Raw genomic sequence first — 56662 nt, forward strand, 5'->3', positions numbered from 1 at the left:
GGTGGCCCGCGCCCCGGGCCGGTTGGTGGGTGGGGGCCCCTGGGGGCGCCCCGGGCGGGGGGGGCCCCCCCTCCCTTTCCGCATTCTCCGCCCGGCCCCCCCGCCGCTGCACCATGGCCGCCGCCGGGCACCCGCCGCCCGCGGTGGTGTCACCGTCGGGCGAGGTGACGTTCCCGCCGCTGCCCAGCGGCACCCCGATCGGCCTCGGGGTGGGCGCGTTCGAGTCGCACGACCTGCACCTGGACGCCGGGACCGTGCTCGCCCTCTACACCGACGGCCTCATCGAGACGCGCCAGGCCGACCTGGACGCCGGCATGGCCAGGCTGGGCACCGCCCTGGCGGGCGCGGCGGCGCTGCCGACGCTGGAGGGCCTGTGCGCCGCCGTGGTCGGCGCGATCGTGGGCGACGGCCCCGCCGAGGACGACGTCGCCCTGCTCATGGCCCGCACCCGCGCCTGATGCTCACCAGTTGTCCATGGTGCCGTCCTCCAGGCGGCTGACCGGCAGGTAGGCCCGCTGGTACGGGTACCGTCCGGCCAGGTCGTCCCGGTAGTCCACGCCCAGCCCGGGAGCGTCGCCCGGATGCAGGTACCCGTCGGAGAAGGTGTAGGCGTGCGGGAAGACCTCGTCCGTCTCGGCGGTGTGCCGCATGTACTCCTGGATCCCGAAGTTCGGGATCGACAGGTCGAGGTGCAGCGCCGCCGCCATCGTGACGGGCGACAGGTCGGTGGCGCCGTGGCAGCCGGTGCGCACCTGGTGCACGGCCGCGTACGCCGCCGCGGTGCGCAGATGGGTGATCCCGCCACCGTGCACCACCGTCATCCGCAGGTAGTCGATGAGGTACTCGCGCAGCAGCAGCGTCGCGTCGTGGATCGTGCTGAAGATCTCCCCGACCGCGAGCGGCGTCGTGGTGTGCTGCCGGATCAGCCGGAAGGCCTCCTGCTGCTCGGCGGGCGCCACGTCCTCCAGCCAGAACAGATGGTACGGCTCCAGCTCCCGCCCCAGCCTGCCCGCCTGGATCGGGGTGAGCCGGTGGTGGGCGTCGTGCAGCAGGTGCACCTCGTCGCCGTACTCCGCGCGCACCCTGGCGAACAGCGACGGCACCGTGGCCAGGTACTTCTCGGTGCTCCAGACGTCCTCCGCGGGCAGCCCCGCCTCGGCGGGCTCGTAGAACAGCTCACCCCTGCCCACGCCGTACGTGCCGGACAGCCCCGGCACCCCCGCCTGCACGCGGACCGCCTTGTACCCCAGGTCCAGGTACCGCCCGACCGCCTCCACGGCCTCGCCGGCGCTGTGGCCGTTGGCGTGCCCGTACACCAGGACGCCGGTCCTGCTCGCGCCGCCCAGCAGCTCGTAGACGGGCACGTTCAGGGCCTTGCCCTTGATGTCCCACAGCGCCATGTCGACCGCGCCGATCGCGGTCATCGTGACGGGGCCGCGCCGCCAGTAGGCGCCGCGGTAGAGGAACTGCCAGATGTCCTCGATCTGGAACGGGTTGCGGCCGATCAGGCAGGGCGCCACGTGGTCGCGCAGGTAGGCGGCCACGGCCAGCTCACGGCCGTTGAGCGTGGCGTCGCCGAGCCCGTACACGCCCTCGTCGGTGTGCACGCGCAGCGTCACGAAGTTCCGTCCCGGGCTGGTGACCAGCACCTCGACGTCGGTGATCCTCATGCCAGCTCCAGGACGCGCACCCCGTACGGCGGCAGCTCGACGACACTGACCGGCGCGCCGTCCTCGTCGCGCAGCACCCCGCCGCGCACCGACGGCGCGGCCTTGATCTCGGCGTCGCACTGGCTGACGCACCACACGAACACGCGGCCGTCCTCGTGCCGCATCAGCGCGGCGCTGACCAGCGGCGTCTCGAACGAGACAGGCGCGTCCACGCCCGACTCGGCGGCCAGCGCCCGGTACAGGCGCCAGGTGGGCTCGGGGTTGGCGTGCGGCGTGACCGCCGCCATGTACTCCAGGGGGTAGGTCGCCAGCACCATCCAGCCCGCGCCGACGGAGTGCCGCAGCAGCGCGGGCCTGCCCTGGGCGTCCCTCGCCAGCACCTCGGCCCCGTCCGGCTCGACCGGCAGGTACGAGCGCGAGTTCGCGGTCCCCGCCACCGGGAAGACCAGTTCGTCCTCGGCCTTCAGGTCGCCCAGCGCGGCGGTCATGGTGAGCGTGACCGTGTCGCCGGTGATGGGCTCGACCAGGCCGTACCGCGACTGCTTGCGCACCCCGAACATCTCGTCCAGGCCCGGCCACCAGGAGCCGCGCTGGTTGTCGTGCTCGCCCGCGAACCAGGAGGCGTACACGGTCGCGCCGGCGCGGGCCCGCTCCAGCAGCGCGCGCCAGCCGGGCGCGGTGAGCTGCTTGGCCGACGGCAGCAGGTACAGCCGGCAGTCGTCAGGGATGCCGTCCTTCTCCCTGGCCACGCCGACGGCCAGGTCGGCCTCGCGGGCCGCCACGTACGCCTGCCTGCACACGTCGAAGACCACCGTGGCGTCACGCGGCTGCGTGAACGGGTAGCGGCTCTCCAGGTACGACGAGACGACCAGCGCCGCCTCCGCGTCGGGGCGGGAGCAGCGCCGCAGGTCCACCCGCTCGATCAGGGCCGCGAAGTCGCGCACCTCCCTGGCCTGCGCCTTCGGCCGCCCGGCGGCGTCCACCAGCCCGAAGTGCATCTCGAACGGGTGGTGGCTGTACGGCTCGTCCGCCCACAGGTCGTCGTAGTCGGTGTTGTTCCAGGCCAGCCAGCCCGTCGCGCCCGCCAGCAGCGTGTTGTGCAGGACCTGCCGGTAGTAGTGGGCCGCGTTCACCTCGCTGGTGTAGTCGCTGGTCAGGCCGAACTCCTCCATGACCACCGGCTTGCCGCCGAGGTCGAGCAGCTCGCACACGAACGCCGCGCCGAGATGCTGCCGTACGGCGTCCGTCTCCATCCGGTAGACGTGCGGGCCGAGGAAGTCGACCAGCCCGGCCAGCTCGCGCACCCGGAAGCCGTTGTCGTTGCCGGTGACCTCCACGCCCCACGCGCCGTCGCCGATCGAGACCGGCTGGGTGCCGCCGCCGGCGCGGACCGCGTCGATGAGGAGCTGAGCCCAGCTCGTCACCTGCTCGTGGTCGAGCGTGCCGATGCCGCGCGAGCGCCAGTCGCCGTAGATGGGGACCTCGTTGGTCAGCAGCCAGGCGGCGACCGCCGGATGGTCCTTGAAGCGGGCCGTCAGCTCGCGCACGTACCAGGCCTGGCGGGCCACGAACCACACGTCGCCGAACAGGTCGCGGCCCTGCCGCCAGGCCGGGTCCCAGTTCTGCCCCGACATGTGGCCGACGATGAACGTCGGGATCGTGCGCATGCCGAGCGCCTCGTGCCGGTCGAGGAAGTCGGCGTAGCGGGCGACCAGCTCCTCGTCCAGGCTGTCGGGGGTGGGCATGAAGTCGGGCCAGTAGAAGAAGCTCCTGGTGACGGTCATGCCGTGCTCGCGCATGACCGTCAGCTCCGCGGAGACGACGTCCGGATCGTAGGAGCGCCACATGCGCGGCCCGCCTGCCCTGGACCAGAAGTTGACGCCGACCCAGAGGTCGCCGAGCCTGGCCGAATGCCGCTTCACCTGTGATGTCCTCCTCAGTCGCTGCCGGTGACGAAACTCTGGATGGCCACGACGGCGCCGCCGCGGGCCCACTCGCGGAAGTCGTCGGCCTCGATGACCACGTTCACCGAACCGGGCACGCCGCGCCGGTCGGCGGTCAGGGCCTGGCCCAGCTCGTCCTTGGCGATGCGGGCCAGCTCCACGCCCTCGCCCGCCAGGACCACGGTCTTGACCATGGACATCGTCGCGACCATCGCGATGAGCCTGCCCAGGGCCTGCGCCGCCTCACGCACCACGGACAGGCACACCCGGTCGCCTGCCGCGGCCAGCCGCATCACCTCGTCGTAGCCGACCTCCCGCCGCAGCGCCTGCCCCACGGTGCCCTCGATCGACCAGCTCGACAGGTACGCCGCCGCGCACCCTCGGTGCCCCTCCGGGCACAGCGGCCCGCCGGGATGCAGCACCATGTGGCCGAACATGCCCAGATCCGCCTCGGCCGCGGCCACCAGGTGGTCGTGCACGATGAGCGCGTAGCCGATGCCCGCGCCTATCGTGACCAGCGCGAAGTCCCGCAGCCCGCGTCCTGGGCCGAACCAGTGGTGCTGGTGCGCCAGCGCCGCCACGTCGTTCTTGACCACGCACGGCACGCCCAGCGCCCGCTCCATGAGCGGGCGCAGCTCCACCTGCTCCCAGCCCAGGTACGGCGCGTCCACCAGCTGCTCGCCGCCGATCTGCGTCGAGGCGCGCGCGTTGCCGCCGATCGTGATCCCGGCCCCGACGGGTGCGCCGGGGCCGTGGGGGAGGCCGCCCGTCAGCTCGTCCAGCAGCCGCCTGGCCTGGAGGCAGACCGCCTCCGGGTCCCGGTCGGTGATCGCCTCGTCGCGGCCGGCGATCACCTCGGCCCGCAGGTCCGTGACGACCGCGTGCACGCGATCCGCGGTCAGCTTCAGGCCCAGGAACCGGTGCTCGCCCGCCGCCACGTCGAGGGGGCGGGTCGGCCGGCCGTTGACCGGGTCGTGCACCACCTCGCCCTCGACCAGCAGCCCGGCGTCGACCAGGGGCTTGGTCAGCCTGGTGAGGCTGCCGGTGGACAGGTGCAGGGTCTTGGCCAGCGCGGTCCTGGACTGCGGGCCGTGGATGATCAGCTCCTTGACGATGGAGCGTGCGGCGTCGGGCAGGGCGTCCCACATGCCGCCCCATCTTCGGGGCCCAACCACCATCAGCGCCAGCCTCCTCCTCTTAGCTTCGCAGCAAAGCTAACATGCGCTCCGTGTCACATAACATTCACGAAATTTGTGCACAAGTAGTGACATGCGCCTCACTTCTTCTCTAGGTTGGCTTTTCTGCAAAGCCAACTCTGGGACTTTGCGTGGAAGGAGACGCGGGATGCGTAACAGAGGGGTCTCCGGCTCGATCACGGCGGTCGGACTCGCCGTCGTCCTGGCCGCCTGCTCGTCGGGCACAGGCGCCGACGCGGGCGGAGGCGCCGCCGCGACGCAGGAGGCGCAGACCGGACCGGTCACGCTCAACTTCTGGTGCTGGAGCGCCGGCCAGAAGGAGAAGGTCGCGGCCTTCAACAAGGCCCATCCGGACATCCAGGTCAAGCACACTGACGCCGGCGGCGGCACCGACACCGCGACCAAGCTGCTCACGGCCAGCCGCGCGGGCAACGCCCCCGACGCCACCTGCCTGGAGTACCAGACGATCCCCGCCATGATCGTCGCCGGGGCGCTGGCCGACATCTCCACCCACACCGCCGACATCAAGGACGCCTTCACACCCGAGGTGTGGTCGCTGACCAGCTTCGACGGCGCCGTCTACGGCGTGCCGCAGGACGTCGGGCCGATGGTCATGGTCTACAACAAGAAGCGCTTCGACGAGCTGAAGATCGACGTGCCGAAGACGTGGCAGGAGTTCGCCACCGTGGCCGCCGACGTCCGCAAGAAGGACCCCGACGCCTACCTCGCGACCTTCGCCCCCGCCGAGTTCGGCAACTTCGCCGGGCTGGCCCAGCAGGCCGGCGCCACCTGGTGGAAGGTCCAGGACCAGACGTGGACGGTCGGCATCGCCGACGCCGCCTCCACCGAGGTCGCCGCCTACTGGCAGGGCCTCATCGACAAGGACCTGGTCAAGGCCCAGCCCCTGCTCACCCCCGAATGGAACAACCAGCTCAACAAGGGCAACATCCTGAGCTGGCCGAGCGCCCTGTGGGCCCCCGGCGTCCTGTACGGCATCGCCGAGAAGCAGGCCGGCGACTGGGCCATCGCGCCGCTGCCCCAGTGGACCCCGGGCGACGACCGGGTCGCCTTCCAGGGCGGCAGCGCCATCGCCGTCACCAAGAACTCCAAGCACGCCCAGGCCGCCGCCACCTTCGCCAAGTGGATGAACACCGACAAGGCCGCCTACGACATCCAGATCGCCGCCGGCGAGTACCCGGCGTCGCTGGCCGGCCAGCAGGCCACCGCCTCCAGCGAGCCGCCCAAGCTGGTGTCCGGGCAGAAGGACTACTGGGAGGTCGCCACCAAGGCCGCGCAGCGCACCATCCCGCACATCAGCTGGGGCCCGAACGTCGGCACCGCCCAGAGCGCCTACCAGGACGCCATGGCCGCCGCCATCCGCGACAAGACGCCCCTGCTCCAGGCGCTGCAGAAGACGCAGCAGGTCGTCGTGGACGACATGAAGGCCACCGGCTTCAAGGTCGCCGGGCAATGACCGACGCCGCCGGCGCTCGCCGCAGGACGCGGGCGCCGTACCTGTTCGTCGCCCCGGCGGTGCTGCTGTTCCTGGCCTTCCTGGCCGTCCCCATCGGGTACGCCGTCTACCTCAGCGCCCGCGGCCTGCGGCTGGCCGGCACCGGCATCTTCGGCACCCGGCAGGAGGTCTTCGTCGGCCTCGACAACTACGCCAGGATCCTCACCGACGCCGAGTTCTGGGCCGGCTTCGGCCGGCTCGCCCTCTACGGGGCGATCAGCGTGCCGCTCACCCTCGGGCTCGCGCTGCTGTTCGCCCTCCTGCTCGACTACGCGGGCGCCCGCGGCCGCCGCTTCGCCCGTACGGCGATCTTCCTGCCGTACGCCATCCCCAGCGTGACCGCCTCACTCCTGTGGGGCTTCATGTACCTGCCCTCCACCAGCCCCTTCAGCTACCTCACCAAGGAGCTGGGGCTGGGCGAGATCCCCTTCCTCGCCGGGGACGGCATCTACCCGTCACTGGCCAACATCGCCATCTGGGGCGGCGTCGGCTTCAACATGATCATCATCTTCACGTCCCTGCGCGGCATCCCCGCCGAGCTCTCCGACGCCGCCCGCATCGACGGCGCCTCCGAATGGCGCATCGCCTGGCACGTCAAGATCCCCCTCGTCGCGCCCGCGCTCGTCCTCACGGGCCTGTTCGCGCTCATCGGCACCCTCCAGGTGTACGGCGAGCCCACCACGCTCGCCCCGATGACCACCGAGATCTCCCAGACCTGGGTCCCGCTGATGCACATCTACCGCGACGCCTTCATCCGCGACGACCTCCCCCTCGCCTCGGCCGCCTCCGTCATCCTGGCCGTCGGCACCCTCGTCGTCTCCGTCGTCCTCCTCAAACTCACCCAGAAGCGCGCCTCGGGAGGCCTGTCATGACGACCGGGACCGGCCTGCTTCCCCACCAGCGCGCCAAGATCCTGCCCACCGTCGTCCTGCTCATCGGCGCCCTCTACTGCCTGGTGCCGGTCGCCTGGGTCGTCGTCGCCGCCACCAAGTCCAGCGGCGAACTCTTCTCCACCTTCACCTTCGCCCCCGGAACCGGGCTGCTCGACAACCTGCGCGACCTGTTCTCCTACGGCGACGGCCGCTTCCTCCTCTGGGCCGCCAACAGCGCCCTCTACGCCGTCGTCGGCTCAGCCGCCTCCACCCTCATCTCCACCCTCGCCGGATATGCCATGGCCAAGTACGACTTTCGTGGGCGTACTTTGCTTTTTTACGCCATTTTGGCGGGGGTGCTGGTGCCGGGCATGACGCTGGCCATTCCGCAGTACCTCATCATGTCCGAGACCAACCTGGTCGGTACTTACTGGTCCGTTCTGCTGCCCAGCCTCATCTCGCCGTTCGGGATCTATCTGGCGCGCGTGTACGCCTTGTCGTCCGTACCGGACGCGACCCTGGAGGCGGCCAGGATCGACGGGGCCAGCGAATATCGGATCTTCGGGGCCATCGGGTTGCCGATGATGCTTCCCGGCATGGTGACGATCTTCATGTTGCAGTTCGTGGGGACGTGGAACAACTTCCTGTTGCCGTACATCATGCTGTCGGACGAGTCGCGGTTCCCGATCACGGTGGGGCTTTACACGTTGCTGGCCAAGGGGTCTTCTGAACCTGCTCTTTATGGGATCGCGATCGTGGGGGCCGCGGTTTCGGTGATTCCGCTCATCGCGTTGCTGCTGTTCTTGCAGCGGTTCTGGCGGCTGGACCTTCTCAGCGGCGGCCTCAAGGGCTGACCCCCGCCCCCGCCCCCGCCCCCGCCCCCGCCCGTGCCCGGGTGCGGCGGGGGAGCGGGTGAACGCGGCAGGCGAGGCATCGAACGGGCGAGGCGGCGACCTCGCACGGGATCACACACGCGGCACGGCACACGCGGCCCGGCACACACGGCCCGGCACACACGGCCCGGCACACACGGCCCGGCACACACGGCCCGGCACACACGGCCCGGCACACACGGCGCCAGACCTGCGGCGCGAGGTAAGCGGCGCACGGGACGCGAGCGACGCCACCGCGGCCACCCTGGCGCGCCGCGTCGGCGGGAAGGTGTACGGCGGGGCCCGGCGCACCCGTACGGCGACAAGCCCCCGAACACGGCCACCCCACCCCGGCCCGTTTTCGACCTCAGGAGCCAGAACAAGCCCTGACCCCGCTTGAACGGCGGCCCTTTCGAGCGGATCCTAAGCACAATGTCCGATCATGACGCGCGCAGCCCCACGGCAGCCGCCCGACCATCATGGAGGACGCGTGACACAGGCCGATCACGCGGTTCACCGGCCGGCGGGCCACCCCGCCCTCCTCGGCCTTCGACGCTGATCACCCCCCGGGACTGAAGCCGTCCCGGCCGCGAAGGAGACCACATGAGAACGGGAACCTGGCTGATCGGAGCACGCGGATCGGTCGCCGTCACGAGCCTGATCGGAGCCCTGGCCATCCGCGCCGGCCTGACCGCCCCGACGGGCTGCGTCCTGGAGTCGCCCGCCCTGCGCGAACGCGTCCGCCCCGGCGTCGGAGACCTCGTCTTCGGCGGGCACGACGTCACGTCGGTCCCGCTGGAGAAGAAGGCGGCGGAGCTGGCGGGTTCCGGGGTGGTGCCGGCGGCGCTCGCGCTGGCCGTGAAGGACGACCTGGCCGCCGTCGAGCAGAACGTACGGCCGCTGCCCGCCGCCGCGACCCAGGCGGACACGGCCCGCGAGATCGCCGCCGACCTCGAGAACTTCCGCCACCACCACGACCTGGACCGCGTAGTCGTCATCAACGTCTCGACCACCGAGCCCGTCCCGCCCCCGCACCCCGCCCACGCCTCGCTCGCCGAGCTGCGCGCCGCCCTGTCGGGCGCGGACTCCGTCGCGGAGCCGGTGCTGCCGCCCAGCTCGCTGGCCGCCTACGCCGCCCTGTCCGCCGGCTGCCCGTACGTCGACTTCACCCCGTCCGCGGGCGCCCGCCTGCCCGCCCTGGACGCGCTCGCCCGCGAGCAGGGACTCCCGTACGCCGGCCACGACGGGAAGACGGGGGAGACGCTGGTCAAGTCGGTGCTGGCGCCCATGTTCGCGCAGCGCAACCTGAGGGTGCGCACCTGGTCGGGCATCAACCTGCTGGGCGGCGGCGACGGCGCCAACCTCGCCCAGCCGGGCGCGAACGCCGCCAAGTCCGCCAGCAAGCAGCGCGTCCTGCCCGAGACGCTCGGCTACCTGCCGCAGGGGGAGACCCGCATCGACTACCTGGAGGATCTGGGGGACTTCAAGACCGCGTGGGATCTGGTGACGTTCGAGGGGTTCCTGGGGACGGGCATGCGGATGGAGTTCACCTGGCACGGGTGCGACTCGGTGCTCGCGGCGCCCCTCGTCCTGGACCTGGCCCGGCTCACGGCCGCCGCCCATCGCGCGGGGCGCGCCGGGCCGCTGCCTGAGCTGGCGTTCTTCTTCAAGGACCCGCTGGGGGAGGTGCCGCACGGGCTGGCCGATCAGTGGCGTGTGCTGGTCGAGTTCGTCACCGCCCTCAGCCCGGAGCCCACCCCATGACCCCCTCCCGGACGAGCAACGCCCTACTCCGGCTCCTGACCGCCGGCCGGAAGACCACGCCACCTCCGAAGGGCGCGCCATCTCCGAAGGCTGCGTCGCCTGCGAGGCCCGCGTCGCCTCCGAGGGTCGCGTCGCCTGCGAGGCCCGCGTCGCCTCCGAGGGTCGCGTCGCCTGCGAGGCCCGCGTCGCCTCCGAGGGTCGCGTCGCCTGCGAAGGGCGCGTCGCCTCCGAGGGTCGCGTCGCCTGCGAAGGGCGCGTCGCCTGCGAGGGGCGCGTCGCCTGCGAGGGGCGCGTCGCCTGCGAGGGGCGCGTCGCCTGCGAGGGGCGCGTCGTCTCTGGAGGGCGCGCCGTCTCTGGAAGGTGCGTCGCCTCAGGAAAGCGCACCGCCTTCCACCTGGGACGCGACACGCCTTCGTGTAAGGGACGTCACCACCGGTGCGCGATATAGTGCCGCTGGCCGATCCGGGTCGAGAGAGGCACGTCGATGACCGCGCTGCGGCACCTGCTCGAGCTCGTCCGGGCACCGGCCGCGCTGTCGGTCCCCGGCGACGTGGCCGCAGGCGCCGCGGCCGGGCGCGCGCTCGGCCCCCGGACGCTCGGCCTGGCCTGCTCCTCCGTCTGCCTGTACTGGGCGGGCATGGCCGCGAACGACTGGGCCGACCGCCACCTCGACGCCGTGGAACGCCCCGAGCGGCCGATCCCCTCCGGCCGGGTGAGCCCGGGGACGGCCCTGGGCGTGGCGGCCGGGCTGACCGCCGCGGGTCTCGCCGCCGCCGCGCTGGCCGGGGGCCGCAGGGCCATGGCAGTGGCCGTCCCGCTGGCGGGGGCGATCTGGGCGTACGACCTGGTCGCGAAGAACACGCGCGCGGGCCCGCTGGTGATGGCGGTGTGCCGCGGCCTGGACGTGCTGCTCGGCGCGACACCAGGGCCGCGCATGGGGGCCAGCGGGCCCGCGAGGGGCGCGCCGCCGCAGCCGCGCATGGGGGCCTCGCTCCCCGCCGCCCTGACGGTCGCCGCCCACACCTACCTCCTCACCCACCTGTCCCGAGGCGAGACGTCCGGCACCGCACGCCACCGCCCGGCCGCCACCCTCGCAGGCACGCTCGCCCTGGCCGCCACCACCGCCTGCCAACCCGCGAGCAAAGCCTCCAGCCGCCTCGGCAAAGCCTCCAGCCGCCTCGGCGAAGCTCTCGGCCATCCCGGCGAAGCTCTCGGCCATCCCGGCCAAGCTCTCAGCCGTCCCGGCCAAGCTCTCAGCCGTCCCGGCCAAGCTCTCAGCCGTCCCGGCCAAGCCCTCAGACATCCCGGCGAAGGCCAGTACACGCCCCTCACCGAAGCCACGCACCTGGCCGCCATCACCCGCGCCGTACTCGCCACCTGGTACGCCTCCCAATTCGGCACCGAACAGGCCCGAGCCATCGCCAACCCCTCGGCCCACCAGGTGCGCGACGCGGTCACGGCCGGAATCGTGAGCCTCCCCGCGCTCCAGGGCGCCCTGCTGGCCAGGGCGGGAGCCCCCCGCACAGGCCTGGCGCTGGCCGCGGTGATCCCGCTGGCCCGCAAACTGGCGGGAAAGTTGTCCCCGACATGATCAGATTCGGCTACGGCACCAACGGTTTCGCGAACCACCGCCTCCCCGACGCCCTGGACGTCATCGCCGACCTGGGCTACACGGGCGTGGCCCTCACCCTCGACCACCACCACCTGGACCCCTACGCCGACGGCCTGGCGCTGCGCGTGGCCAAGGTCGCCGACCGCCTGCGGACGCTCGGTCTCGGCGTGGTCGTCGAGACCGGCGCCCGCTACCTGCTCGACCCCCGCCGCAAGCACGCCCCCACGCTGCTGGACGACGACCGCGACAAGCGGGTCGACTTCCTGAACAGGGCGGTGGCCGTCGGAGCCGATCTGGGGGCGGAGGCGGTGTCGTTCTGGTCGGGGGTGCGGCCGGCGCACGTGCCGCCGGAACGGGCCTGGGAGCGGCTGGTGGACGGGTGCGCGCGGGTCCTGGAGAAGGCGGGTGGGGTGCCGCTGGGGTTCGAGCCGGAGCCGGGCATGCTCGTCGACACGATCGCGGGCTGGCACGCGCTGCGGCGGGCGCTGGGCGCGCCGGACGGCTTCGGCCTCACCCTGGACATCGGCCATTGCCGCTGCAACGAGCCGGACCCGGTGCCCGGCTGCGTGACGGCGGTGGCGCCGTACCTGGTGAACGTGCAGATCGACGACATGCGGCGGGGAACGCACGAGCACCTGGAGTTCGGCGAGGGGGAGATCGACTTTCCGCCGGTGCTGCGCGCGCTCGCCGACTCCGGCTACCGCGGGCTGGTCGCCGTCGAGCTGCCGCGCCACTCGCACGCCGCCCCCGACGTCGCCGCCCGCTCCCTCGCCTTCCTCCAGCAAGCCGAACGCGCCGCCGAACAGCAACCCGAACCGCACCCCGAGCCGCACCCCGAGCAGGACCCCGAGCAGCACCCCGAAGGAGGCAGCCCGTGATGCCCCCCGAGCAGCTCCACGCCGCACTCCACGAAACCCCCGAGGCCGGCCCCTGGCTGGACGAGGCCCTCTCCCACCCCGACACCTTCAAGCGCTCCTTCGCCGCCGCCGGCAGACGAGCCGGCCGCACCCCACTCCCCGCCGCCCCCGGCTGGACGGCGGACGAGGCGGCCAGAGCCCTCCTCCTGGCGGCACTCCCACCGGACCGCGTCACCGCCGAGGCGGCAGACCTCTACCACCACGGCGACGCCGACGAGAAGCGCGCCGTCCTCAAGGCCCTCCCCCTGCTGAAGGTGGGCGAGGAAGCCGTCCCCCTCCTGCTCGACGCGATCCGCACGAACGACGCCCGTCTGCTGGCCGCCGCCCTCGGCCCGTACGCGACCCACCTGGACCAGCCGGCCTGGCGGCAGGCGGTGCTGAAGTGCGTGTTCATGGGCGTCCCGCTGGCGGAGGTGGACCGGCTGGAGGAGCGGGCCGACGCCGAGCTGGCCGCCATGCTGGCGGCGTTCGCCGAGGAGCGGGAGGCGGCGGGCCGCCCGACGCCCGGCGACGCCGCCGCCCTGCTCAGCCGCCTCACCAGCCGCCCGCCGACCGAGGAGATCAGCCGCCTCACCAGCCGCCCGCCGACCGAGGAGACCTGATGCGCATCTTCGACCCGCACATCCACATGACCTCGCGCACCACCGACGACTACGCGCGGATGGCCGCCGCCGGGGTGGCGGCCGTGGTGGAGCCGTCGTTCTGGCTGGGCCAGCCGCGCACCGGTCCCGGCTCGTTCACCGACTACTTCGACTCGCTGCTCGGCTGGGAGCCGTACCGGGCCGCCCAGTTCGGGGTGGTCCACCACGCCACGATCGCGCTGAACCCGAAGGAGGCGGGCGACCCGCGCTGCCGTCCCGTCCTGGACCTGCTGCCCCGCTACCTGGACAAGGACCGGGTGGTCGCGGTCGGCGAGATCGGCTACGACTCGATGACCCCCGAGGAGGACGACGCCTTCGAACGCCAGCTCGCCCTGGCCGTCGAGCACGAGCTGCCCGCGCTGGTGCACACCCCGCACCGCGACAAGGCGGCGGGCACGCGCCGCACGCTCGACCTGGTCAAGGCGTCCGGCATCGACCCCGGCCGGGTCGCCGTGGACCACCTGAACGAGGTCACCATCGACCTGGTCCACGGCTCCGGCTGCTGGATGGGCTTCTCCATCTACCCGGAGACCAAGATGTCGCCGCCGCGCATGGTCGAGCTGCTGCGCAAGTACGGCACCGAGCGCATGCTGGTCAACTCGGCCGCCGACTGGGGCGTCTCCGACCCGCTGCTCACGCTGGCGACCGCCGAGGCGATGCTGGCGGCGGGCTTCGGCGAGGACGACGTGGACCGCGTCATGTGGCGCAACCCCGTCGAGTTCTACGCCCAGTCGGGCCGTCTCGACCTGACCGGCGTCACCGGGGCGGGCGCGCCCACGTTCGCGGGCAGCAGCATCAAGCGCGGCGGCCAATGATGCGGCTGCGGCACCGCTCGGGCACGACGCTGCACCTCGGCTACTGCACGAACGTGCACCCCGCCGAGGACCTGAGCGGCATCATCGCCCAGTTCGACACCTACGCGGTCCCGATCAGGGAGCGGCTCGGCACCGACGTCCTGGGGCTGGGCCTGTGGCTGGCGGCGCCCGTCGCCAGGGTGCTGGCCGCCGACCACGGCCTGCGCGCCAAGCTGCGCGCGGAGCTGACCGCGCGGGGGCTGGAGGTGGTGACGTTGAACGGGTTCCCGTACCGCTCCTTTCACGACCCGGTCGTCAAGTACGCCGTCTACCGGCCCGACTGGACCACCAGGGAGCGGCTGTCGTACACCTTCGACCTGGCCCGCATCCTCGCCGACCTGCTGCCGGACGACGCGGCCAGGGGTTCGGTCTCCACCCTCCCGCTGGCCTGGCGCGAGCCCTGGTCCACCACCATGGCCGACCAGGTGGCCCGCCGCCTCGACCAGCTCGCCGCCGGGCTGGCCGCCGTACAGTCCTCGACCGGCCGCCAGGTGCGGGTGGCGTTCGAGCCGGAGCCGGGCTGCGTCGTGGAGACGACCGAGCAGGCGATCAGCCACCTGGCCCGCGCCGCCGACACCGGCCGGCTCGGCATCTGCCTGGACCTGGCCCACCTGGCGTGCGCGTGGGAGGAGCCGACCGCCGCGCTGAGGGCGCTGCGGACCAAGGGCCTGCCCATCGTGAAGGTCCAGCTCTCGGCGGCCCTGGAGAGCTCCGACCCGGAGGCGCTGCGCGAGTACGCCGAGCCGCGCTTCCTGCACCAGACCCGCAACCCGCACGGCGAGGCGGCCGACGACCTGCACGAGGCGTTCGCCCGCAACCTGCCGGGCCCGTGGCGGACGCACTACCACGTGCCGCTGCACGCCGACCCCGAGCCGCCGCTGCGGACCACCACGCCGGTGCTGCGCGACGCGCTCAGGGAGCTGGCGGGCGGGCGCGAGCCGCTGTGCGACCACTACGACGTGGAGACCTACACCTGGGGCGTGCTGCCGCCCGCGCTGCGGCCCCGCACCCCGCGACAGCTCGCCGAGGGCATCGCCTGCGAGCTGGAGTTCGCCCGCGAGCAACTACGCGACCTCGGAGTGACGGCATGACCAAACTGCTGGTCCTCGACGTGGTGGGGCTGACCCCGAGGCTGCTGGCCCACATGCCGCGCCTGCGCGCCCTGGCCGGAGGCGGCTTCCAGGCGGAGCTGGGCACCGTCCTGCCGGCGGTGACGTGCCCGGCGCAGTCGACGTTCCTGACGGGCCTGCCGCCGTCCGGGCACGGCGTCGTGGGCAACGGCTGGTACTTCCGCGACCTCGGCGAGGTGCTGCTGTGGCGCCAGCACAACGCGCTGGTCGGCGGCGAGAAGCTGTGGCAGGCCGCCCGCCGCGACCGGCCCGGCTACACGGTGGCGAACGTGTGCTGGTGGTACGCCATGGGCGCCGACGTCGACTGGACCGTCACACCACGCCCCGTCTACCGCGCCGACGGCCGCAAGGACCCCGACTGCTACACCGACCCGCCGGAACTGCACGACGAGCTGACCGCGAAGCTCGGCACGTTCCCGCTGTTCAGCTACTGGGGGCCGGGCGCGGGCATCGCGTCGTCGTCCTGGATCTGCCGGGCCGCCGAGCACGTCATGGCCGTCCACGACCCCGACCTGACACTCGTCTACGTCCCGCACCTCGACTACGACCTGCAGCGGTACGGCCCCTCCGGCCCGCGCGCCGCCGCCGCGGCGGCCGAGCTGGACACCGTGCTGGCCCCCCTGCTCGACGCCGCCGCGGACCGGACCACGGTCGTGCTGTCGGAGTACGGCATCACCGACGTCTCCCGCCCCGTGGACGTCAACCGCGCCCTGCGCGCCGAGGGGCTGCTGCGCGTGCACACCCAGGACGGCATGGAGTACCTGGACCCGTGGACGTCGCGCGCGTTCGCCGTCGCCGACCACCAGATCGCGCACGTCTACGTGCGCGACCCCGCCGACGTGCCCGCCGTCGCCAAGCTGTGCGCCGCCGTGGACGGCGTCGCCACCGTGCTCGACCAGGACGGCAAGGCCGCGCACGGCCTGGACCACCCGCGCTCGGGCGAGCTGGTCCTGCTCGCCGCGCCCGACGCCTGGTTCACCTACTACTACTGGCTCGATGACGCCCGCGCCCCCGACTTCGCCCGCGTCGTCGAGATCCACCGCAAGCCCGGCTACGACCCGGCTGAGCTCTTCTTCGACCCGGCGGGGCCCGGCGCGGCCAAGCGGCGGGCGGCGCTGGCGCTGCTGCGCAAGAAGACGGGCCTGCGTTACGTGATGAGCGTCGTCGGCCTGGACGCGGGCGCCCGCGCGGTGCGCGGCTCCCACGGCCTGCCGCCCGCCGGCCCGGCCGACGCGCCCGTCCTGCTCTGCTCCGACCCGGCGCAGACCAGGTCACGGTACGAGGCCACGGAGGTGAAGGACCTCCTGCTGCGCCTGGCTCAGCCGTCATCCGGGCACGCTTGACCCGCTTGTCCAACCCCGGCCTCACCTGCCGGTGAACACCGGCAGCGCGACCGGCCCCTCCGTGATCCACGAGGGCGTGTACGCGATCTCCTCCGGCGGCACCGCCATCCGCAGCCCGGGGAACCGCCCGAACAGGCGCGACAGCGCGATCCGCGCCTCCAGCCTGGCCAGCGGCGCCCCCAGGCAGAAGTGCGGGCCCCGGCCGAAGCCGAGATGCGTCTCCTGGCCGCGTGAGATGTCGAACCGCCCGGCGCCGGCGCCGAACCTCGCAGGGTCGGTGCCGGTGCCGCCGAACCCGACCAGCACCGGCTGCCCGGCGGGGATGCGCACCCCGGCCAGCTCCACGTCCCGCGTCGCGTAGCGGAACAGGCCGGCGCTCATCGGGCTGCGGCTGCGCAGCGTCTCCTCGACCACCTCCGCCCACGCGTCCTTCTCGCGGGCCAGGGCGAGCTGGGCGGGGTCGGCGCACAGGGCGATGACGGCGTTGGCGATCAGGTGCACGGTGGTCTCGTGCCCGGCCAGGATGACCAGCCACAGGATCCACAGGATCTCGTCGTCGCCGAGCCGGTCGCCGTCCTGCTCCTGGGCCTGGAGCAGCGCGGTGGTGAGGTCGTCGCGGGGGTCGCGGCGGCGGCGCCCGATGTGGGCGGTGAGGTGGGCGATCAGGTCCTGCCACGCTTTGCCGATCTCGTCGGGGGCGGACGTCAGCGAGATCAGCGTCGTGGCCCAGCGGCGGATGTCGTCCCGCTCCCGTTCCGGCACCCCGAACAGCTCGCAGATCACCACGACGGGCAGCGGGTCGGCGTAACCCGCCACCAGATTCACCGGACCGCCGCCGCCCGCTGCCGGGCCACCGTCACGAGCGGCCGGGTCGCCGCCTGCCGCCGGGCCACCGCCATGAGCGGCCGAGTCGCCGCCTGCTGCCGGGCCACCGCCATGAGCGGCCGAGTCGCCGTCGATCGCCGCCAGCCGGTCCAGCAGGCCGTCGGCGATCTCCTCGATCCGGGGCGCCAGCGCCTGCACCCGGTTCTGCGTGAACGCCCGCCCCACCAGCCCGCGCAACCGCCGATGCTCGTCCCCGTCCTTGTTCAGCATGTGATCCGCCTCGATCGCCCGCCGCAGCGGCCACCCGGCGGGCAGGGTGCCGTCGCGTAACGCCCCGAAGTGCCGCGCGTCCTTGCTGTAGAGGACGCCCTCGTTGGCGAGCACCTCGCTGACGGCGTCGTAGCTGGTCGCGAGCCACGCCGGCACCCCGCCCGCCAGCTCGACGGCCACGACGGGCCCCACTTCGTCCCGCAGGCGGCACACGGTCAGCGTGGCGCGCTCACCCGGATGCGGAAAGGGAACAGGCATCACGATCTCCATCGCGGTACGGCAGCCTCCTGACAGATCGGAACGTAACCCGAAAAGTGGCCTGTGTCCCGGGGGAATCGGCCGCTTCGCGGAAGATCGGATATCGCCCCGGCCCCGGCCACCCCCGGCGTAAGGTGTGCCGATGTGACGCGCGACCGCCACCCCCGCCCGCTCCTGGCGGCCCTCGCGGGCCTGGCCGCGCTCGCCCCCGTCTACTACCTGACCGAGGCCGCCGCCCGCTGCCTGCGCACCGGCCACACCGCGTTCGCCCCCGCCCCCACCGGCCTGGCCTATCTGGCGGCGGTGGCGGTCATCGTCACGATCCTGTCCGCCTGGCCCGCCGCCGCGCTCGGCTGCGGCGTGCCGCTGACGGCGGCGGGCGTCCTGTTCGCCCTCGACCTGGACGCCGCGATGAGCCTGGCGGCCACCCTGCCGTGGGCGCGTTCGGGCGGCCTGCCGTGGTCACCGCCGGACGTCGCGCCGTGGGCGGAGCTCGCCGAGCCGCCCGGCACCCTGGCGGGCATGAGCGGCCTGTACACGCTCATCGGCGCGTTCCTGGTGCTGTCGGCGCTGCCCCGCGCCCGCAGGCGATCTATCCTGGACGGGTGAGCGGGCGAGATCCTGATCGGCGCAGGGCGCTGCTCGACGCGGCCGACCGGGTCATCATGACGGAGGGCCCCGCCGTGTCGATGGCGGCGATCGCCGCGGAGGCGGGCATCACCAAGCCCATCCTCTACCGCCACTTCGGCGACAAACACGGCCTCTACCAGGCCCTGGCCGACCGTCACGTGCGCACGGTCATCGCCCAGCTCCGCCCGGAGCTGGCCGCGACAGGGGCCGACCTGCGGGGCAGGGCCAGAGCGGCGATCGGCGTCTACCTCGACCTGATCTCCGCCAACCTCAACCTCTACCGCTTCCTGTTCCACCGGGCGGGCGCGGAGGACAGCCGGGTGCGCTCGCACATGACCGCGCTGGTGCGCAGCCTGGGGGAGGAGCTGGGCCGGATGCTGGCGGCCGAGCGGGTGGTGCCCGACCCGACGCGCGCCCAGGTGCTCGGCCACGCGTTCGTCGGCATGGTGCAGACGACCGGCGACTGGTGGCTGGACCATCCGGAGGTGGGCCGCGACCAGGTGGTGGAGGGCCTGGTGGACGTGATCACCACCGCGCTCACTCCCCGAACCGCGACAAACGCCCGCGCCGCCGGGCACGGCCGAGCGCCCACGCGAACAACCCGAGTGCCCCCGCCAGGTAACCCACGTTGATCACGGACGCCCAGGCCAGCCGGTCCCACGGCAGCTCCCCGCCCGCCATGACCGCGCGCATGCCCTCGAACACGTGCGAGGCGGGCAGGAACCACGCCAGCTCCCGCAGCGGCTGCGGCAGCACCGCGATCGGGTAGAAGATCCCGGCCAGCGGCTGCACCACGAACACCAGCGACCAGGCGATCACCTGCGCCTTCTCGCCGAACCTGAGCACCGCCGCGATGCTGACCAGCCCCAGCGACCAGCCCAGCACGAGCAGCACCCCCATGAACGGCACCAGCCCGATCCCGATGGCGCTCACCCCGAACCCGTAGAGCACGAACGCCATGGACGCCAGCACCGCCAGCGCGAGCGCCACCTTGCCCAGCGAGAACAGCACCAGCCCCGTCAGGTACTCGGCGCTGGACAGCGGGCTGACCTGCACGTTGAGCAGGTTGCGCGACCAGATGTCCTCCAGGAAGGCCAGCGAGATCTCGTTGCTGGCCTTCTGCAGCACCTGCCACAGCAGCACCGCGCCGAGCAGGAACGACACCGCGAACGGCACCCGCTGCGCCTGGAGGAACGCCGAGACGAACCCCCACAGCACCAGCTCGACCGTCGGCCAGAACAGGATCTCGAAGACCCGGACGGGGCTGCGCCGCAGCGCCGCGAAGTCGCGCCGGACCACGCCGAGTATCCGCGTGCGGCGGGCGGCCCAGCTCAGCGGCGGCAGCGTCAGGGCGGTCATCCGCGCGCCACCTTCAGGAAGACCTCCTCCAGGTCCTCGGCCCCGTACCGCCCGGCCAGCTCGCGGGCGCTGCCCGCGGCCACGACACGGCCCCCGGACAGGAAGTGGATGCGGTCGCACATGCGCTCCACCTCTCTCATGTTGTGCGAGGTGATCAGCATGGCGCCGCCCGTCTCCCTGGACAGCCGGGTCAGCAGGCTCCTGATCCGGTCTCCGGCGTCGGGGTCGAGGTTGGCGGTGGGCTCGTCCAGGACGAGCAGGCGGGGGGCGTTCAGCATCGCCTTGGCGAGCTGGACGCGGGTGCGCTGCCCCGACGACAGGGCCATCACCTGGCGTTTCCTGAGCGGGCCCAGCTCGAACAGCTCGATCATCTCGGCCACCCGGCGGGCGGGGCGGCGCAGCGCGTACAGGCGGGCGAAGGAGTCGAGCACCTCGTGCACCCGCAGCACGCCGGGCAGGTCCACGTAGCTGGCGGCGAAGTTGAGCCGGCTGAGCACCTCGGTGCGGTGCCGGGCCAGCTCCCTGCCGAACAGCTCGATGCTGCCGGAGTCGGGGGTGATCAGGCCGAGCAGCATGTGCAGCGTCGTCGACTTGCCCGCGCCGTTGGGCCCGAGCAGCCCGGCGACCTCACCCTCGCCGACGGTCAGGCTGACGTCGCGGACGGCCGTGATCGCGCCGAAGCGCTTGACCAGATGGGCGGCTCGCAGAATGGCCACCGATCCAGCGTGCGGTCATCGGCGCACGCCGGGCAACGGGTTTTCCGGCCGGGCGGCGGGCCTCACCCGCTTTCGCGCAGCAGCCGCAGCCGGCCTCACCCGCCTTCGCGCGGCAGCCGCAGCGGGTCTCACTCGCCTTCGCGCAGCAGCCGCAGCAGGTCCCACTCGTTCTCGCACACGCGCCGCCCGATCGCGGCCAGCTCCACGGATCGGGCGCCGCCGCGCAGGTGCCGCATGGTCTGCATGACGCAGATGACGCCCCACTTGAGCACGCCGAACGTCTCCCACCAGCGCAGCGAGGCACGATCGACGGCCTGCCCGCCGGCCTCCTCGTAGGCGTGCACGAGGTCGTCGTAGCCGCCGAACCCGCCCACCGGCAGCGGCGAGCCGAACCGCCACGCCTTCACGCACAGCCACCCGAGGTCTTCCAGGGGGTCGCCGGCGTGCGCGAGCTCCCAGTCGAGCACCGCCCGGACGCCCTCGGGCCCGACGATGAGGTTGCCGTTGCGGAAGTCGCCGTGCACGACCGTGTGCCGCCCGCCGCCCGGCCGGGTCTCCGCCAGCCGCCGCAGCGCCAGCTCGAACACCGGGTGCGGCTCCCCGAGCTGGTCGATCACCTCCCGCCAGCGCAGCAGCGGGTCCTGCGGCCCGGCTCGCCCCTCCTCGGGTGGAAGGGCGGACAGCGGCATGCGGTGGATGGCGGCCAGCGCCTGCCCGCACTGCCTCGCCAGCCGGGGCCTGGCGGCGGCGTAGGCGTCGTCCCGCAGGATCTTGCGCGGGATCGTCTCGCCTGGGACGCGGGTCATCAGGATGTAGGACTCCCCGCAGGCGACGATCCGCGGCACCGGAACCCCGGCCCCGGCCGCGGCCCGCATCAGCCGCGCCTCCGCGGCCAGCCCCGCGCCCGCTTCCGGGGCCGCGCCGGGCGAGTCCAGCCGCAGGATCAGCTCGTGCCGGCCGTCGCCGGGCGTGGCCACGTCGAGCGCCCACGTCTCCCGCGAGGCGCCGCCGGGCAGCCGGACGCCGGCCTCGATCGTCGCCCCGTCACCGAACGCCTCAAGGACGATCGCCTCCCGGTCGTTCATCGCGGCACCTCGCGCGCGGTCGAGTCCCGGTCGTTCATCGCGGCACCCTGCGTGCGGTCGCGTCCCGGTCGTTCATCGCAGGCCGAACTCCCAGGAGCCGCCCGCCGCGTACTCGCCCAGGATCCGCCGCCCCACTGAGTCGATGTGCACCTCGTCGGGCCCGTCGTAGATGCGCCCGGCGCGCGCGTGCCTGTACATGCGGTCCAGCGGCGTGTCGGGGGTCAGCCCGGCGGCGCCGTACACCTGGATGGCCCGGTCGATCACGTTGTGCAGCATGCGCGCGCCGACCACCTTGATCGCGCCGATCTCCACCCGGGCCTGCGAGCCGCGGTCGATCGCCTCCGCGGCGTGCAGCGTGAGCAGCCGCGCGGACTGGATCTCGGCGTAGGAGTCGAACACGTGCTGCCGCATGAGCTGCTTGCTCGCCAGCGGCTGCCCGAACGCCGTGCGATCGTGCAGCCGCCGGCACATCAGGTCGAAGGCCCGCTGCGCCTGCCCCAGCCAGCGCATGCAGTGGAAGATGCGGCCGGGCCCGAGCCGCCGCTGCGCGATGACGAAGCCGCTGCCGCGCTCGCCGAGCAGGCTGGAGGCGGGCACGCGGACGTTGTCGTAGCGCACCTCGCAGTGCGCGCCGTCCAGCCCCAGCACCGGCGTCTCACGGACGATCGTGTAGCCCGGCGTGTCGGTCGGCACCACGATCATGGAGAAGGCGCGGTGCGGCGGCGCGTCCTGCTCGGTCCTGCACATCACGGTCGTGTACGCGGCCCGCGACGCCCCGGTCGTGAACCACTTGTGCCCGTTGATCACCCATTCGCCGCCGTCGAGCACGGCCGACGTGGTGATCTGCGTGGGGTCGCTGCTGGAGACGCCCGGCTCGGTCATCGCGAAGCTGGGGGAGATGTCGCCGCGCACCAGCGGCTCCAGGAACCGCTCGCGCTGCTCGGACGAGGCGTGCTCGTGCAGCATCAGGGAGTCCTGCAGCGTGTACGTGCCCAGCGCGATCTGCCCGTACTCGCTGCGCCCCTGCACCTCGTTGACGTAGACGTAGTCGAGGAACGGCAGGCCGCCACCGCCCAGCTCGCGGGGGTGGCCCAGCGCCCACAGGCCCTCCTTCTTGGCCTGCGTGCGCAGCTCGTCCAGCGCGACCGCGGCGGCGGGCCCGCCCGCGTGCAGCACCGGCTCGGCGGGCTCGACCCGCTCGGTCATGAACGCGTGCACGGCGTCGCGGATCGGCCGGACGCCGTCGGGGACGGCGAAGTTCATAAAACGAACCCAACCCGAAACCCGGGCGATGGTCAACGGCTCAGGGCAGCCAGCTCACCCGGCCGCGCAGGAACGCGTACCCGACGAACGCGACGGCGTCGATGAGCGTGTGGGCCACGATCAGCGGCATGGCCCGCCCCCACCGCTGGTAGAGCCGCCCGAACACCAGCCCCATCACCACGTTCCCGACGAACCCGCCGAAGCCCTGATACAGGTGGTACGACCCGCGCAGCAGCGACGACACCACCACCGCCTTCCACGGCGTCCACCCGGCCTGCCCGAGCCGGTGCAGCAGGTATCCGGCGACGATGACCTCCTCCAGCACCCCGTTCTGCGCGGCGGCCAGCAGCAGCACCGGCACCTGCCACCACTCCTCGGGCAGCGCGCCGGGCACGACGGTCAGGTTCACCCCCGACGCCCACACCACGAGGTAGAACGCCAGCCCCGAGCCGCCGATCGCGGCCGCCAGGAGCGCGCCGCGCGCCAGGTCGCCGCCCGGGCGGCGGAAGTCCGCGCCGATCGTGCGCAGCGACTCGCCCGAGCGCACCATCAGGTACGCCACCAGCCCCACCGGCGCCACCGCGATCGCGATCTGCGCGAGCTGCAACGCCAGGTCCAGCCAGGGCCGGCCGGGCGCCATGGACCCGACGAGCACGGCCTGCTGGCCCTTGAGCTCGCGCGGCGCCGTCAGCGACCCGATCAGCCGCACCATCGCGATCAGGGCGCTGGCGCCCAGCGAGACCGACATGACGACGAAGATCTCGGCCTTGATGAGGCGGGGCGCGAGCACGTATGCCGGATCGAGGGGGGACTGAGTGTGCATGTGCGCAGATTAGCCGGTACATGATCGGACCCTGATAAAAGGGGATATGTCGCCCGGCTCTTGGGGAGCGGGCGTCCGCTCTGCTAGGCAGGGGGTGTGACACGCACCCCACCGCACGACGTCCCCGCAGCGGCCGAGCTGGTGGCCGCCGTCCGCGACTTCCTGGAGACCGACGTGCTGCCCGCCGTCGAGGGCCGCGTCCGCTACCACACCCGCGTGGCCATCAACGTGCTCGGCATGGTCGAGCGGGAGATCGAGCTGGGCCCCGCCCAGGCCGAGCGGCACGCCGCGAGCCTGGCCGCGCTGGGCGTGGCGGACGACGCCGAGCTGGCCGCCGCCGTCCGCGAGGGCCGCCTCGCCGACGACGGCGCCCTCATGGCGGCCCTGGAGCAGGCGGTACGCGCCAAGCTGGAGGTGGCCAACCCCGGCTACCTCACCCCGGAATGACGACGCGGCCCGCCCCCCGGCAGGGGACGGGCCGCGCGGGACTCGGGTCAGTGCGACCCGGTGAGGTCCAGGTCCTTGACCTTGGGGTCGCCCTCGTCGGCGAAGTAGTCGTCCTGGGCGGTGGCGTCCTTGCCGTCGGCCACCTTGGCGGCCTTGAAGATCACCGTGCCCACGACGGCCACGATCAGGTTGACGGCCAGCGCCAGGAACCCGGCGTAGATCGTCATCTTGGTGTCGAAGCCGAGGTTCGACAGCCCGAACGCCGAGCCGCCGAAGTGCTGCTTGCCGCTGGCCGGGTTCGGGATGAGGTAGAGCATCCACATGCCGGCCGCCAGGCCGAGCGCCCAGCCCGCGATCAGGCCGCCCTTGTGGAACCAGCGCGTGTACAGGCCCAGCGCCACCGACGGCAGCGTCTGCAGGATGATCACACCGCCGATGAGCTGCAGGTCGATCGAGAACTGCGGGTCGAGCAGCAGGATGCACGCCACCGCGCCGACCTTGACCAGCAACGAGACGATCTTGGAGACGCCGGCCTCCTGGGCGTCGGTGGCGTTCTTGTTGATGTACTCGCGGTAGATGTTGCGGGTGAACAGGTTCGCCGCGGCGATCGACATGATCGCCGCCGGGACGAGCGCGCCGATGCCGACGGCCGCGTACGCCACGCCGGTGAACCAGTCCGGGAACATCTTGTCGAACAGCAGCGGCACGACGGTGTTGTTGTCGACCTTGCCGTCCGTCACGATCGGCTTCACGCCCGCGGAGATGGCCATGAAGCCGAGCAGCGCGATCAGGCCCAGCACCAGGCTGTAGGCGGGCAGCGCCGACATGTTGCGCTTGATCACGTTGCGGTTCTTGGAGGCCAGCACGCCGGTGAGGCTGTGCGGGTACAGGAACAGCGCCAGCGCCGAGCCGAAGGCCAGCGTCACGTACTGGAGCTGGTTGTTGGCGTTGAGGAAGATGCCGTCGCCGGCGTTGGGGGTGGCCGCGAACTTGTCCTGGGCCGCCTGGAAGATCGAGTCCCAGCCGCCCAGCCTGGCCGGGATGTAGATGACCGCGGCCAGGATCACGATGTAGATCAGCGTGTCCTTGACGAACGCGATCAGGGCGGGCGCGCGCAGGCCGGACTGGTAGGTGTAGGCCGCCAGGATCGCGAAGGCGATGATGATCGGCAGGTGCCCGGTGATGCCCATCGCCTTGAGCACGGCCTCGATGCCGATGAGCTGCAGCGCGATGTACGGCATCGTGGCGATGAGACCGGTGATCGCGATGAGGAGGGCGAGCGTCGGCGACCCGAACCGGGCCCTGACGAAGTCGGCGGGCGTGACGAATCCGTGCACGTGCGACACCGACCACATGCGGGCCAGCACCAGGAACACCAGCGGGTACACCACGACGGTGTACGGCAGCGCGTAGAAGCCGAGCGCGCCTGAGCTGAACACCAGCGCGGGCACCGCGACGAAGGTGTAGGCGGTGTAGAGGTCGCCGCCGACCAGGAACCAGGTGATCCAGGAGCCGAAGCTGCGCCCGCCCAGCCCCCACTCGTTGAGGCTGGCCAGGTCGTTGGGCCGCCGCCAGCGCGCGGCGACGAAGCCCATGCCGCTGACGATCGCGAACAGCAGGATGAAGACGACCAGCTCGGTCGTGTGCCCGCTCACTTCGTCATCCTGTAGACGATGGTGGTGCAGACGACGCCGACCGCGACGAAGGCGATCTGCAGCCAGTAGAAGAGCGGGAAGCCCAGCAGGCGCGGCTCGTCGGCGTTGAACAGGAACGTCAGCAACGGCAGCACGATAGGCACGACGAGCAGCCAGTTCCAGGGGCTGCGGTCGGTGCGTGGCTGCCCGGGTTCCCCGGTAGTCATCGTCCCTCCGATGAACGGATCAGGACCCGGCTGTTGACCGGGTCCTGACGTGTGTGTCAATGGAGGGAGGTTAGCTTTTCGGGGATATTAAACCCAATGTCCGCCGTGTTACGGTTTGGCCTAAATGTCGAGATGAAATCTCGGCATGTGAGACGGCATGCCGGGGCGGACCACGGAAACCCTAACGACGGGTGCGTGGTGAGCGGGATCGCCGATCGGCGAGCGGTCATTTACTCGCGTTGAGCGGTCAGGTCCTCGGCGATGTCCCGGGCGCCGTACCCGTCGGGCGCCGCCACCTCCACGATCGGCTCCGGCCGGTCGTCGAACTCCAGCCGCAGCGCCCGCACCATCGTGGCGTGCATCTCGTACAGGCACGTCACGTACGTCAGCTCCAGGATCTGCTCGTCCGGCAGATGCCGCTTGAGCACGGCGAACACCTCGTCGTGCACCCGGCCGCCGTCGAGCACCAGCGCGTCGGTGTAGGCCAGCACGGCCCGCTCCAGCTCGTCGAACAGGTCGCTGACCGCCCAGTGCGCGACCGCGCGCACCTTCTCCTCCGGCACGCCGAGCGCCCGGAGCTGCTTGCAGTGCTGGGAGTAGACGAACTGGCTCTGCCGCGCCCACCCGGCCCTGACCTGGCCCAGCTCGCGCAGCACCGGGTCCAGCGCGGTGCCCCGGTAGACCTCGAAGCCCTTGACGCAGTGCCGGAAGATCTTCGGGTCGAGCGCGAACACCTCCCACCAGTCGCCGGGCGAGCCGGTGGCCGTGCCCGAGCCGTCGGGCAGGATCAGGCGGTCGTGGAAGAACTGGACGACGGGATCGGTCATCTCCTCGCGCGGCACCCGCCGCAGGCGCGGCATCAGAGCGTCCGGTCCGCCGCGGTGCGGGGCTCGTGCCGCACGTCGCCCGGCTGCCCCACCTGCCTGGTCCAGGCGGCGAACTCGACCAGGACCCCGTCGGGGTCCTTGAAGTAGATCGACCTGACGAACACGCCCTCGTGCATCTCCGGCGCCACGCCGAACTCGCTGTCGTCGTGGTTGAGCAGCACACCCACGTCGATGCCCTTGGCGACCAGCCGGTCGCGGTACTCCTCGATCCGCTCCGGCGGCACGTCGAAGGCGATGTGGTTCATCGAGCCGACGGCCGACAGCAGCTCGCCTCGGTCGGGCAGGTTCTTCGGCGCCGAGACGCCCGGCACGCCGTCGGGCGCGTCGGGGAACCAGAAGAAGGCCAGCGCGTTGCCGCCGCCGCAGTCGAAGAAGAAGTGCTGCCCCCAGCCCATCGGCAGCTCGATGGTCTTGATCAGCGGCATGCCCAGCACGCCGGAGTAGAAGTCGACGGTCTGCTTCATGTCCGAGCAGACCAGCGCGACGTGATTGACCCCGCGGAGCTCGAATTCGCTGTTCATGGTAACTCCCTACTTATCACAGGGCTTTCCCGAAAAACATGACATGAGGTGTCGGCTTTCCAGGACACGATGAACCGCATGATCGTCGTAGTCGCGGGCGCGACCCGCGGAACGGGACGGGGCATCGCGGTGGCGCTGGGCGCGGCCGGAGCCACCGTCTACTGCACAGGCCGCAGCACCCGGGAGGGGCGCTCGGAGATGAACAGGCCGGAGACCATCGAGGAGACGGCCGATCTGGTCACCGCGGCCGGCGGCACCGGCATCCCGGTGCGCGCCGACTTCCTGGAGCAGGACCAGGTCGCCGCGCTGGCCGCGCGCGTCCGCGCCGAGCAGGGGCGGCTCGACGTGCTGATCAACGACGTGTGGGGCGGCGACCACCTCTGGGAGTGGGACACGCCGGTCTGGAAGCACGACCAGGACAAGGGCCTGCGCCTGCTCAGGCTGGCCATCGACACCCACCTCATCAGCAGCCGCCACCTGCTGCCCCTGCTGATCGAGAACGAGGGCGGCCTGGCCGTCGAGGTCACCGACGGCACCTGGGAGTTCAACCAGACCCGCTACCGGGAGAACGTCTACTACGACCTGGCCAAGATGTCGGTCAACCGGCTCGGCTTCGCCTGGTCGAACGAGCTGCGCCCGTACGGCGGCACCGGGCTGGCCGTGACGCCCGGCTTCCTGCGTTCGGAGGCCATGCTGGACAACTTCGGCGTCACCGAGGCCGACTGGCGCCAGGCCAAGGCGGACCCGGCCTGGATGGTCTCCGAGACCCCCGCCTACCTCGGCAGGGGCGTGGCAGCCCTGGCCCGGGACCCCGACCGGCAGCGCTGGTCCGGCAGGTCGGTGACCAGCGAGGAGCTGGCGGCGGCCTACGACGTGACCGACGTGGACGGCAGCCGCCCCCGCGTGTGGAGCTACATCACCGAGGTGCTGGAGCAGAACGGCGAGACCGGCTGGCAGGCCTACCGCTGACGCGGCTGGTCGTCGTAGAGACGGGCCATGCGGGCGGCGGCCTCGGCGACCATCGCCCGCAGCTCCGGCGGGTCCAGCACCTCCGCCTCCGGCCCGAACCGCAGCACCTGCGAGAACGCCACCGGCACCGACTCGACCTTCAGCCGCACGGTCCCGTCCGGCTGGAGCGAGGCCAGCGCGTCCTCCAGCGCGGCCGGGTCGGCGACGTGCCGCAACATGCGCCGCCCCCGCTCGCTCAGCCGCAGCGTCACCACCTCCCGCAGCAGCGACCGGGCGAACTGCGCGGCCTGCCCCGCCCAGAACGCCGCCAGGTCGAAGCCGGGATCCCGGTCGAACTGCTCCTCCAGCACCGAGATCTCGCCGAACCGGTGCACCCGGAAGATCAGGAACCGGGTCCTGAGCCGCGCCGCGAGATACCAGACGCCCGCCTTGAGCACGAGCCCGTACGGCTCCAGCACGCGCGGGTTGTCCTTGTAGACGGCCGAGACGCGCCGGTCCCGCCACACGGCCCTGGCCAGCGGCGCCAGCGCGGCAGGCGGCGGGTCGTCGCCCGCCCACCAGCCGGGCGCGTCGAGGTGGAAGCGCTGCGCGGCGGCGGCGGGGGCGTCGCGCAGCGCGGGGGACAGCGCGGCGGCCGCCTTCAGCCGGGCCGTGGCCGCCACGTCCTGCAACCCCATCTCGCGCAGCGCCGCCGGCACCCCCGACAGGAACAGCGCCTCGGCCTCGGCCCTGTCCAGCCCGGTCAGCCGGGTGCGGTAGCCGTCGAGCAGCCGGTAGCCGCCGCCCCGCCCCCGGTCGGCGTAGACGGGCACGCCCGCCTCCGCCAGCGCCAGCACGTCGCGGTGCACCGTGCGCTCGGACACCTCCAGCTCCCTGGCCAGCTCGGCCGCCGTCATCCCGCCCCGGCCCTGCAGCAGCAGGACCAGCGACATCAGGCGTGCGGCGCGCACAGCGGCAGCACCACGGCGGAGGGGCGGTCGGGGGAGTGGAAGACCTCGACGTCGGCGGGCACCATCGTGCCGGCCGCGCCGAGCAGGTCGCCGGTGCCGTGGTTGCGGGCGATCGTCGGGTACGCCCCCGCCGCCACGTGCACCCTGATCCGGTGGCCGCGCCGGAACCGGTGGGCCATCGGCCACAGCTCGACGTGCACCCTGCGTACCTCGTCCACCCCGCCTCCGAGGCGGCGCACGCCCTCGCACACGTTCATCGAGCGCCCGTCCGGATGCACGTCGCACACCCGCACCACCACGTCGGTGGACGGCGTGCTGGACCGCACGAACAGCTCCGCGCGGACCGGCCCGATCATCTCCACGTCCGTCTCCAGCGCCGCCGAGCTGTAGACCAGCACGTCGCGGCGCTGCTCCAGCCGCCGCTGATCGCGCGGCCGGGAGTCGCCCAGCAGGACGGGGCCGCCGACCGACGGCGTCGGATGGGCCGGGTGGTAGCGGAATCGGTCGGGCTCCGCCTCCAGCGGCCCCTCGACGCCGAGCCCGGCCCCGCGCTGCAGGTGCCAGCGCTGCTCCCGCATGCCGGGCACCGGCCAGTCGGGCTCGTCGCGCCACTCCTCGGCGCCCGTCATGTAGATCCGCACCGGGTCGGGCCTCAGCCGGGAGCGGTCGCCGAGCAGGTGCGCGCGGAACCAGGCCGACGCCTCGGCCATCGTCGGCCGGCCGTGCCTGGCGTCGATGTGGTACCAGGGCCCGATCGTCAGGTACGGCCGCCGGCCCGCCGCCCGCAGCGCCGCGTAGTCCTTGAGCTGCCACGGCAGGAACACGTCGTACCAGCCGCCCAGCATGGTGACCGCCGCGTCCACCTCGCCCACCCTGGCGGAGAAGTCGCGCTTGGCCCAGTAGGGGACGGCCGGGTCGGCGTGATGCGCGAGGAGGTCCTGGAAGAACGGCAGCGGATGCCCCGCCGAGGCCAGGTCGAGCTCCGCCATGGGACGGCCCGACAGGACCGCCCTGCGGGTGAGCCGGGGCGCGGTCAGCACCGAGGTGCTGCCGCCGAAGCGGCGGGACATGCCGTCGGTGAGCGTCGTCCAGCTCAGCGCCGACTCCAGCGCGAACGCGCCGCCCACGTACGCCGCGTCCCTGAACTGGGAGGCGGTGATCTGCAGGGCCATGGCCTTGAGCTCCGATCCGGCGTAGGGCGCGACGGCCCACTGGGTGTAGCCGAGATAGGAGGGGCCGAACATCGCGAACGAGCCACCGTACCAGGGCTGCTCGCGCAGCCAGGAAACGGTGGCCAGGCCGTCCTCGTGCTCGTCGCCGAGCGGGTCGAGCAGGCCGCCTGAGCCGAAACCGCCCCGGCAGCTCTGGATGACGACGTGGAAGCCCTGCCGGGCGAAGCCGCGGCCGTAGTACCAGCCGAACAGGCCGCGCCGGCCGTAGGGGGAGCGCATCAGGATGACGGGGGCCCGCTCCCCTCCCGGGGCGTAGTGGTCGGCCAGCAGTGTCACGCCGTCGGGCATCGGCACCGGTAGATCACGCTGGAGCCGTACGCGTCTCATATACCAACCAGTAACATAGCCGCCCCGGTGTGCGGTAGCCCGGGGCAGTGGTTGCGCAATCAGCCGAGCTGGACCGCGATGTCGCTGACCTGGCGGCTGGACGGGAACGTTCCAACCACGGTCGCGGCGCCGGTCAGCACGTTCACGGTGTAGAAGCGGTAGGCGCCGTCCGCCTTGAGCGTGGCGTAGCCGGTGTTCGCCACCGTCACGCCCTTCTTGAGCTGGCTGTAGACGTCGAAGCCCGCGTCAGCGGCGGCGTTGATCACTGGGTCCACGCCCAGCTTGCCCGTCGGCGCCAGGCTGCCCGCGTTGGCGGGCGACTGCGCCGAGACCTGGTCGGCCGTCGTGTCCACGTCGAACAGCGTGGTCGCGGTGGAGGCGTCGAGGTCGTTGTTGGTGTAACCGGCCCCCGTCACGCCCAGCGCGGTCGCGCCGGCGGTCGCGGGCGGCACGGGCGGGTTGGTGAGCGTGCCGTCGTTGGCGGTCTGGCCCGCGGCGGGCGCGCCGTTCGGGTCGTCCAGGTTGTGCCGCAGGTTCTGGCCGGTGTCGCTGATGACGCGCAGCCGGTTGGCGGCGGGGTTGAAGTCGACGCCGAAGTTCTGGCCGTTCAGCGCCACGCTGAGCTGCGACACCTTGGTGGCCTTGGCCTTGCCGTCCACGGTGTAGACGCCGCCCTTGTCGCCCACCGCGTACAGCTTGCCGTTCTGCACGCGGTAGTCGATGCCGACGACCTTCATGTCGCCCTTGAGGCCGCTGATCTTGCCCACCCGGTTCACGCTCTTCGGGTTGCCCGCGTCGAAGGTGACCAGCTCGCCCATGGTGGTCAGGCCGGTGACCCGGGGGCCTTCGTCGCGGGTGTGCGCCTGCGCGGGCGAGGCCGCCAGTACCGCGCCCGCGCCGAGCACCGTAACGGCGAGCGCCAGTTGCTTACGCATGGGATCTCTCCTTTGAAGGGTGTTGCCTTGCCTCCTTCTTCGCTCGGGACTCGGTCTTGGATGTCGCGGGCCCGTCGCGCCGCGGGCCCGCGACACGTTCCTACGGGGTCGCCTTGTCAGGGCGCTCCGAGATGCGCAGCCCGTTCACGATCGTCGCGCCCTGCCGGGTCGCGAAGCGCACGTTGAGCTGCCCGTCGGTCACCTTCACCGTGTACTGCCTGCTCACCGCCGTGTACGTGCCCGACTCCAGCGCCAGGTCGAGCGCGGGGATCGCGAGCTGGCCCTCGACCAGGACATCGAACACGCGCTGGCCCATCCGCATGTTCCTGATCTCGGCGAAGTCCAGCTCCACCGTGTACGTCCCGGCGGGCACGTTGTCGAACCGGTACTCCAGCATCGACTCCCTGGCCGTCCTGAACAGCGCCTGGTCCGTCGTGCCGGCGATGGTCCTGGACGTGCTCTGCGTCCTGTTCTGGTTGGTCAGGTAGCCGTAGCCGCCCGCGGCGTACTTCCTGTCGGGCGTCCAGGTGTCGCCGGCGGCGTCCACGTAGTTCCGCGTGGCGCCGGTGTCGATGGCCACCTGGTGCCTGGGCACCACGACCGTCACCTTGATCTCGATGGTGGGCTGCCTGCCGCTGGCCGACTTGACCAGCAGCTTGCCCTCCTTGAACGTGCCGGGCGCCACCCCGGCGCTGGACACCGCCACCTGGAGGGTGACCGCCTGCCCCTTGGCCAGCTCGCCCGACGCCGGCGTCACCGTGAACCACGGCTCGCCCGTCACCGTGTACGGCGTCGGCGACCCCAGGTTCGTCAGCTCCACCGGCCGCGTCCGGCTCGACTCGGCCGGCATCACCACGGTCAGCTCCGCCACCGACGCGCTCACCCGGCCCGTGACCAGCGCCGTGTCGATCCGCGTCACCGTCGTCGCCGCCACCGTGACCGGCTGGGTGAACGTGCCGTAGTGCTCCTTGGACACCACGACCTCGTAGTCGCCGGCCAGCACCTGCCCGTAGAACGAGCCGTCCGCGCCGGTCGTGAACGTGGCCACGTCGCCCACCTTCACCGTCGCCCCGGCGATCGGGTCGCCGTCGTTGGCGTCGGTGACCTTGCCGGTGACCAGGCCGTGCCTGCTGGCCGTGAACGTCAGGCCCTGCCCGGTCGCCACCACCGGCTCCTCGTAGGAGTACAGCAGCGCGTCGTTGCCCGCCGCGTTCTCGATGCCGATCGTGGCGCTGGTGCCCCGGTCGCGCTCGCTCTCGATGTCCTTGTACCGGAAGGCGATCGAGCCGTCCTCGCCCAGCAGCGCCGCGAACGACACCCGCTGCGCGCCCTCGTTGTAGAAGGTGACGTTGCGCCACTCCACCACGAACGTCCGGTGCGGCGCCGTGCCCGACACCGCCGTGTAGATCCCGGCCTGGGCGTCCACGATGAGGTCGTCCCAATAGGGGTAGACGGCGTTGTTGGGCGTCCCCGACGTCGGCAGGCGGCCGTTGCTGCCGGTCGTGACCCGGTCGGCGGCGAACGTGACGAACCCGTTCGTGCCGATCCACGCCTTGGTGTGGCCCGTGCCGTAGAACGGCACCGGGAACGGCAGCGTCACCTGCTGCGCCTCGTCGTCGCCGGTCAGCGCCAGCTTCTCGGCGCCCGCCGCGTACGGCTGCGCGCCGCTGCGGCAGGTGTAGCCGAAGTTGTCGCCGCGCAGCGGCAGCTCGACGTCCTTCGTCAGGTCACCGGCCACCGTCACCGCCGCGGTCGCGGCGCTGGAGCAGCGGGAGGACGGGGTGATCCGCAGCTCGTACGTGCCGTGCGGCAGCGTCATCGAGTACCGCCCCGACGCGTCGGTCACCGCGCTCACCGGCGTGCCGGCGGCCACCACCGTCGCGGCGGGCTCCGGCGTGCCGGCGGTGGTGACCGTGCCCGACACGACGCCCGTCGGCAGCGGCGTCATCGGCACGTCCGCCGTCGCGGCCTGCTCGGCGGTGATCGTGACGGCGGCGGTGGCGGTGGCGTAACCGAACTTCTCCGCGCTCAGCTCGTACGAGCCGGCCAGCAGGCGCGGGATGGCGTACGCGCCGTCGGCGCCGGTGACGATGGTGCGGGTCATCGGGCCGGTCACCGTCACGCTCACGCCGGACAGCGGCCGGCCGCCCTCCGTCACCGTGCCGGACAGGTCGCCCAGGCCCTCGTCGGGCGCGGCCAGCACGGCGGCGTAGGTGTCCAGCCTGCCCTCGCCCCAGATGTTGTTGTCGGCCGCGGTGCCGCCGCAGGAGGTGTCGGCGACGTCCACGGCGGTGCCGTCCAGCAGCGGCCGGGTGGCCGCCACGTTCCCCTGCAGACCGGGGGAGCCCGACCAGATGAGCGCCACCGTGGCCGCCACGTGCGGGGAGGCCATCGACGTGCCGGTGAAGCTGTCGTAGCCGCCAGGGATCGAGGAGCGCACGTTCACGCCGGGCGCCGCGATGTTGGGCTTGATCTCGCCGTTCTCGCCCTCGCCCTTGCTGGAGCGCGCGTAGAGCGCGTTGCCGACGTCGAAGGCGCCCGCGCTGTACGCGCTCTGGTACTGGCCGGGCGAGCCGCTGCTGTCGCAGGCCGGGCCCTCGTTGCCGTTGGAGAAGGCGGGGAAGATGCCCGCCGCCAGCCACGAGTCCACGACCTCCTTGTAGAACGGGTCGAAGCCGGGGCCGCCCCAGGAGTTGTTGACGATGTCAGGCGCCAGGTCGGGCCGCGGGTTCTGGCCGTTGAGGTCGGTGGGCCGCACCACCCACTCGCCCGCCGCCAGCAGGGAGGCGTCGGTGCAGGTGTTGACCTCGCAGCCCTTGACGGCGATCCACTTGGCGCCGGGCGCGACGCCGAGGCCGTTCGCGCCGACCATGGTGCCCATCACGTGCGTGCCGTGGTCGTTGTTGTCGCAGGGCGCGGCCGTCGGGCAGATGCCCGCCGGGTCGAACCAGTTGTAGTCGTGGGTGTAGGTGCCGTCCGGGTTCCTGCCCCGGTAGCTTGCTGCCAGGTCGGGGTGGTCGAACTGCACGCCGGAGTCGATGTTGGCGACCACGATGCCCTCGCCGCGGTTGCCCAGTTCGTCCCACACGCGCGGGGCGTTGACCCGGTCGATGTTCCACTCCACCGCGTTCACCCTGGCCTGGGCGGTTCCGGCGACCGGCTTGGGCAGGGTGAGCGTGCGCACCGGGTCGATGCGCTCGACGTCGGGCAGGCTCGCGATCTCGGCTGCCAGCTTCTCGCCGGCGGTCACCTTGACCGCGTTGACGATCCAGAACGGGGTGTAGTCGGCGTGGTGGGTGTCGAGCAGCTTGCGCAGGTCCTGCTGGGACGCTTGCGCCTGCTCGGTCTTGGCCTCGAAGACCGCTTCGGCCTTCGCCTCCTTCGTCAGGGCCCGGCGGGCGCCGCTCAGATCGGCGGCGCCCTTCATCCGCACCCAGAAGGTGGCCTTGTCGTCCTGGGCCAATTGCGCCTGGACTGTTGCGTCGATCTTGCCGGGATCCGGCGCCGCCTGCGCCGCCGCCTGCGGGACCAGCAGGCCGGCGACGGTGGCGATCCCTAAGAGGACCGCACGCCAGCGGGGGGTGTGGGGCACTGGCTCTCCTTCACGACACGGGGAGAGGTGATCTTTACGCCTCTGTCGAGAAGGGTGAAGAGATCTTGTTCGGAAAGCAATAGATGTCGTGAAAAGTTACTTTGCCGATGGAAATGTAATGTGGTCAGCCCGATAACCCATCTGCCGGAGGACGTCGATGAAGTGCGCCTTTATCGCCTCCGCGTCCTCGTGGTCGGCCTCCAGCCCCACTTCGTACAGCACGGCGCCGGTCAGGATCCGCTCCACCACCTCCACGTCCACGTCCCCGGGAAGCAGCCCCGCGTCGCGCGCCCGGCTGAGCGTCTCCCGCACCATGGCCGCCCGCCGCCCGCCGTTGACCGTCCGGTACGTGCCCACCAGCTCCGGGTAGTCGTCCGCGCTGCCGTACAGGCGGCGCAGCAGGCGGCGGTGGCGCGGCACCGCCAGGTACCCCGCCCAGTCGCCGAGCATGTGCTCCACGTCGCGCCAGCCGGTGAAGGCCGGGTCCTGGTCGTGGTTGGCCCACTGCAGGGTGCGTACGAGCAGCGCGGTCTTGTCGGCGAAGCGGCGGTAGACCGTCGCCCGCGTCACCCCGGCCCGCCTGGCCACCTGCTCGATGCTGAGCTGCGCCGCGCCGTGCTCGATGAGCAGGTCCAGGGCGGCCGACAGGATGGCGAGATCGGCCTCCTGACTGCGCGGCCGCCCCGGGGTGCGCTCCGCCGTCACCGCGTGTCCCACGTGACGGGCAGGCTGTGCACGCCGTAGATCAGCATGTCCGTGCGGAGCGGCACCTCGCCGGGCTCGACCGCCAGCCGCAGCGACGGGAACCGCTCGAACAGCGCCGGATACCCCGCCCGCATCTCCACCCGCGCGAGCTGCTGCCCCAGGCACTGGTGCACGCCGTGGCCGAAGCTCACGTGCCCGCCGCTCGCCCTGAGCAGATCCAGCCGGTCGGGGTCGGCGAACCGGCCGGGATCGCGGTTGGCCGCCGAGATCGAGACGGTGACCGTCTCCCCGGCACTCACCAGCTCGCCGCCCAGCTCGACGTCCTCCAGCGCCGTCCGCACCAGGAAGGGCACCACGCTGAGGTAGCGCAGCAGCTCCTCCACCACCTGCTCCACCCCTCCAGATCCCGGGCGGTCCGGCCGCGCGCGCAGCACGGCGAGCTGCTCCGGGTGCCGCAGCAGCGCGAACGTGCCCAGGGAGAGCATGTTGGCCGTGGTGTCCAGGCCCGCGCCGAGCAGCATGAAGCCGATGTTGGCCAGCTCCTCGTCGTCGAGGTCGCTCTTGGTGAGCCCGCTGAGCATGTCGTCGGTCGGCGCGCCCCGCTTGGCCTGGACGAGCTCCTTCATGTGGGCCTGCATCGCCAGGTAGGCCGCGATCTTCTCCTCGCGCGGCACGTCCGTGCGCATGAGCGTGGTGCCCTGCGCCATGAACCGCTCGCGGTCCTGCTCGGGCACGCCGAGCAGCTCGCAGATCACCACGGCCGGGATCGGCGCCGTGAACGCCGTCACCAGGTCGGCCGGCGGGCCCTGCCGCTCCATCGCGTCGAGGTGCAGGCGGGTGACCTCCTCGATCCGCTCGCTGAGCTGCCGCATCCTGCGCACGGTGAACTCGCCGGTGAGCAGGTGCCGGTAGCGGGTGTGCACGGGCGGGTCGGTCGAGATGAACATGCCGGGGGGAGCGGGCTGCCCGGCCTGCCCGCCGGAGTCGGTGGGCAGGTGCCGCAGCTCGGAGCGGGCGCTGAAACGCCGGTCGGCCAGCACCTCGCGGACCAGCGCGTGGCTGGTGACCAGCCAGCCGAGATGGCCGTCGGGGTAGGCCAGGCGGGTGATGGGCCGGCTCTCGCGCAGCCCGGCCAGCTCCACGGGCGGGTCGAACGGGGTGGGCCGCCCGGAGGGCAGCACGATCGCCTCTGTCGGGGTCATGGGGGCTCCTCTCGCCTAATATCAATACAGTACAGCTCTGTATTGAAACTAGCGCAAGGGGTCGGGCGGGTCGCGTTGCGCGATCATGGTCCGCCGGTTACTCTGGACGGCATGCGAACTCACGCTCAGCTCCAGTGGTGGCGCCGCTCCTAGGCGGCGCGTGTTTCGCATTCCTTCAACGGACGGCCGCCCCGGATAGGCGGCCTTTCTCGTGTCCGCCCCGGGGCTCGATCATTTGATGTGGCAAAGGGGCAGCAAGTGGAGACGAGCGGATATACCACCGCCGGGGGCATCGGTGTCGAGCGCGAGACACGCGAGGTGGACGAGGCCGCCCTCGAAGAGATCGTGACAGCCCTGTCGGAGCGGCGCGGCGGCGCCTTCTCCTCCGGCATGGACTACCCGGGCCGCTACAGCCGATGGGCGTTCGGCTACGTCGACCCGTGCCTGGAGCTGGTCGCCAGGGGCCGCACCATCTCGGCGACCGCGCTCAACGAGCGCGGCCGGGTCGTGCTGCCCGCCGTCACCTCCTGCCTGCTGGCCGCGGGCAAGCCGGTCACCGAGCCCACCGCCGACCGCGTCGAGGTGTACGTCGCCGAATCCGAGGACCTGCTTCCCGAGGAGATGCGCAGCCGCAGGCCCACCGTGTTCACCGCGATCCGCGAGGTCATCGCAGCCTTCCAGGGCGACGACCCGCACCTCGGGCTCTACGGCGCGTTCGGCTACGACCTGGCCTTCCAGTTCGAGCCCATCAGGCAGGAGCTCGTCCGCCCCGACGACCAGCGCGACCTCGTGCTGCACCTGCCCGACCGGCTGGTCGTGATCGACCGGCAGCGGGAGACCAGCTTCGAGTACCGCTACGAGTTCACCGTCGACGGCGCCACCACCCGCGGCCTGGAGCGCACCGGCGCCTCCGCCCCGCCGGTCACCCCGGCAGAGCTGCCCGCCGACCCGGTGCGAGGCGAGTACGCCAAGGTCGTGGCCGCCGCCAAGGAGAAGTTCAAGCGCGGCGACCTGTTCGAGGTCGTGCCCGGCCAGGTCTTCCACGCCACCTGCGCCGACCCGTCCGCCTTCTACCGGGGCCTGCGCCACAGCAACCCCGCCCCGTACGAGTTCATCATCAGCCTCGGCGAGGGCGAGCACCTGGTCGGCGCCTCACCCGAGATGTACGTCCGCGTCACCGGCGACCGCGTCGAGACCTGCCCCATCTCGGGCACGATCGCCCGCGGCAGCAACCCGGTCGAGGACGCCGAGGCCATCCGCACCCTCCTGTCCAGCGTGAAGGAGGAGTCGGAGCTGACGATGTGCACCGACGTCGACCGCAACGACAAGTCGCGCATCTGCGTCCCCGGCACCGTCAAGGTCATCGGCCGCCGCCAGATCGAGCTGTACTCCCGGCTGATCCACACCGTCGACCACATCGAGGGCCGGCTGCGTCCCGAGTTCGACGCCCTCGACGCCTTCCTCACCCACATGTGGGCCGTCACGGTGACCGGCGCGCCCAAGACGTGGGCCATGCAGTTCATCGAGGACCACGAGGCCACCACCCGCCGCTGGTACGGCGGCGCCATCGGCTTCATCGGCTTCGACGGCTCCATGAACACCGGCCTGACGCTGCGCACCGCGCAGATCAAGAACGGCGTGGCGACCGTCAGGGCCGGGGCCACGCTGCTGTTCGACAGCGACCCCGAGGCCGAGGAGCGCGAGACCGAGCTGAAGGCCAGCGCCCTGCTCGGCGCCCTGGCCGCGGTCAACCAGCCCGAGGCCGTGCAGCGGGCCGTGCCCAGGGAGCAGCCGGGCGAGGGCATGAAGGTGCTGCTCGTCGACCACGAGGACTCCTTCGTCAACACCCTGGCCGACTACTTCCGCCAGGAGGGCGCCGACGTCGTGACGCTGCGCCACGGCTTCCCGACCGCCATGATCGACGAGATCGCGCCCGATCTGGTCGTGCTCTCGCCCGGCCCCGGCTGGCCGACCGACTTCGGCATCTCCGCCCTGCTCGACCAGGTCTACGCCCGCGACCTGCCCGTCTTCGGCGTCTGCCTGGGCCTTCAGGCCATGGTGGAGCACGCCGGCGGCACGCTGGAGCTGCTCGACTACCCCGAGCACGGCAAGCGCGGCCAGGTCGGCAGGCTCGGCGACAGCGCGCTGCTGGAGGGGCTGCCCGGGGAGTTCACCGCGGCCCGCTACCACTCGCTGCACGCCAAGCGGCCCGGCGTGGTCGGCTTCACCCCGACCGCGCTGACGCCCGACGGCAACGTCATGGCGATCGAGGACCCGTCGCGGCGGCGCTTCGCCGTGCAGTTCCACCCCGAGTCGATCCTGACCCAGGAGGGCGGCGCGGGCGCGAAGATCATCGCGAACGTGCTGCGTCTGTCCCGCAGGTAGGTAAAACCCGGGCGGGAGCGTGCGGGGCTCCCCTAGAGTTCCCGCATGCTCCCCGTAGACCTGCCCGGCACGGTGCGTGACGCGCTGCTCGCCCCGCTCGTCGACCACCACTGCCACGGGGTGCGCCGCGACGACCTGAGCAGAGCGCAGTTCGAGCTGCTCAGCGGCGAGGGCGGCAGCCCGGCACCGCCCGGCACCACGCACTTCGACACGCCGTTCGGCGCGGCCGTGCGCCGCTGGTGCGCGCCGCTGCTCGACCTGGAGCCGCACGCGCCGCCCGCCGTCTACCTGGCCCGCCGCACCGAGCTGGGGGCGGGCGAGGTGAACCGGCGGCTGCTGACCGGCGCCGGGGTGGTGGCGTTCCTGGTGGACGCCTCCCCGGACACCTACGCCGACAGCCGCACCGCCGCCTCTGCCGCCCTCCACCCCGTCACCCACGCCGCCATGTTCGGCGGCACCCGTGACGCCGCCTCTGCCGCCACCCACGCCGCCACTTTTGGCGCCAGTAACGCCGCCACCCATGGCGCCAGTAACGCCGCCACCCATGGCGCCAGTAACGCCGCCACCCATGGCGCCAGTAACGCCGCCACCCATGGCGCCACTAACGCCGACGCCTATGGCGCCGCCCACGCCGACGCCTATGGCGCCACTAACGCCGCCACCTATGGCACCGCCCACGCCGACGCCTTTGGCACCACTCACGCCGACGCCTACGGCAGCGCCCACGCCGGCAGCCGCGCCGCCACGTCCGCCGGCTTCGCCCTCGACCTCGACGTGCTGACCGCCGCCGAGATGGGCCGTCACGGCGGCGCCGCCGCCGACGAACTCGTCCGGATCGAGCGCATCGAGCGGGACGTCGCCGCCACCGCGGAGCTGGCCGTGGACTACCTCGACAACCTGGCCGAGGAACTGGCCGCCAGGGCCGCCAGGGCGGTCGGCCTGAAGACCGTCATCGGCGCCCGCTGCGGCCTCGACTTCGACCCGGCCAGGCCCTCCAGGGGAGCGGTGATCGCGGCGGCCAACCGCCGCCTGTCCGACCCCAAGGAAGTGCTCACCGACCACGTCCTGCTGCGCTACCTGCTGTGGAGCGCGATCGACGTGGCCAGGGAGCGGGGCCTGCCCATGCAGTTCCACACCGGGTTCGGCGGGCAGACCGGCGAGCCGCACCGCGCCGACCCGGCCAGGCTGAGCGCGTTCGCCGCGGCGCTGCAGCCGCTCGGCGTGCCGGTGATCCTGCTGCACTGCTACCCGTTCCACCGCCAGGCCGCCCACCTGGCCGGGGTCTTCCCGCACGTGTACGTGGACGTCGGCCTGGCCCCGCCGCACGGCACCGCCGCCGCGGCCCGGGTCATGGACGAGATGCTGGAGCTGGCGCCGTTCCACAAGCAGCTCTTCAGCTCCGGCTGCCGCGGGCTGGCCGAGACCGGCTACCTGGGCGCGCTGACCTACCGGCGGGCCCTGGCCGCCGCGCTGGAGACGCGGATCGAGGCGGGGGAGTGGAGCACGTCCGACGCCGCCCGCGTCGCGCACATGATCGGGTCGGGGAACGCGCGGCGCGTCTATCGTTTGTGACGGCCGGGAAATCCATCATTCCCTTTTCAATTGATCGAATTGTGATTTGTCTCCCTGTCAATGTCCCGGTGATGATCGGGGGCGCCAGAAAACCATCGCACACACCTGGAGGTGTCGTGTCCTGGCGTCCCATCACCCTTGCCGCCGCGTTATGCGCGGCCTTGTTCTTCCCCGGTGTTGCAGTGGCGGAAGACCCGCCACCCGAGGTGGAGAACCGGGCGGGCACCCGCGCGCCCGCCGAGGTGCGCGGCTTGTCCGAGCCCGCCCAGGCGGGCGACCCCGTCGCCGCGGCCAGGGCGCACCTGGCCGACCCGCGCTACCACCTCGACCCCGCCGAGCTCACCCCGCTGCGGACCGTCGTGGACGGCCGGGACGAGACCGTCAGGTTCGCCCAGCGCCACCGCGGCCTGCCCGTCTTCGGCGCGCACTACCTCGTGCACTTCCGCACGGACGGCGGGCAGCGTGAGGTGGTCGGCGCGGGTGGCCGCTTCCTCACCGAGCTGAGCGTCGATCCGACCCCGTCCGTCACCGCGGACACCGCCGCCAGGATCGCCCGCGGCCTGATGTCCCGCTCCCACGGCGCGACCCAGAGCCCAGGCCAGGGCCACACTCAGGGCCGCGCTCAGGGCCCGGCTCAGGGCCCGGCTCAGGGCCCGGCGCAGGACGTGACCGCCAGGACCGGCGAGCTGGTCGTGGTGCCGCGCGGCGCTGGCGTGCTCGCCTGGCACGTCGTGCTCAGCGGGCGCGCCGCCGGACGTCCCCTGCTGCTCGACGCGTACGTGGACGCCCGCTCCGGCCGTCCCCTGTTCACCGTGGACCGGCTCCGGTACGAGGGCCCCGTGCAGGGCAGCGGCCAGACCGCCCACGGCCGGACCGTCACGCTCAACGCCTACCAGCGCGCCGACGGCGCCTACGAGCTGCGCGACCGCGGCCGCGCGATGTGGAACGGCACCACCGGCGAGATCCTCACCTACGACGCCCGTGGCGGCGACGTCTTCGACTACCTGGGATCGGGCATCCCGCCCGGCACCGAGCTCGCCCGTTCCGCGACGCCCGCGTTCGGCCCCGAGCACACCGACAGCGGCGCCGTGGACGCCCACTGGGGCGCCGGCCAGGTCTACGAGTTCTACCGGGGCCTCGGCCGCGACGGCCTCGACGGCCAGGGCGGCACCATGCACTCCGTCGTCAACGTCACCATCGACGGCGAGCCGTTCGCCAACGCCTTCTGGGACGGCACCAAGATGATCTACGGCGGAGGCGGCCCCGACTACCACTCCTTCGCCGCCAGCCTCGACGTGGTCGGCCACGAGATGACCCACGGCGTCATCCAGCACAGCGCCAACCTGGTCTACCTCGGCCAGTCGGGCGCGATCAACGAGGGCCTGGCCGACTACTTCGGCAACGCCGTCCAGGTCGACACGCTCGGCATCCCGATGAGCGACCCGAACGCGAGCCTGCTGGGCGAGGACCTGTGCAAGACCCTGCCGCCCACGGAATGCGCCGGCCGCGACCTCGGCGACGGCCGCGTGGCCGGCGAGGACTACCTCGGCGTGACCATCACCTTCGACAACGGCGGCGTGCACCTCAACTCCACGATCTTCTCCGGCGTCCTGTGGGACGTCAGGGAGCGGCTCGGCGGACGCAAGGCCGACAAGCTCGCCTACAAGGCGCTGACCGAGTACATGACGCCGCTCGACGACTTCACGGACGGCCGCCGCGCCGTCGAGTCGGCCGCCCGCGCCCTCGGCTGGTCCGCCCGCGACCGGCTGACGGTCGCGCTGGCGTTCGAGCGGCACGGCATCAGGCCGGGCTGGGAGCGGACCATCCGCACCGACAGCCGCGTGCTGATCGACAACATCACCGACTTCAACGCCATCCCCGACGTGGCCGGCGACCGTTACGTGATCTCCAACTCCTCGCCCGACGGCGCGGCCCCGCCCTGGATCCTCACCGGACGCCTGCGCGGCGGCAAGCCCGTGACGCTGTCGGAAGGCGACCGGTGGAACTACTACCCGGCGACCGACGGCAGGCAGGCCGTCTGGGCGTCGTACGACACCGCGCAGACCAGCTTCCAGATCCACGCCCGCCCACTCGACGCGAGCACCCCGCCGCGCCTCGTGTACCAGGCGCCCGACCTGGTCACCGAGCTGGACGTGGCCGGCGACGTCATCGCCTGGCAGATCTTCGAGCAGGCGAGCGGCGAGACGGAGATCTGGATCAAGCGCGGCGACGCCGCGCCGGTCAAGGTCACCGCGGCGGCCGGTGTCAGCGGGTACCAGCCGTCGCTCAACGGCGGCAGGCTCGCCTACGTGCGGGTCTGGGAGGAGGATGGCGCCCTCCACAGCACGCCCGCGATCTACGACGTGGCGGCCGGCACCGAGGTCGTCGTCCCCGAGGTGCCCGGCACCGGCGGCCTGCCCTCGGACAGCGCCATGCCGATCATGCTCAGCCGGTACGTCGCCTGGGCCGTCGACACCGACGCCGACGGCCGCTACGGCATCATGCGCGCCGCCGCCGACGGCACCGGAACCACCGCCGTCGTGCCCGACGGCCCCGCCGCGCCGCAGCCCATCTGGTTCCACGCCAACGACACCCGGGTGGCCATCGGGGCGTGGCCGGAGGGAGACACCCTGGAGAACGCCACCCTGCCGAAGATCTACCAGGCGCCGCTCACCGGCGGGCCGCTGCAGCGCTACTCCTGCAACAGAGGGCTGCAGGACTACTTCTCCGCCGGCGAGGGCGGCACGATCGCCTGGCTCGACGGGACCGCGGGCGACACCGACCTGGTGACCCGCGACAGGGCCGCCGTCCGCTGCTGACGCGCGTCATGTGACAAGGCATGCCAGGTCGCTGACCTGGTGAGGCGCCCGCCGTACTGAGGTGAGGGGGCGGCGGGCGCCGACTCGCGCGCGGGGCCGCGACCTGGTTTGCTTGGGCCGTCACACTGCCGATCCGAGCGGGGGCTCCCCATGCGCACAGTCGAACCCGAGGTCTACATCGTCGCCCGTCCGTCACTGGACTACGACGAGCTGGGCCGCTACCTGCGCGAGGTCGGCGGCGAGAGCTGGCTGGAGCGGCTCGACCGCGGCGACCTCGACGCCCAGAACCTCGCCGAGTTCGCCGGCCGGCTCTGCTACCGCTCCTTCGAGCCCGGCCTCAACCCCAACGTGGTCAAGATCAGGGACAACCAGGACGACTACCTGCGCAACATCCTGGCCAGCGCCCACGGGTCCGTCCTTGAGCACGTCAGCTTCAGCTTCGTGCTGCACAACGTCAGCCGCGTGCTCACGCACGAGCTGGTCAGGCACCGTCCCGGCGTGGCCATCTCGCAGGAGTCGCTGCGCTTCGTCCGGCTCGACGAGCTGCCGTTCTGGTTCCCCGAGTGGGCGCAGGCCGACGAGGAGCTGATGAAGCGCGCCACCGGCGTGCTGGAGCAGCTCGAGCAGTTCCAGCTCTGGATGGCCGAGCACTTCGGGCTCGACGAGGAGGGCGTGCCCTTCTCCGAGAAGAAGCACCGGACCTCGTTCATGCGCAGGTTCGCCCCCGAGGGCCTGGCGACCGGGCTGGTGTGGACGGCCAACGTGCGCACGCTGCGGCACACCATCGAGGCCCGCACCGCCGCCGGCGCGGAGGAGGAGATCCGCCTGCTGTTCCAGCGCATCGGCGAGCTGATGCGCCAGGAGGCCCCCGCCCTCTTCGGCGACTACGTCGTCGAGGACGGGGCCTGGATCCCGGGCTGGCGCAAGGTCTGAGACCCGGCGGCCACCACCCGGGGTGCGGCGCGCGGCGGGTGCCGGGCGGCTGAGCGATCAGGCGAGCGTGGCGGGTGCCGGGCGGTCAGGCGAGCGCGGGGAGCACGTAGACCTCGGCGCCCGGCGGCAGCGCGCAGTCGAGGCCGCCGAGCCCCTGGGCGTTCTCCCCGCACACGATCATGCTGATGTGCCTGCGGATGCGCCCGTACTCGTCACGCAGCCGCTCCTCCAGCATCGGGTGCGTACGCCGCAGCATGTCGAGGGCCGAGCCCAGGGTGGGCGGCGAGTCGCGATCGGCGCCGACGGCGAAGACCTTGACCTCCGTACGCCCGCTCACCCACCTCCGCAGCGAGCTGGGCAGCACGAACACCACCATCGTCACCGGTTTCGACACCATGCGTCAGAGCACCGCCGCCCGCACCGTCAGTACGTCGGGCAGGTGCGTCGCGATCGGCGCCCACGTCTCGCCGTCGTCGAGCGAGCCGTAGACCTCGCCGTCGCGCGTGCCGAAGAACACCCCCGCCTCCGACGCCGTCATCGCGTCACGCAGCACGGTCGCGTGCACCGGCCCCTCGGGCAGCCCCTTCGAGAACGCCTGCCAGGTTCTGCCGCCGTCGTCGCTGCGGTGGGGCTGGTAGCGGTGCCCGACCGGGGTGCGGTCGATGTCGGCCGTCAGCGGCAGCACGTAGACCGTGTCGGGCCGCGTCGGGTGCACCACGACCGGGAACCCGAAGTCGGACGGCAGCGGCGAGCCGATGTCGTGCCAGCTCCCGCCGAAGTCGTCGCTGCGGTAGACGCCGAAATGGTGCTGCAGGTAGAGCCGCTCAGGCCGGGACGGGTGCATGGACACCTTGTGCACGCACTGCCCGTACTCCGGGTACTGCTGGCCCTCCGGCATGAACGGGGCGCGGATGTTCTTGTTGGCCGCCTCCCACGACAGGCCGCCGTCGGTGGAGCGGTAGAAGCCCGCGGCCGACACCGCGATCGCCATGATCTCCGGGTCGGTGGGGTGGTTGACGATCGTGTGCAGGCACAGGCCGCCGCCGCCCGGCTGCCAGTGCTCGCGGTGCGGGTGCTCCCAGAGCCCCTCGACCAGCCGGTAGGTGACACCGCGGTCCTCCGAGCGGAACAGCGCGGCGGGCTCGACGCCCGCCCACACCACGTCGGGCTCCGACGGCGAGGGCGCGAGCTGCCAGACCCTGGTCAGCGTGGCCCCGGTCTGCTCGGGGAAGGCGATCGGCGGCTGCTCGGCCTCCTGCCAGCTCGCGCCGAGGTCGTCGGAGTACATGACGGACGGGCCGAAGTGGCCGTACTCGATGCCGGCGAGCAGCCGGGGAGTGGTGCCGCGGGTGTCGATCGCGACCGAGGGGATCGCGACCGTGGAGAACTGGATCGGCTCGACCCTGAAGGGGCCGCCGCCGATCGAACGGGCGAGGAACAGGCCCTTGCGGGTGCCGATCGCGACCACTGCGTCACTCATCGAATCTCCTCAAGCGTGGAAACCTTGTCCTGCTGGGCGTGGGGAAGCGTGGGATGGTGCGGGGGAAATCCCCTTCCTCTGTGGCAGGGGAGCCGCCGTGGCGGAGCTCCCGTGCGGGCTTGCGGCCATCGTGCCACGCGCGACCGACAGTTACCGAGCACTGGGAGATTCCCCGCGCAAGCCGGGCGTGGACCGCCGGGCATTACCTGAGGGGTAATCGAGAGCCTTCCCCGCGACGGCTACGGTGTCCGGCATGGGAGCTGTGGCCGTACATGAGGATTCTTTCGGAGCGTTGCTGCGGTCGTGGCGGCAGCGGAGGCGGACGAGCCAGCTCGACCTGGCCATCGAGGCCGACGTGTCCGCCCGGCACATCAGTTTTCTGGAGACGGGCCGCGCCCGGCCGAGCCGCGAGATGGTGATGAGACTGGCCGAGGAGCTGGAGGTGCCGCTGCGGCACCGCAACAGGTTGCTGATGGCGGCCGGGTTCGCGCCCGTCTACCCCGAGCGGGAGGTGCGCGCCCCCGAGATGGAGGTGGTCCGGCAGGCGCTGGACAAGATCCTGGCCGGGCACGAGCCGTACCCGGCGGTGGTGGTGGACGCGACGTGGAACCTGGTGGCGGCGAACGCGGCCGCCGCGATGTTCATGGAGGGCGTGCCCGACGAGCTGCTGCGCGAGCCGATCAACGTGATGCGGCTGTCGCTGCACCCGCAGGCGATGGGCGGGCGGCTGCTCAACCTGGCCGAAGTGCGGGCCCACCTGCTGCACCAGCTCCGGCGGCAGGCCGAGATGTCCGGGAACGGGCAGCTCGCCGAGTTGCACGACGAGCTGGCGGCCTACACCTATCCGGGGGTGGACCTCAACGTGGCGCACGTGCCGGGGCCCGCCGACATCCTGGTGCCGCTGCGGATCGCGGCGGGGGATCGGGTGTTGTCCATGTTCACCACGATCGCCACGTTCGGGACGCCGGTGGACGTGACGGTGTCGGAGCTGGCCATCGAGACGTTCTGGCCGAGTGATGAGGAGACCGCCGCCGCGTTCCGCAAGCCCTGACGCGCTCCGGCCCCGCTCAGGAGCGGCCCCCCGTTGGCAGGACGCCTCCCAGGGCCCGTCTGCCCAGCGGGGCGCCTCCCAGGGCCCGCCTGCCCAGCGGGGCGCCTCCCAGGGGATCGTCCTCCGGCGGGGGTGCTTCCCAAAGGACCGTCCCTCCAGCAGGGCGCCTCCTTAGGGCCGCGCGCGAGGAGACCGGACCCTGGCGGGCGTCCGCTGAGGGACGGGACGCCGGCGAGCGCTCTGCGACGGGACGCCTGCGGGCGTCCGCGGAGGGACGGGGCGCTAGCGGGCGGTCGGGGGGACGGGACGCTAGCGGGCGGTCGGGGAGGCGACCGCTGGGGGCTCGCCGCTGGCGACGGCCGCCTCGATCGCGATCGTGGGCGGCTCCCCGCCCGTGACCGGTAACCCGCCGACGACGGTGTGCGTCCGCACGTCGAACGCCCCGCCGACCGGCGTCCCCGCCACCGCGAACGCCGGGAACGCCGCGCCCCCCGGCACCACGGAGGTGGAGATGTAGTCGCCCACCGTCCGCCCCTGCGTGCTGTTGGCCAGCCAGTCCAGCGCCATGCCCGCGTGCAGCTCGACCGGCGCCGACCAGCTCGCCCCGCCGTTGGTGGAGGAGGTGTAGGCGACCGTGAGCCGGCAGGCGGCGGGCGCGCAGGCGGCGTCGGGGTAGCGGTAGTAGGCCAGCGCGAGCCGGGCCCCCTTGCCGGAGCTGTCGCGGTCCACGCCGAGTCCGGGGATGAAGTGGTCGCCGCCGTCCTCGGTGACGCGCAGCACCTCGCCCCACGTGGCGCCGGAGGCCGAGCTGCTCAGCACGATGTCGTTGCCCGCGCACTCCACCTGGAAGCGGCAGTCCTGCCAGACGACGTACACGGTGCCGGCGGCGTCCACCTCGGCCGACGGCAGCGGCGCGGCGCGCAGCCCGCCCGCCACCGTGTGCCGCTGCACCTGCGAGACGAGCACGCTCTGGCTCCAGGTGGCGCCGCCGTCGCGGGAGCGGAAGGAGCGGATCTGGCCGTCGTCGCTCAGGTACGGCACCACCACGGCGCCGTTCGGCCGCACCACCGGCTGCCCGCCCAGGCCGGTGGCGGTGGTGGCGGTCACGGCCCAGGTCTGGCCGCCGTCCGCCGAGCGGGCCACCTTGATCGCGTTGCCGGCGGCGTGATCGTCGAACACCGCGTAGCAGGTGCCGCGGAACGCGCTGCCGGCGCCGTTGTCGCACACGGCCCAGCTCTTGTCCAGGTCGCCGCCGGTGGCGGTGGTGACGGGCGCGCTCCAGGTCAGGCCGCCGTCGGTGGAGCGGCTGGTCAGCACCGCCGCCCCGGTCACACCGCCGGCGTCGGCGAGCGCGAGCGAGGTGATCAGCCACGTGCCGTGCTCGGCGTCGTAGGCCACCGACGGGTCGCTGACCCGCGCGTACGGGCCGCCGCCCGCCGTGGTGATCCCGGGCAACGTGCCCTTCGCCCAGGTGGCGCCGTTGTCGGCGGACGTGGCGAACGTGATGCCGGCGGCCCCGCCGTCGTGGAATCGGCCCGCCTGCTGGGCCGCCACGATCGTCGTACCCCAGTGGTAGGTGTCAGGCCCGGCCGAGGTGCCGTGCTGGCCGGGCGCGCCGGCGTAGGCGTCGGACGCGAGCTCCGTCAGCGGCACGGCCTGCCCGTCCGTCCCGGCCGCCAGGAAGGCGTCCGTCTGAGCCGCCGGGGAAACGTCCGTCTGAGCAGCGAAGGCGGGGGCGGAGGATAACAGCAGGATCGCGGTCATGACGGTGACGAGTCCGCCGATTGCTCGGCGCCGGGTGGGCGATGGCACGGTTCACCTCACAGGGCGTGTCAACATCCACTTGGCACCGTCCCGTGCCCGCTGTCAACCTCCCGTCCAGATCTTCCCGCCGGGTCAGCGTCCGCCCTGGGCGATGTCCCGGTGGATCCGCGCCAGCGGCACGCCGTCGATCTGCAGGCAGCGCACCGTCTCGTTGACCATGGAGACCGGGCCGCACACGTACACGTCGTGCTCGGCCCAGGAGCGGAAGCGCCGCGTCACCTGGGGCAGGCTGCCGCGCATGCCGTCGTAGGAGGGCTGGTCGGAGACCACCGGCAGCACCCGCAGCCAGGGGTAGGCGGACTCCATCCTGATCAGGTCGGGCAGGTCGTACAGCTCCTCGGCCGTGCGGGCGCCGTACAGCAGGTGGATGTTGGGGCGGCGGCCGGAGGCGATGACCGACTCGATGATCGCCTTCAGCGGCGCCAGGCCGGTGCCGCCCGCCACGCAGAGCATGTCGCGCACGCTGTGCTCGCGCGGCGCCATCGTGCCCATCGGCGGGCCCAGCATGAGCGTGTCGCCGACGCGGGTGTGCCTGATCAGCGTGGTCGAGACCCAGCCGCCGGGCACCGAGCGCACGTGCAGCCTGATCGTGTTGTCGGGGCGCGGCGCGTTGGCGATGGAGAACGTCCGCCACACGCGCGGCCAGCGCGGCGTCTGCACGTTGACGTACTGGCCGGGGGCGAACGGCAGGCGCTGCGTGGGCCGCAGCGTGAGGACCGCGATGTCCTGGTGGCGCGGCTCGTGGTCGATGACCTCGGCCAGCCACCAGGCGGGGGAGACCCCGGCGTCGGACTCGGCGGACTCGATCATGAGGTTGGCCGCCGCCGTGTACGCCGACACCCACGCCGCCTCGATCTCGTGGTTCCAGATGTCGGCCGCGAACCGGCGGATCGTGGCCAGCAGGGCGTTGCCCACGGCCGTGTAGTGCTCCGCGACCACGCCGTACTTGCGGTGGTCCCTGCCGAGCTGCCCGAGAAAGGCCGCCAGGCTGTCGGGGCTGTCCAGGCTCCACACGATCCGGGTGAGCGCCCCGAACAACCGGTCCCGCTGGACGTCCATGGCGGGCGGGAACATGCCCCTTAAGTGTGGACTCTCGGCGAACAAGCGGCCGTAGAAGTAGGCCGTGGCCTTGTCGGCCACGGGTTCGACGACGGAGAAACTCTCTTTGACCAGTCGCGGATTCAACGACATATGTTCCAGCCCCACCTTTTGACCGGCCTCGTACTCCGGTCTCGACCTGCACCTCCCTGACAGTCCGGGTCGTGAGCGCGGGGCCCTCCCCGGCCATTCCCGTGCGCTCGAAATTGAGTCTTACACCACTGATGACGCGTCACAACCGATTCCCACCAATTTCGCGCGGTTTCGAGATGGAAATACGAAGATAAATATTTCTCGCATTCATCGGGGGTTGTTCGGCGGGCCGGCGAGGGTGCGACCTGGAGCGAACGTCACCTCCAGGGACGGAACGGGCGAATCACGGAAAGCCCGTGCCCAGGGAGGCAAGGGATCTTTGGGAGAGGTGACATATCGGAAAGGGAGTACGCCATGATGGGGCGTGGGGCCGTCCCCGTGAGGCCGAAGCCGACGGCCGCCCGACTCCACCATGCCCCCATGGAGATCGCATGTCCCGACCGCTGATCGGTATCACCGCCTACTTCGAAGCAGCCCGCTGGGGCGACTGGGTGCGGGAGGCCGTGCTGTCCCCGCCCTCCTACGCCAAGGCGGTCGGGCGGGCGGGGGGCGCGCCCGTGGTGCTGCCGCCCCTGGCTCCCAGCGCCGTGGACGACTACGTGAGCGGGCTGAAGGGCGTCGTCCTGGCCGGTGGCGTCGAGGTGGCGGCCGACGCCTACAACGGCGAGCAGGACGAGCGCGTCCACGAGCCGCAGGCGCAGCGCGACCGGTTCGAGCTGGCCCTGGCCAGGGCCGCGGTGCGCGCCGACATCCCGATCCTGGCCGTCGCCAGGGGCATGCACGTGCTGAACGTCGCCCAGGGCGGCACGCTCATCCCGTGGCTGCCCGACGTGCTCGACAGCGACCGGCACGCCGAGCCGGACGGCGGTCACACGATCCAGGTCAGCGTCTCCAGCAAGCTCGGCAAGGCCGTCGGCGACCGGGTCGAGACCAGCGCGCCGCACCACCAGTCCGTACGCCGTCTCGGCTCCGGCCTGCTGGCCGTGGCCTGGGCGGAAGACCAGATCGTGGAGGGCATCGAGCTGCAGGGACACCGGTTCGGCGTGGGCGTCCAGTGGCACCCGGAGAGAGGCGGCGACAACCGCCTCTTCGATGCGTTCATCGAGGCGGCCCGCTAGGCTGCGATCATGCCGCTGCACCCCCAGGCGCGGGAGTACCTCGCCCGGTACCCATCGGATCTCGACGCCGACCTGGCCGCGCTCGACCTGGCCGCGATCCAGGACATGCGCGCGCAGGACACGTTCGCGGCCCACCGAGGGCCGCTGACGAAGCTGCCGTTCGTGCGTGACGAGGAGGCGGAGGGCGTCCCCATCCGCATCTACCGCGCCGACCCGGGAGACGGCCCGCTGCCGGTCGTGGTCTACTTCCACGGCGGCGGCTGGGTGTTCGGCAGCGTCAGACGCAACGACCCGACCGCCCGCGACCTGGCCATCCGCACGGGCGCCGTGGTCGTCTCCGTCGACTACCGGCTGGCGCCGGAAAGCCCCTTCCCGGCCGCCGCCGACGACGCCTGGACGGTCGTGCGCGACATCTTCGCCAGGCCCGCCTTCTACCAGAGCAACGGCAGCGTCGCCGTGAGCGGCGACAGCGCGGGCGGCAACCTGGCCGCCGTCGCCGCCTGGCAGGCCCGCGACGCCGGCCTGCGACTGGCGCACCAGGTGCTCGTCTACCCGGTGCTCGACGTGGCGATGGACACTCCCAGCTACGCCGAGTTCGCCAAGGGCTTCGGCCTGGACGCCGAGGAGATGGCCTGGTTCGCCCGCCAGTACGCGCCGGAGGCCGACCCGGCCGACCCGCGGCTGTCCCCGCTGCGCCTGCCCGGACTGTCCGGCCTGGCCTCCGCCACGATCGTGACCGCGGGCTGCGACGTCCTCAGGGACGAGGGCGAACGCTACGCGGCCCTGCTGGCCGAGGCGGGCGTGCCGGTCGACCTGCGCAGGTTCGAGGGCGCGGTGCACTCGTTCTACGTCCTGCCCGGCCTGTTCGACCAGGCGATCGAGGCCAGAGAGTACGTCGCGGACCGGCTGCGGGAGCACCTGTGATGGACGCCTACACCAAGCTCAAGCTCGACACCCCGGCCGAGGGCGTGCTGCGGATCACGATCAGCGAGCCGTCCCGCCTCAACGCCGTGGACGCCACCGCCCACCGCGAGCTGGGCGAGATCTGGCGCGACGCCGACCGCGACGACAGCGTGCGCGCCATCGTGGTCAGGGGCGAGGGCCGGGCCTTCTCGGCGGGCGGCGACCTGTCCATGATCGAGGAGATGATGCGCGACCACGCCACCCGGCTGCGCGTCTTCGCCGAGGCCCGCGACATCGTCTACAACGTGCTCAACTGCGCCAAGCCGGTCGTCTCCGCCATCCAGGGCCCCGCCGTCGGCGCGGGGCTGGCCGTCGCGCTGCTGGCCGACATCTCCGTGGCGGGCCGCACCGCGCGCATCATCGACGGCCACACCAGGCTCGGCGTCGCCGCCGGCGACCACGCCGCGATCATCTGGCCGCTGCTGTGCGGCATGGCCAAGGCCAAGTACCACCTGCTGCTCTGCGAGCCCGTCACCGGCGAGGACGCCGAGCGCATGGGCCTCGTCAGCCTGTGCGTGGACGACGACCAGGTGCACGACAAGGCCATGGAGATCGCCGTCAGGCTCGCGGCCGGCGCCCAGGAGGCGATCAGGCTCACCAAGTACTCGCTCAACAACTGGCTGCGCCTGGCGGGCCCGTCCTTCGACGCCTCGCTCGCCATGGAGTTCCTCGGATTCACCGGCCCCGACGCAGGTGAGGGCGTGCGCGCGCTGCGCGAGAAGCGGCCGCCCGCCTTCGGCTGACCTCCGATCCCGGCACGAGACGAATGCTTCCCCAGGCCTCGGGTAGGCGGCTTTCACGGAGGACGACGACGGGGGGAGGAGGTCAACCGACGCGGCTGCCGGTCGCGGAAAGCCGCGGGGCGGTCCGAGTGCCCGCGCCGCGAGGGGGTTGAGCAACCAGCTCCCCGCTTACAGGCGTGGCCCGCCCGATTACGGCGCCAATCGGGCGGCCGGGCTCCCCGCCAGGGCCCCTGTTGGGGACGGCGAGCGAGCAAGGTCCCTATCGGGGACGGCGAGCGTGGAAGACGAAGGCGGGCGGAGTGTTCCGCCACACCGTACGCCCCGGCACCACTTCCTCGAACCGCTCCGCCAGCAGCGCGCGGAACCGCCGCGCGGAGCTGAGCGGAATGGCGTGGATGTAGGAGAACGTGGTGAACGCCGCCCCAGGGCTCATCGCCCCCGTCACGGCACCCAGCAGATCACGCTGCAACTGGCCGGGGAACGCCGCCCAGGGCAGCCCGCTCACCACCACGTCAGCCATCCGCAGCCCGCGCTCGGCCAGCAGGTCGCTCAGGCGCGTGGCGTCCGCGTTGGCCACGTCCACCTTCGGGAACCGCTCGGCCAGCAGCCGGGCCATCGGCTCGTTCAGCTCCACCGCCAGATGGTGCCCCCGCCCGCTCAGCCGCTGCTGGATCTCCGCGGTGAACGGGCCCGTACCAGGCCCGAGTTCGACCACGATCGGCTCGCCCTTCTCCGGGACAGGCGCGCAGACGGCCGCGGCCAGATGCCGCGAGCTCGGCGCCAGCGCGCCGATGGCGGCCGGGTTGCGCAGGAACTGGCCGAGGAACAGTGCGGTGTCGTTGGGCATGACCCGAACCTAGGCCCGCGACCGCGCTTGATCGCTCCGCCGTCCGGGCGGACCTCCGGCCACTTGGAGGAGGCGCACTCCTCCGCCCGGAGGAACAACCGCACGCGGCGAGGCGGATACGGTGTGTCCATGCGTTGGCGTGGTGTGCCGCTCGATATCCTGGTCGCGGCCTCGGCAGTGGGCCTCGACCTGCTGACCACCGCCAAGGCGGGCGACACGGAGTTCCTCCCCGCCGAGCTGAACCTGCCCATGGCGCTGCTGGTCGGCCTGCCCATGGGGCTGGTGCGCCGCTGGCCCGTGATCGTCAGCCTCTACCTCGCGGCGGCCCTGTTCGTCACCGACCAGCTCGGCTCGTTCACCTCCAACACCGCCCAGATCCTCCTGTGCGTGGCGCTCGGCGTGGCCGGCTACACCTCCAGGGTGCGCGCCACCGCCCTGGCCGTGGCCGCGTCGATCTTCGCGACCGCGTTCAACATCGCCGACCCCGGCGCCGCGCTCACCGGCAACATGTGGATGTACTCCGTCCTGCTGCCCGTCTTCCCCGCCGTGCTCGGCGCCTACCTGCGCAGCTCCGCGGAACGCCTGGAGGAGCGCGAGGTCACCCCCGACGCGCTGCTCGCCGCCGGCGGCGTGGCCATCACCGTGCTCAGCACCTGGACCGCCTGGCACTCCGGCACCCAGCCCGTCTGGGTGGTCGGCCTGCTCGCCGTCGTGGGCGGCCTGTCACTGGGCATCGCCAGGCGGCTGCCCGGCCTGGTCTTCCTGCTGCAGGGCGTGCTGCTCGTCTCCGCCGACACCTACCTGAACGCCGCCGTCAACACGTGCGTGATCCTCACCCTCATCGCCATCGGCGTGTTCTCCATGCGTGTGGTGTCCTGGGCGTGGACGGTGGCCGCGTACGTCACCGGCTGCCTGCTCACCGCCATCGCCGTCGTCGGCGACAACACCGAGATCACCGGATTCCGCGTGGGGGTCCTCATGACGCTGGTCGCCACGCCCATCGCCATCGGCCGCTACCTGGGCGTGCGCAGGGCCGCCGCGGCCACCGAGAAGCTCGTCGCCGAGGAGGCCGCGCGCGCCGCCGTCGCCCAGGTGCGCGCCGACCAGCTCGCCGAACGCGAGCGCATCGCCCGCGACGTGCACGACATCGTCGCCCACCACGTCGGCGCCATGGTGCTGCGGGCCAGCGCCGCCCGCTACGCCGCCCCCGACGGGCCCGTCGCCGACGCGCTCAACGACATCAGGGAGACCGGCCACCAGGTGCTGCAGGACCTGCGCGACCTGCTCGACCTGCTGCGCGACCCCGACCGCCAGCCCGACCTGCTGGCCAACCCCGCCGACGTCGTCCGCGAGTCCGCCGAGCGCATGGCCGCCGCGGGCCTCGTCGTCGACCTCGACCTCGACCCGGCCACCGACCAGACGCCGCTGATCGCCCGCACCTCGGCGGCCCGCATCGTCCAGGAAGGACTGACCAACGTGCTCAAGCACGCAGGCCCCGGCACCCGGGTCCGCGTCTCCGTGACCCCGTCGGAGGAAGGGCTGGACGTCGAGATCCGCAACGGCCGCCCGCCCACCGCCATCGAGCGCCTGCCCTCCTCCGGGCGCGGCCTGGCGGGCATGCGCGAGCGGGTGCGCACCCTCGGCGGCACCCTCAGCGCCGGGCCCGACGGCGAGGGCGGCTGGCTGCTGGCCGCCCACCTGCCCGCCCACACCCGCGTGTCCCCGGGGAGCGCGGCGTGATCCGCGTGCTGGTCGCCGACGACCAGGCGCTCGTCCGCGCAGGCGTACGCATGCTGCTGCAGGCCACCGGCGACATGGAGGTCGTCGGCGAGGCCGAGGACGGCGCCGAGGCCGTCCGCCTGGCCGAGCGCCACCTGCCCGACGTGATCCTGATGGACCTGCGCATGCCCAGGGTCGACGGCCTGGAAGCCATCAAACGCGTCCTCGCCGCCCGCCCCGGCACCCGCATCGTCGTGCTGACCACCTTCGCCGAGGACGGCAACGTCTACGCAGCCCTGCGCGCCGGCGCGGTCGGCTTCCTGGTCAAGGACGACGAGCCCGAGCGCATGGTGGACGCCGTCCGCAGGGCCGCCGCAGGCGAGCAGCTCCTCGCCCCCTCCGTGCTGCGCCGCGTCGTCGAACGCTTCCTGGCCGCCGAGGAGCAGGCCGCGCCCGCCGCCCCGCCCGGGCTGACCGAGCGGGAGCTGGAGGTGCTGGCCCTGGTCGGCACCGGCCTGTCCAACGCGGAGATCGCCGAGGAGCTGCACGTCGGCGTCACGACGGTCAAGACGCACATCGCCGCCGCGATGGACAAGCTGGGCCTGCGCAACCGCATCCAGGCCGCCGTCGTCGCCCACCGCACCGGCCTCGTCGACGCCTCCTTCCGCCCGGTACGCCAGCCGCGCGGCGGCTGACCGGCCCGTACGGCGCCGGTGGAGATCCATCCCCGGACGTACCGGTGAGTCATCCGGCAGGGTGACGACCCCCGGCGCCGCCCCCCGCCACCATGTGATCCTTCACCCAGCGAAAGGATCCTCCATGGCCATGCGGGA

At 72.4% G+C, this 56662-nt stretch carries 50 protein-coding genes (1 of these 50 cut by a window edge); 26 read left to right on the forward strand and 24 right to left on the reverse strand.

The genetic code is table 11. The features are described from left to right. Positions 1-113 precede the first annotated feature (113 nt). Positions 114-458 (forward strand): PP2C family protein-serine/threonine phosphatase, encoded by a 345-nt coding sequence (locus tag FXF51_RS00005; protein ID WP_222871051.1) that lies wholly within the window; start codon positions 114-116, stop codon positions 456-458. 3 nt (positions 459-461) lie between these two features. Here the strand turns inward: FXF51_RS00005 and manD are convergent, their stop codons facing one another. The 3 genes from manD to FXF51_RS00020 are packed head-to-tail and all read right to left on the reverse strand — an operon-like array spanning position 462 to position 4791. Next, complete coding sequence (gene manD, locus FXF51_RS00010; RefSeq protein ID WP_148432113.1) at positions 462-1670, reverse strand: D-mannonate dehydratase ManD; 1209 nt, start codon at positions 1668-1670, stop codon at positions 462-464. After that, positions 1667-3592, reverse strand: coding sequence for a cellulase family glycosylhydrolase (locus FXF51_RS00015; protein WP_222871052.1), 1926 nt, complete (start codon positions 3590-3592; stop codon positions 1667-1669). The genes manD and FXF51_RS00015 overlap by 4 nt, the downstream gene beginning before the upstream one ends. A 14-nt stretch (positions 3593-3606) precedes the next feature. Then, complete coding sequence (locus tag FXF51_RS00020; protein ID WP_148432114.1) at positions 3607-4791, reverse strand: ROK family transcriptional regulator; 1185 nt, start codon at positions 4789-4791, stop codon at positions 3607-3609. Positions 4792-4957: 166 nt separating this feature from the next. Between FXF51_RS00020 and FXF51_RS00025 the strand changes: the two genes are divergently transcribed. From FXF51_RS00025 to FXF51_RS00075, 10 genes are all read left to right on the forward strand, one after another. Beyond that, a complete protein-coding gene (locus tag FXF51_RS00025) occupies positions 4958-6283 on the forward strand; it encodes an ABC transporter substrate-binding protein (RefSeq protein WP_148432115.1) in 1326 nt (441 codons plus the stop codon). Further along, a complete protein-coding gene (locus FXF51_RS00030; protein WP_148432116.1) occupies positions 6280-7194 on the forward strand; it encodes a carbohydrate ABC transporter permease in 915 nt (304 codons plus the stop codon). The genes FXF51_RS00025 and FXF51_RS00030 overlap by 4 nt, the downstream gene beginning before the upstream one ends. Then, positions 7191-8048 (forward strand): carbohydrate ABC transporter permease, encoded by an 858-nt coding sequence (locus FXF51_RS00035; protein WP_148432117.1) that lies wholly within the window; start codon positions 7191-7193, stop codon positions 8046-8048. The genes FXF51_RS00030 and FXF51_RS00035 overlap by 4 nt, the downstream gene beginning before the upstream one ends. 621 nt (positions 8049-8669) lie before the next feature. Continuing rightward, a complete protein-coding gene (locus tag FXF51_RS00045) occupies positions 8670-9830 on the forward strand; it encodes an inositol-3-phosphate synthase (RefSeq protein WP_148432119.1) in 1161 nt (386 codons plus the stop codon). Between the two features lie 484 nt (positions 9831-10314). Continuing rightward, positions 10315-11421, forward strand: a complete 1107-nt coding sequence (locus tag FXF51_RS00050) for an SCO3242 family prenyltransferase (RefSeq protein WP_148432120.1) — start codon at positions 10315-10317, stop codon at positions 11419-11421. Next, positions 11418-12320, forward strand: a complete 903-nt coding sequence (locus tag FXF51_RS00055; protein ID WP_148432121.1) for a sugar phosphate isomerase/epimerase family protein — start codon at positions 11418-11420, stop codon at positions 12318-12320. The genes FXF51_RS00050 and FXF51_RS00055 overlap by 4 nt, the downstream gene beginning before the upstream one ends. Further along, the gene (locus FXF51_RS00060) at positions 12320-12961 is read left to right on the forward strand and encodes an EboA domain-containing protein (RefSeq protein ID WP_148432653.1); all 642 of its coding nucleotides are present in this window, start codon (positions 12320-12322) and stop codon (positions 12959-12961) included. The genes FXF51_RS00055 and FXF51_RS00060 overlap by 1 nt, the downstream gene beginning before the upstream one ends. Next, entirely contained in the window at positions 12961-13815 is an 855-nt protein-coding gene (locus tag FXF51_RS00065; RefSeq protein ID WP_148432122.1) for a TatD family hydrolase, read from the forward strand. Before FXF51_RS00060 ends, FXF51_RS00065 begins: the two co-directional genes overlap by 1 nt. Next, positions 13815-14945 (forward strand): metabolite traffic protein EboE, encoded by a 1131-nt coding sequence (gene eboE / locus FXF51_RS00070; protein ID WP_148432654.1) that lies wholly within the window; start codon positions 13815-13817, stop codon positions 14943-14945. Before FXF51_RS00065 ends, eboE begins: the two co-directional genes overlap by 1 nt. Beyond that, on the forward strand, positions 14942-16327 hold the full coding sequence (locus FXF51_RS00075) for a nucleotide pyrophosphatase/phosphodiesterase family protein (protein ID WP_148432123.1): 1386 nt from the start codon (positions 14942-14944) through the stop codon (positions 16325-16327). Before eboE ends, FXF51_RS00075 begins: the two co-directional genes overlap by 4 nt. A 21-nt stretch (positions 16328-16348) precedes the next feature. Here the strand turns inward: FXF51_RS00075 and FXF51_RS00080 are convergent, their stop codons facing one another. Further along, a complete protein-coding gene (locus FXF51_RS00080) occupies positions 16349-17680 on the reverse strand; it encodes a cytochrome P450 family protein (RefSeq protein WP_187414070.1) in 1332 nt (443 codons plus the stop codon). Positions 17681-17824: 144 nt separating this feature from the next. On the opposite strand from FXF51_RS00080, the gene FXF51_RS00085 reads away from it, so the two are divergent. Next, complete coding sequence (locus FXF51_RS00085; RefSeq protein ID WP_148432125.1) at positions 17825-18289, forward strand: hypothetical protein; 465 nt, start codon at positions 17825-17827, stop codon at positions 18287-18289. Continuing rightward, positions 18286-18942, forward strand: coding sequence for a TetR/AcrR family transcriptional regulator (locus FXF51_RS00090; RefSeq protein WP_148432126.1), 657 nt, complete (start codon positions 18286-18288; stop codon positions 18940-18942). The genes FXF51_RS00085 and FXF51_RS00090 overlap by 4 nt, the downstream gene beginning before the upstream one ends. On the opposite strand, the gene FXF51_RS00095 is transcribed toward FXF51_RS00090, so the two are convergent. The 5 genes from FXF51_RS00095 to FXF51_RS00115 form a co-directional block, all read right to left on the reverse strand. Continuing rightward, a complete protein-coding gene (locus FXF51_RS00095; protein WP_148432127.1) occupies positions 18848-19669 on the reverse strand; it encodes an ABC transporter permease in 822 nt (273 codons plus the stop codon). The genes FXF51_RS00090 and FXF51_RS00095 overlap by 95 nt on opposite strands. After that, the gene (locus FXF51_RS00100; RefSeq protein WP_148432128.1) at positions 19666-20385 is read right to left on the reverse strand and encodes an ABC transporter ATP-binding protein; all 720 of its coding nucleotides are present in this window, start codon (positions 20383-20385) and stop codon (positions 19666-19668) included. Before FXF51_RS00100 ends, FXF51_RS00095 begins: the two co-directional genes overlap by 4 nt. Before the next feature lie 128 nt (positions 20386-20513). Next, on the reverse strand, positions 20514-21470 hold the full coding sequence (locus FXF51_RS00105) for a phosphotransferase family protein (protein WP_148432129.1): 957 nt from the start codon (positions 21468-21470) through the stop codon (positions 20514-20516). A 72-nt stretch (positions 21471-21542) separates the two neighbouring features. Continuing rightward, the gene (locus FXF51_RS00110; protein WP_148432130.1) at positions 21543-22733 is read right to left on the reverse strand and encodes an acyl-CoA dehydrogenase family protein; all 1191 of its coding nucleotides are present in this window, start codon (positions 22731-22733) and stop codon (positions 21543-21545) included. Between the two features lie 40 nt (positions 22734-22773). After that, a complete protein-coding gene (locus FXF51_RS00115) occupies positions 22774-23556 on the reverse strand; it encodes a CPBP family intramembrane glutamic endopeptidase (protein WP_148432131.1) in 783 nt (260 codons plus the stop codon). Positions 23557-23652: 96 nt separating this feature from the next. Between FXF51_RS00115 and FXF51_RS00120 the strand changes: the two genes are divergently transcribed. Continuing rightward, on the forward strand, positions 23653-24003 hold the full coding sequence (locus FXF51_RS00120) for a DUF6285 domain-containing protein (protein WP_148432132.1): 351 nt from the start codon (positions 23653-23655) through the stop codon (positions 24001-24003). A 47-nt stretch (positions 24004-24050) separates the two neighbouring features. Here the strand turns inward: FXF51_RS00120 and mctP are convergent, their stop codons facing one another. From mctP to FXF51_RS00140, 4 genes are all read right to left on the reverse strand, one after another. Further along, complete coding sequence (gene mctP, locus FXF51_RS00125) at positions 24051-25658, reverse strand: monocarboxylate uptake permease MctP (protein WP_187414071.1); 1608 nt, start codon at positions 25656-25658, stop codon at positions 24051-24053. Further along, on the reverse strand, positions 25655-25864 hold the full coding sequence (locus tag FXF51_RS00130) for a DUF3311 domain-containing protein (protein WP_080040306.1): 210 nt from the start codon (positions 25862-25864) through the stop codon (positions 25655-25657). The genes mctP and FXF51_RS00130 overlap by 4 nt, the downstream gene beginning before the upstream one ends. A gap of 230 nt (positions 25865-26094) precedes the next feature. Beyond that, positions 26095-26724 carry a carboxymuconolactone decarboxylase family protein gene (locus FXF51_RS00135; RefSeq protein WP_148432133.1) on the reverse strand — a complete coding sequence of 210 codons (630 nt, stop codon included), beginning with the start codon at positions 26722-26724 and terminating at the stop codon, positions 26095-26097. Then, the gene (locus tag FXF51_RS00140) at positions 26724-27272 is read right to left on the reverse strand and encodes a VOC family protein (protein ID WP_148432134.1); all 549 of its coding nucleotides are present in this window, start codon (positions 27270-27272) and stop codon (positions 26724-26726) included. The genes FXF51_RS00135 and FXF51_RS00140 overlap by 1 nt, the downstream gene beginning before the upstream one ends. Before the next feature lie 78 nt (positions 27273-27350). Here FXF51_RS00140 and FXF51_RS00145 point away from each other — a divergent pair, with 78 nt between their 5' ends. Then, on the forward strand, positions 27351-28241 hold the full coding sequence (locus tag FXF51_RS00145) for an SDR family oxidoreductase (protein WP_148432135.1): 891 nt from the start codon (positions 27351-27353) through the stop codon (positions 28239-28241). Here FXF51_RS00145 and FXF51_RS00150 read toward each other — a convergent pair. The 6 genes from FXF51_RS00150 to FXF51_RS00175 form a co-directional block, all read right to left on the reverse strand. After that, positions 28232-29191, reverse strand: coding sequence for a helix-turn-helix transcriptional regulator (locus FXF51_RS00150; protein ID WP_148432136.1), 960 nt, complete (start codon positions 29189-29191; stop codon positions 28232-28234). The genes FXF51_RS00145 and FXF51_RS00150 overlap by 10 nt on opposite strands. Continuing rightward, entirely contained in the window at positions 29173-30750 is a 1578-nt protein-coding gene (locus tag FXF51_RS00155) for a CocE/NonD family hydrolase (RefSeq protein ID WP_187414072.1), read from the reverse strand. The genes FXF51_RS00150 and FXF51_RS00155 overlap by 19 nt, the downstream gene beginning before the upstream one ends. Before the next feature lie 59 nt (positions 30751-30809). Then, the gene (locus tag FXF51_RS00160; protein ID WP_148432137.1) at positions 30810-31685 is read right to left on the reverse strand and encodes a DUF4394 domain-containing protein; all 876 of its coding nucleotides are present in this window, start codon (positions 31683-31685) and stop codon (positions 30810-30812) included. Positions 31686-31785: 100 nt separating this feature from the next. Beyond that, the gene (locus FXF51_RS00165) at positions 31786-35277 is read right to left on the reverse strand and encodes a S8 family serine peptidase (RefSeq protein ID WP_148432138.1); all 3492 of its coding nucleotides are present in this window, start codon (positions 35275-35277) and stop codon (positions 31786-31788) included. Positions 35278-35373: 96 nt separating this feature from the next. Then, positions 35374-35994: a TetR/AcrR family transcriptional regulator gene (locus FXF51_RS00170; RefSeq protein WP_148432139.1), complete on the reverse strand. Its 621-nt coding sequence runs from the start codon at positions 35992-35994 to the stop codon at positions 35374-35376. Beyond that, positions 35979-37184 carry a cytochrome P450 gene (locus tag FXF51_RS00175; RefSeq protein ID WP_148432140.1) on the reverse strand — a complete coding sequence of 402 codons (1206 nt, stop codon included), beginning with the start codon at positions 37182-37184 and terminating at the stop codon, positions 35979-35981. Before FXF51_RS00175 ends, FXF51_RS00170 begins: the two co-directional genes overlap by 16 nt. Before the next feature lie 258 nt (positions 37185-37442). On the opposite strand from FXF51_RS00175, the gene FXF51_RS00180 reads away from it, so the two are divergent. From FXF51_RS00180 to thyX, 4 genes are all read left to right on the forward strand, one after another. Beyond that, positions 37443-39569, forward strand: coding sequence for an anthranilate synthase component I (locus FXF51_RS00180; protein WP_148432141.1), 2127 nt, complete (start codon positions 37443-37445; stop codon positions 39567-39569). Between the two features lie 45 nt (positions 39570-39614). Continuing rightward, positions 39615-41141, forward strand: a complete 1527-nt coding sequence (locus FXF51_RS00190) for an amidohydrolase family protein (RefSeq protein ID WP_262379214.1) — start codon at positions 39615-39617, stop codon at positions 41139-41141. 116 nt (positions 41142-41257) lie between these two features. Next, positions 41258-43960 (forward strand): M4 family metallopeptidase, encoded by a 2703-nt coding sequence (locus FXF51_RS00195; protein WP_187414073.1) that lies wholly within the window; start codon positions 41258-41260, stop codon positions 43958-43960. 150 nt (positions 43961-44110) lie between these two features. Continuing rightward, positions 44111-44893, forward strand: a complete 783-nt coding sequence (gene thyX / locus FXF51_RS00200; RefSeq protein WP_148432143.1) for an FAD-dependent thymidylate synthase — start codon at positions 44111-44113, stop codon at positions 44891-44893. Between the two features lie 85 nt (positions 44894-44978). On the opposite strand, the gene FXF51_RS00205 is transcribed toward thyX, so the two are convergent. Both FXF51_RS00205 and FXF51_RS00210 read right to left on the reverse strand, forming a co-directional pair. Further along, a complete protein-coding gene (locus FXF51_RS00205; RefSeq protein ID WP_222871054.1) occupies positions 44979-45290 on the reverse strand; it encodes a hypothetical protein in 312 nt (103 codons plus the stop codon). A gap of 3 nt (positions 45291-45293) precedes the next feature. Continuing rightward, on the reverse strand, positions 45294-46373 hold the full coding sequence (locus FXF51_RS00210; protein ID WP_148432144.1) for a WD40/YVTN/BNR-like repeat-containing protein: 1080 nt from the start codon (positions 46371-46373) through the stop codon (positions 45294-45296). A gap of 253 nt (positions 46374-46626) precedes the next feature. Here FXF51_RS00210 and FXF51_RS00215 point away from each other — a divergent pair, with 253 nt between their 5' ends. Further along, on the forward strand, positions 46627-47424 hold the full coding sequence (locus FXF51_RS00215) for a helix-turn-helix domain-containing protein (RefSeq protein ID WP_148432145.1): 798 nt from the start codon (positions 46627-46629) through the stop codon (positions 47422-47424). A gap of 309 nt (positions 47425-47733) precedes the next feature. On the opposite strand, the gene FXF51_RS00220 is transcribed toward FXF51_RS00215, so the two are convergent. Next, positions 47734-49188 carry a sialidase family protein gene (locus tag FXF51_RS00220; RefSeq protein WP_148432146.1) on the reverse strand — a complete coding sequence of 485 codons (1455 nt, stop codon included), beginning with the start codon at positions 49186-49188 and terminating at the stop codon, positions 47734-47736. 132 nt (positions 49189-49320) lie between these two features. Beyond that, the gene (locus FXF51_RS00225) at positions 49321-50439 is read right to left on the reverse strand and encodes a globin domain-containing protein (protein ID WP_148432147.1); all 1119 of its coding nucleotides are present in this window, start codon (positions 50437-50439) and stop codon (positions 49321-49323) included. 431 nt (positions 50440-50870) lie between these two features. On the opposite strand from FXF51_RS00225, the gene FXF51_RS00230 reads away from it, so the two are divergent. From FXF51_RS00230 to FXF51_RS00240, 3 genes are read left to right on the forward strand one after another with little or no spacing between them, the layout of a single operon-like run. Further along, positions 50871-51557 carry a gamma-glutamyl-gamma-aminobutyrate hydrolase family protein gene (locus tag FXF51_RS00230; protein ID WP_148432148.1) on the forward strand — a complete coding sequence of 229 codons (687 nt, stop codon included), beginning with the start codon at positions 50871-50873 and terminating at the stop codon, positions 51555-51557. A 9-nt stretch (positions 51558-51566) separates the two neighbouring features. Next, positions 51567-52481, forward strand: a complete 915-nt coding sequence (locus FXF51_RS00235) for an alpha/beta hydrolase (protein ID WP_148432149.1) — start codon at positions 51567-51569, stop codon at positions 52479-52481. Next, positions 52481-53263, forward strand: a complete 783-nt coding sequence (locus tag FXF51_RS00240) for an enoyl-CoA hydratase/isomerase family protein (RefSeq protein WP_148432150.1) — start codon at positions 52481-52483, stop codon at positions 53261-53263. Before FXF51_RS00235 ends, FXF51_RS00240 begins: the two co-directional genes overlap by 1 nt. Positions 53264-53522: 259 nt before the next feature. On the opposite strand, the gene FXF51_RS00245 is transcribed toward FXF51_RS00240, so the two are convergent. Then, on the reverse strand, positions 53523-54110 hold the full coding sequence (locus FXF51_RS00245) for a class I SAM-dependent methyltransferase (RefSeq protein WP_148432151.1): 588 nt from the start codon (positions 54108-54110) through the stop codon (positions 53523-53525). A gap of 129 nt (positions 54111-54239) precedes the next feature. On the opposite strand from FXF51_RS00245, the gene FXF51_RS00250 reads away from it, so the two are divergent. From FXF51_RS00250 to FXF51_RS00260, 3 genes are all read left to right on the forward strand, one after another. Continuing rightward, entirely contained in the window at positions 54240-55850 is a 1611-nt protein-coding gene (locus tag FXF51_RS00250; protein WP_262379216.1) for a sensor histidine kinase, read from the forward strand. Then, on the forward strand, positions 55847-56524 hold the full coding sequence (locus FXF51_RS00255) for a response regulator (protein WP_148432152.1): 678 nt from the start codon (positions 55847-55849) through the stop codon (positions 56522-56524). Before FXF51_RS00250 ends, FXF51_RS00255 begins: the two co-directional genes overlap by 4 nt. 124 nt (positions 56525-56648) lie before the next feature. Continuing rightward, positions 56649-56662: the 5' end (the start) of a hypothetical protein gene (locus FXF51_RS00260; protein ID WP_262379217.1), read on the forward strand. It continues 400 nt past the right edge of the window; 14 of the gene's 414 nt are visible here — the first part of the coding sequence; it begins with the start codon at positions 56649-56651; the stop codon falls past the right edge of the window.

It is taken from the genome of Nonomuraea sp. PA05 (assembly GCF_008086045.1).
In the GTDB taxonomy this organism is placed as follows: domain Bacteria; phylum Actinomycetota; class Actinomycetes; order Streptosporangiales; family Streptosporangiaceae; genus Nonomuraea; species Nonomuraea monospora.

Excerpts from the sequence above, each read along its gene's own strand:
- FXF51_RS00005 (WP_222871051.1), top strand. The coding sequence starts at position 114 with ATGGCCGCCGCCGGGCACCCGCCGCCCGCGGTGGTGTCACCGTCGGGC.
- manD (WP_148432113.1), bottom strand. The coding sequence starts at position 1,670 with ATGAGGATCACCGACGTCGAGGTGCTGGTCACCAGCCCGGGACGGAAC.
- FXF51_RS00020 (WP_148432114.1), bottom strand. The coding sequence starts at position 4,791 with ATGGTGGTTGGGCCCCGAAGATGGGGCGGCATGTGGGACGCCCTGCCC.
- FXF51_RS00025 (WP_148432115.1), top strand. The coding sequence starts at position 4,958 with ATGCGTAACAGAGGGGTCTCCGGCTCGATCACGGCGGTCGGACTCGCC.
- FXF51_RS00030 (WP_148432116.1), top strand. The coding sequence starts at position 6,280 with ATGACCGACGCCGCCGGCGCTCGCCGCAGGACGCGGGCGCCGTACCTG.
- FXF51_RS00035 (WP_148432117.1), top strand. The coding sequence starts at position 7,191 with ATGACGACCGGGACCGGCCTGCTTCCCCACCAGCGCGCCAAGATCCTG.
- FXF51_RS00045 (WP_148432119.1), top strand. The coding sequence starts at position 8,670 with ATGAGAACGGGAACCTGGCTGATCGGAGCACGCGGATCGGTCGCCGTC.
- FXF51_RS00050 (WP_148432120.1), top strand. The coding sequence starts at position 10,315 with ATGACCGCGCTGCGGCACCTGCTCGAGCTCGTCCGGGCACCGGCCGCG.
- FXF51_RS00055 (WP_148432121.1), top strand. The coding sequence starts at position 11,418 with ATGATCAGATTCGGCTACGGCACCAACGGTTTCGCGAACCACCGCCTC.
- FXF51_RS00060 (WP_148432653.1), top strand. The coding sequence starts at position 12,320 with ATGCCCCCCGAGCAGCTCCACGCCGCACTCCACGAAACCCCCGAGGCC.
- FXF51_RS00065 (WP_148432122.1), top strand. The coding sequence starts at position 12,961 with ATGCGCATCTTCGACCCGCACATCCACATGACCTCGCGCACCACCGAC.
- eboE (WP_148432654.1), top strand. The coding sequence starts at position 13,815 with ATGCGGCTGCGGCACCGCTCGGGCACGACGCTGCACCTCGGCTACTGC.
- FXF51_RS00075 (WP_148432123.1), top strand. The coding sequence starts at position 14,942 with ATGACCAAACTGCTGGTCCTCGACGTGGTGGGGCTGACCCCGAGGCTG.
- FXF51_RS00080 (WP_187414070.1), bottom strand. The coding sequence starts at position 17,680 with ATGCCTGTTCCCTTTCCGCATCCGGGTGAGCGCGCCACGCTGACCGTG.
- FXF51_RS00095 (WP_148432127.1), bottom strand. The coding sequence starts at position 19,669 with ATGACCGCCCTGACGCTGCCGCCGCTGAGCTGGGCCGCCCGCCGCACG.
- FXF51_RS00105 (WP_148432129.1), bottom strand. The coding sequence starts at position 21,470 with ATGAACGACCGGGAGGCGATCGTCCTTGAGGCGTTCGGTGACGGGGCG.
- FXF51_RS00110 (WP_148432130.1), bottom strand. The coding sequence starts at position 22,733 with ATGAACTTCGCCGTCCCCGACGGCGTCCGGCCGATCCGCGACGCCGTG.
- FXF51_RS00115 (WP_148432131.1), bottom strand. The coding sequence starts at position 23,556 with ATGCACACTCAGTCCCCCCTCGATCCGGCATACGTGCTCGCGCCCCGC.
- FXF51_RS00130 (WP_080040306.1), bottom strand. The coding sequence starts at position 25,864 with ATGACTACCGGGGAACCCGGGCAGCCACGCACCGACCGCAGCCCCTGG.
- FXF51_RS00135 (WP_148432133.1), bottom strand. The coding sequence starts at position 26,724 with ATGCCGCGCCTGCGGCGGGTGCCGCGCGAGGAGATGACCGATCCCGTC.
- FXF51_RS00140 (WP_148432134.1), bottom strand. The coding sequence starts at position 27,272 with ATGAACAGCGAATTCGAGCTCCGCGGGGTCAATCACGTCGCGCTGGTC.
- FXF51_RS00145 (WP_148432135.1), top strand. The coding sequence starts at position 27,351 with ATGATCGTCGTAGTCGCGGGCGCGACCCGCGGAACGGGACGGGGCATC.
- FXF51_RS00155 (WP_187414072.1), bottom strand. The coding sequence starts at position 30,750 with ATGAGACGCGTACGGCTCCAGCGTGATCTACCGGTGCCGATGCCCGAC.
- FXF51_RS00160 (WP_148432137.1), bottom strand. The coding sequence starts at position 31,685 with ATGCGTAAGCAACTGGCGCTCGCCGTTACGGTGCTCGGCGCGGGCGCG.
- FXF51_RS00175 (WP_148432140.1), bottom strand. The coding sequence starts at position 37,184 with ATGACCCCGACAGAGGCGATCGTGCTGCCCTCCGGGCGGCCCACCCCG.
- FXF51_RS00190 (WP_262379214.1), top strand. The coding sequence starts at position 39,615 with ATGCTCCCCGTAGACCTGCCCGGCACGGTGCGTGACGCGCTGCTCGCC.
- thyX (WP_148432143.1), top strand. The coding sequence starts at position 44,111 with ATGCGCACAGTCGAACCCGAGGTCTACATCGTCGCCCGTCCGTCACTG.
- FXF51_RS00205 (WP_222871054.1), bottom strand. The coding sequence starts at position 45,290 with ATGGTGTCGAAACCGGTGACGATGGTGGTGTTCGTGCTGCCCAGCTCG.
- FXF51_RS00210 (WP_148432144.1), bottom strand. The coding sequence starts at position 46,373 with ATGAGTGACGCAGTGGTCGCGATCGGCACCCGCAAGGGCCTGTTCCTC.
- FXF51_RS00215 (WP_148432145.1), top strand. The coding sequence starts at position 46,627 with ATGGGAGCTGTGGCCGTACATGAGGATTCTTTCGGAGCGTTGCTGCGG.
- FXF51_RS00220 (WP_148432146.1), bottom strand. The coding sequence starts at position 49,188 with ATGACCGCGATCCTGCTGTTATCCTCCGCCCCCGCCTTCGCTGCTCAG.
- FXF51_RS00225 (WP_148432147.1), bottom strand. The coding sequence starts at position 50,439 with ATGTCGTTGAATCCGCGACTGGTCAAAGAGAGTTTCTCCGTCGTCGAA.
- FXF51_RS00230 (WP_148432148.1), top strand. The coding sequence starts at position 50,871 with ATGTCCCGACCGCTGATCGGTATCACCGCCTACTTCGAAGCAGCCCGC.
- FXF51_RS00235 (WP_148432149.1), top strand. The coding sequence starts at position 51,567 with ATGCCGCTGCACCCCCAGGCGCGGGAGTACCTCGCCCGGTACCCATCG.
- FXF51_RS00240 (WP_148432150.1), top strand. The coding sequence starts at position 52,481 with ATGGACGCCTACACCAAGCTCAAGCTCGACACCCCGGCCGAGGGCGTG.
- FXF51_RS00245 (WP_148432151.1), bottom strand. The coding sequence starts at position 54,110 with ATGCCCAACGACACCGCACTGTTCCTCGGCCAGTTCCTGCGCAACCCG.
- FXF51_RS00250 (WP_262379216.1), top strand. The coding sequence starts at position 54,240 with ATGCGTTGGCGTGGTGTGCCGCTCGATATCCTGGTCGCGGCCTCGGCA.